At 39.8% G+C, this 57,671-nt stretch carries 45 protein-coding genes (1 of these 45 running past the window's edge); 31 read left to right on the top strand and 14 right to left on the bottom strand.

Annotation, left to right across the window (positions count from 1 at the left end; genetic code table 11):
* The 4 genes from rpsI to KF872_11215 form a co-directional block, all read left to right on the top strand.
* Positions 1-7 carry the final stretch of a 30S ribosomal protein S9 gene (rpsI, locus tag KF872_11230; GenBank protein MBX2904114.1) on the top strand. 377 nt of this gene lie to the left of the window's left edge, so 7 of the gene's 384 nt are visible here — the last part of the coding sequence; its start codon lies off the left edge, out of view; the stop codon is at positions 5-7.
* 34 nt (positions 8-41) lie between these two features.
* On the top strand, positions 42-929 hold the full coding sequence (gene rpsB, locus KF872_11225) for a 30S ribosomal protein S2 (GenBank protein MBX2904113.1): 888 nt from the start codon (positions 42-44) through the stop codon (positions 927-929).
* A gap of 55 nt (positions 930-984) precedes the next feature.
* The gene (locus tag KF872_11220; GenBank protein ID MBX2904112.1) at positions 985-1,821 is read left to right on the top strand and encodes an elongation factor Ts; all 837 of its coding nucleotides are present in this window, start codon (positions 985-987) and stop codon (positions 1,819-1,821) included.
* Positions 1,822-1,932: 111 nt separating this feature from the next.
* The gene (locus KF872_11215; protein MBX2904111.1) at positions 1,933-2,178 is read left to right on the top strand and encodes a hypothetical protein; all 246 of its coding nucleotides are present in this window, start codon (positions 1,933-1,935) and stop codon (positions 2,176-2,178) included.
* Positions 2,179-2,250: 72 nt separating this feature from the next.
* On the opposite strand, the gene KF872_11210 is transcribed toward KF872_11215, so the two are convergent.
* Positions 2,251-4,341, bottom strand: a complete 2,091-nt coding sequence (locus KF872_11210; protein ID MBX2904110.1) for a zinc-dependent metalloprotease — start codon at positions 4,339-4,341, stop codon at positions 2,251-2,253.
* A gap of 209 nt (positions 4,342-4,550) precedes the next feature.
* On the opposite strand from KF872_11210, the gene KF872_11205 reads away from it, so the two are divergent.
* Together KF872_11205 and KF872_11200 are read left to right on the top strand one after the other, a co-directional pair.
* Positions 4,551-5,540: a nitronate monooxygenase gene (locus KF872_11205; protein MBX2904109.1), complete on the top strand. Its 990-nt coding sequence runs from the start codon at positions 4,551-4,553 to the stop codon at positions 5,538-5,540.
* 17 nt (positions 5,541-5,557) lie between these two features.
* The gene (locus KF872_11200) at positions 5,558-6,061 is read left to right on the top strand and encodes a hypothetical protein (GenBank protein ID MBX2904108.1); all 504 of its coding nucleotides are present in this window, start codon (positions 5,558-5,560) and stop codon (positions 6,059-6,061) included.
* Between the two features lie 26 nt (positions 6,062-6,087).
* On the opposite strand, the gene KF872_11195 is transcribed toward KF872_11200, so the two are convergent.
* Complete coding sequence (locus tag KF872_11195; protein MBX2904107.1) at positions 6,088-7,617, bottom strand: helix-turn-helix transcriptional regulator; 1,530 nt, start codon at positions 7,615-7,617, stop codon at positions 6,088-6,090.
* 210 nt (positions 7,618-7,827) lie between these two features.
* Between KF872_11195 and KF872_11190 the strand changes: the two genes are divergently transcribed.
* Both KF872_11190 and KF872_11185 read left to right on the top strand, forming a co-directional pair.
* On the top strand, positions 7,828-9,021 hold the full coding sequence (locus KF872_11190) for a hypothetical protein (protein ID MBX2904106.1): 1,194 nt from the start codon (positions 7,828-7,830) through the stop codon (positions 9,019-9,021).
* 113 nt (positions 9,022-9,134) lie between these two features.
* Entirely contained in the window at positions 9,135-9,806 is a 672-nt protein-coding gene (locus tag KF872_11185; protein ID MBX2904105.1) for a DUF2461 domain-containing protein, read from the top strand.
* Here KF872_11185 and KF872_11180 read toward each other — a convergent pair.
* Positions 9,803-10,270, bottom strand: a complete 468-nt coding sequence (locus KF872_11180; GenBank protein ID MBX2904104.1) for a hypothetical protein — start codon at positions 10,268-10,270, stop codon at positions 9,803-9,805. The two genes, KF872_11185 and KF872_11180, sit on opposite strands and share 4 nt — an antisense overlap.
* 103 nt (positions 10,271-10,373) lie before the next feature.
* Here KF872_11180 and KF872_11175 point away from each other — a divergent pair, with 103 nt between their 5' ends.
* A complete protein-coding gene (locus KF872_11175; GenBank protein ID MBX2904103.1) occupies positions 10,374-11,024 on the top strand; it encodes a response regulator transcription factor in 651 nt (216 codons plus the stop codon).
* A gap of 3 nt (positions 11,025-11,027) precedes the next feature.
* On the opposite strand, the gene KF872_11170 is transcribed toward KF872_11175, so the two are convergent.
* The 6 genes from KF872_11170 to KF872_11145 all read right to left on the bottom strand — a co-directional run bounded on the left by KF872_11170 (position 11,028) and on the right by KF872_11145 (position 21,768).
* Positions 11,028-11,549, bottom strand: a complete 522-nt coding sequence (locus tag KF872_11170) for a dCTP deaminase (protein MBX2904102.1) — start codon at positions 11,547-11,549, stop codon at positions 11,028-11,030.
* Between the two features lie 2 nt (positions 11,550-11,551).
* On the bottom strand, positions 11,552-13,522 hold the full coding sequence (locus tag KF872_11165; GenBank protein MBX2904101.1) for an ATP-grasp domain-containing protein: 1,971 nt from the start codon (positions 13,520-13,522) through the stop codon (positions 11,552-11,554).
* A gap of 44 nt (positions 13,523-13,566) precedes the next feature.
* Positions 13,567-15,183: a methylcrotonoyl-CoA carboxylase gene (locus KF872_11160; GenBank protein ID MBX2904100.1), complete on the bottom strand. Its 1,617-nt coding sequence runs from the start codon at positions 15,181-15,183 to the stop codon at positions 13,567-13,569.
* 503 nt (positions 15,184-15,686) lie between these two features.
* A complete protein-coding gene (locus KF872_11155) occupies positions 15,687-16,412 on the bottom strand; it encodes a LytTR family transcriptional regulator DNA-binding domain-containing protein (protein ID MBX2904099.1) in 726 nt (241 codons plus the stop codon).
* 46 nt (positions 16,413-16,458) lie between these two features.
* Positions 16,459-19,503, bottom strand: a complete 3,045-nt coding sequence (locus KF872_11150; GenBank protein MBX2904098.1) for a hypothetical protein — start codon at positions 19,501-19,503, stop codon at positions 16,459-16,461.
* Positions 19,504-19,533: 30 nt separating this feature from the next.
* Positions 19,534-21,768: a T9SS type A sorting domain-containing protein gene (locus KF872_11145; protein ID MBX2904097.1), complete on the bottom strand. Its 2,235-nt coding sequence runs from the start codon at positions 21,766-21,768 to the stop codon at positions 19,534-19,536.
* A gap of 278 nt (positions 21,769-22,046) precedes the next feature.
* On the opposite strand from KF872_11145, the gene KF872_11140 reads away from it, so the two are divergent.
* From KF872_11140 to KF872_11090, 11 genes are all read left to right on the top strand, one after another.
* Positions 22,047-22,262 (top strand): helix-turn-helix transcriptional regulator, encoded by a 216-nt coding sequence (locus KF872_11140; GenBank protein MBX2904096.1) that lies wholly within the window; start codon positions 22,047-22,049, stop codon positions 22,260-22,262.
* Positions 22,263-22,372: 110 nt separating this feature from the next.
* Entirely contained in the window at positions 22,373-24,184 is a 1,812-nt protein-coding gene (locus tag KF872_11135) for an Ig-like domain-containing protein (protein MBX2904095.1), read from the top strand.
* A 142-nt stretch (positions 24,185-24,326) separates the two neighbouring features.
* A complete protein-coding gene (locus KF872_11130; protein MBX2904094.1) occupies positions 24,327-25,622 on the top strand; it encodes a T9SS type A sorting domain-containing protein in 1,296 nt (431 codons plus the stop codon).
* Positions 25,623-25,748: 126 nt separating this feature from the next.
* Positions 25,749-29,216: an SBBP repeat-containing protein gene (locus tag KF872_11125; protein ID MBX2904093.1), complete on the top strand. Its 3,468-nt coding sequence runs from the start codon at positions 25,749-25,751 to the stop codon at positions 29,214-29,216.
* A gap of 92 nt (positions 29,217-29,308) precedes the next feature.
* Positions 29,309-29,890 carry a hypothetical protein gene (locus KF872_11120; protein MBX2904092.1) on the top strand — a complete coding sequence of 194 codons (582 nt, stop codon included), beginning with the start codon at positions 29,309-29,311 and terminating at the stop codon, positions 29,888-29,890.
* A 69-nt stretch (positions 29,891-29,959) separates the two neighbouring features.
* Positions 29,960-30,454, top strand: coding sequence for a hypothetical protein (locus KF872_11115; protein MBX2904091.1), 495 nt, complete (start codon positions 29,960-29,962; stop codon positions 30,452-30,454).
* Positions 30,455-30,513: 59 nt separating this feature from the next.
* Positions 30,514-31,533 carry a TlpA family protein disulfide reductase gene (locus KF872_11110; protein MBX2904090.1) on the top strand — a complete coding sequence of 340 codons (1,020 nt, stop codon included), beginning with the start codon at positions 30,514-30,516 and terminating at the stop codon, positions 31,531-31,533.
* A 58-nt stretch (positions 31,534-31,591) separates the two neighbouring features.
* Entirely contained in the window at positions 31,592-32,737 is a 1,146-nt protein-coding gene (locus KF872_11105) for a hypothetical protein (protein MBX2904089.1), read from the top strand.
* A gap of 11 nt (positions 32,738-32,748) precedes the next feature.
* Entirely contained in the window at positions 32,749-33,228 is a 480-nt protein-coding gene (locus tag KF872_11100) for a DUF1573 domain-containing protein (protein ID MBX2904088.1), read from the top strand.
* Positions 33,229-33,231: 3 nt separating this feature from the next.
* A complete protein-coding gene (locus KF872_11095) occupies positions 33,232-35,349 on the top strand; it encodes a T9SS type A sorting domain-containing protein (GenBank protein MBX2904087.1) in 2,118 nt (705 codons plus the stop codon).
* A 59-nt stretch (positions 35,350-35,408) separates the two neighbouring features.
* The gene (locus tag KF872_11090; GenBank protein ID MBX2904086.1) at positions 35,409-36,848 is read left to right on the top strand and encodes a hypothetical protein; all 1,440 of its coding nucleotides are present in this window, start codon (positions 35,409-35,411) and stop codon (positions 36,846-36,848) included.
* Between the two features lie 262 nt (positions 36,849-37,110).
* Here KF872_11090 and KF872_11085 read toward each other — a convergent pair whose 3' ends face one another.
* Positions 37,111-39,342, bottom strand: a complete 2,232-nt coding sequence (locus KF872_11085; GenBank protein ID MBX2904085.1) for a helix-turn-helix domain-containing protein — start codon at positions 39,340-39,342, stop codon at positions 37,111-37,113.
* Between the two features lie 258 nt (positions 39,343-39,600).
* Between KF872_11085 and ytxJ the strand changes: the two genes are divergently transcribed.
* From ytxJ to rplS, 5 genes are all read left to right on the top strand, one after another.
* The gene (gene ytxJ, locus KF872_11080; protein MBX2904084.1) at positions 39,601-39,948 is read left to right on the top strand and encodes a bacillithiol system redox-active protein YtxJ; all 348 of its coding nucleotides are present in this window, start codon (positions 39,601-39,603) and stop codon (positions 39,946-39,948) included.
* Between the two features lie 15 nt (positions 39,949-39,963).
* Positions 39,964-41,103 (top strand): outer membrane protein assembly factor BamD, encoded by a 1,140-nt coding sequence (gene bamD / locus KF872_11075; protein MBX2904083.1) that lies wholly within the window; start codon positions 39,964-39,966, stop codon positions 41,101-41,103.
* Positions 41,096-41,428 carry a DNA-directed RNA polymerase subunit omega gene (locus tag KF872_11070; GenBank protein ID MBX2904082.1) on the top strand — a complete coding sequence of 111 codons (333 nt, stop codon included), beginning with the start codon at positions 41,096-41,098 and terminating at the stop codon, positions 41,426-41,428. Before bamD ends, KF872_11070 begins: the two co-directional genes overlap by 8 nt.
* 33 nt (positions 41,429-41,461) lie before the next feature.
* Complete coding sequence (locus KF872_11065; GenBank protein ID MBX2904081.1) at positions 41,462-42,001, top strand: phosphopantothenoylcysteine decarboxylase; 540 nt, start codon at positions 41,462-41,464, stop codon at positions 41,999-42,001.
* 73 nt (positions 42,002-42,074) lie between these two features.
* The gene (gene rplS, locus KF872_11060) at positions 42,075-42,446 is read left to right on the top strand and encodes a 50S ribosomal protein L19 (protein MBX2904080.1); all 372 of its coding nucleotides are present in this window, start codon (positions 42,075-42,077) and stop codon (positions 42,444-42,446) included.
* Between the two features lie 70 nt (positions 42,447-42,516).
* Here the strand turns inward: rplS and KF872_11055 are convergent, their stop codons facing one another.
* The 4 genes from KF872_11055 to KF872_11040 all read right to left on the bottom strand — a co-directional run bounded on the left by KF872_11055 (position 42,517) and on the right by KF872_11040 (position 50,662).
* On the bottom strand, positions 42,517-43,902 hold the full coding sequence (locus KF872_11055; protein MBX2904079.1) for a hypothetical protein: 1,386 nt from the start codon (positions 43,900-43,902) through the stop codon (positions 42,517-42,519).
* A gap of 3 nt (positions 43,903-43,905) precedes the next feature.
* Entirely contained in the window at positions 43,906-45,243 is a 1,338-nt protein-coding gene (locus KF872_11050) for an amino acid ABC transporter substrate-binding protein (GenBank protein ID MBX2904078.1), read from the bottom strand.
* Between the two features lie 133 nt (positions 45,244-45,376).
* Positions 45,377-47,485: a hypothetical protein gene (locus tag KF872_11045; GenBank protein MBX2904077.1), complete on the bottom strand. Its 2,109-nt coding sequence runs from the start codon at positions 47,483-47,485 to the stop codon at positions 45,377-45,379.
* Positions 47,486-50,662: a hypothetical protein gene (locus KF872_11040; protein MBX2904076.1), complete on the bottom strand. Its 3,177-nt coding sequence runs from the start codon at positions 50,660-50,662 to the stop codon at positions 47,486-47,488. It abuts the gene before it with no gap.
* A 96-nt stretch (positions 50,663-50,758) separates the two neighbouring features.
* On the opposite strand from KF872_11040, the gene KF872_11035 reads away from it, so the two are divergent.
* The 6 genes from KF872_11035 (at position 50,759) to KF872_11010 (ending at position 57,568) form a co-directional block, all read left to right on the top strand.
* A complete protein-coding gene (locus KF872_11035; protein MBX2904075.1) occupies positions 50,759-51,256 on the top strand; it encodes a hypothetical protein in 498 nt (165 codons plus the stop codon).
* On the top strand, positions 51,253-52,053 hold the full coding sequence (locus tag KF872_11030) for an SDR family oxidoreductase (GenBank protein ID MBX2904074.1): 801 nt from the start codon (positions 51,253-51,255) through the stop codon (positions 52,051-52,053). Before KF872_11035 ends, KF872_11030 begins: the two co-directional genes overlap by 4 nt.
* 76 nt (positions 52,054-52,129) lie before the next feature.
* A complete protein-coding gene (locus tag KF872_11025) occupies positions 52,130-53,530 on the top strand; it encodes a beta-glucosidase (GenBank protein MBX2904073.1) in 1,401 nt (466 codons plus the stop codon).
* Between the two features lie 41 nt (positions 53,531-53,571).
* Complete coding sequence (locus KF872_11020) at positions 53,572-53,976, top strand: hypothetical protein (GenBank protein ID MBX2904072.1); 405 nt, start codon at positions 53,572-53,574, stop codon at positions 53,974-53,976.
* Positions 53,977-54,128: 152 nt separating this feature from the next.
* Entirely contained in the window at positions 54,129-56,573 is a 2,445-nt protein-coding gene (locus tag KF872_11015; protein MBX2904071.1) for a TonB-dependent receptor, read from the top strand.
* Between the two features lie 2 nt (positions 56,574-56,575).
* Positions 56,576-57,568 carry a DUF4249 family protein gene (locus KF872_11010; protein MBX2904070.1) on the top strand — a complete coding sequence of 331 codons (993 nt, stop codon included), beginning with the start codon at positions 56,576-56,578 and terminating at the stop codon, positions 57,566-57,568.
* Positions 57,569-57,671 lie beyond the last annotated feature (103 nt).

The following is a 57,671-nucleotide window of genomic DNA, read 5'->3' as shown; positions in this document are numbered from 1 at the left end:
ACGTTAATTATTTATTCACGAGAATTCAATTTCAAAATATTATGCAAAAATTATCTCAGGAAGCACTTTTAGAAGCCGGTGTTCACTTTGGTCACTTAAAGCGCAAATGGAATCCAAAAATGTTGCCTTATATTTTCACTGAAAAGAAGGGCATCCATATCATAGACCTGAACAGAACTCAGGAGAAATTAGATGAAGCAGCACACGCACTTCGCTTCATGGCTAAGAGCGGTAAAAAAATTCTTTTTGTTGCTACTAAAAAGCAAGCAAAAGAAATTGTAAAAGAGGCTGCTAAAAGAGTAAACATGCCATTTGTTACCGAGCGTTGGTTGGGTGGTATGCTTACTAACTTTTCTACTATCCGCAAAAGCATCAAAAAGATGCAAACTATTGAGAAAATGCTTAGCGATGGTACTTTAGATAGCACAACCAAAAAAGAACGTTTAGTATTAACTCGCGAGAAAGATAAAATGGAAAAAGTATTGGGTGGTGTTAGTGCCCTAAACCGTATTCCAAGTGCCATCTTTTTAGTAGATATTTCGCACGAGCATATTGCATTAAAAGAAGCTCAACGCCTAAATATCAATACTTTTGGAATAGTTGATACCAACAGCGATCCAACTAAAGTAGATTTTGCAATTCCTGCAAACGATGATGCAGCTCAATCTATAGCCATTATTACTAATTATATTATTGATGCCATTGCAGAAGGCTTGGCAGAGCGCGCTTCTAATAAAGATGAAGACAATGATGCAGATTCAGATTCGGACGATGCTTCAAAATTTGACATAAAAGAAGAAGAAGCTAGCGAAGACGGCAAAGGTCGCAGTAAGCAACGTAGAGGCCCAGGTGGCGGATCAGGCAGAGGACCGGGAGGCGGAGGTACTGGCAAAAGCCGTATCCGCTCTGGAGGACCAGCTAAAAAATAAATTTGTTTTGGTAGCAGTACCAATACTTTATTAAAATTAAAAGGAGAATAAATAAATGTCAGTTACAGCATCACAAGTAAACGAACTTCGCAACCTTACCGGTGCAGGTTTAATGGATTGTAAAAAAGCGCTTACCGAAAGCGGTGGCGATGTACAAAAAGCTATAGATTATTTAAGAAAGAAAGGTGCTAAAGTTGCCGAATTAAGAGCCGGAAGAGCTGCATCAGAAGGTGTGGTTATTGCCAAAACTACTCCCGACAATAAAAGAGGTGTAGCTGTGTATCTTTCTTGCGAAACAGATTTTGTTGCTAAAAACGAAGACTTTCGTGCTTTGGCGGAATCTATTGCAGATTTAGCATTAAATAATAATATCACTTCTTTAGAAGATTTATTAGCTGCTAATTTAAATGGCGCTACTGTTAAAGATCAAATTCAAGAAAAAGTTTCTGCGATTGGTGAGCTAATCAATATTTCTGCTTTTGAAACATTAACCGGAGAAAGCTTAGTTGCTTACAACCACATGGGCAACAAAATTGGGGTGTTAGTTGCATTAAACCAACCTTTAACCGATGCAATTGTTGCTGCGGGTAAAGATGTGGCAATGCAAGTTGCAGCTATGAATCCGGCAGCAGTAGATGCTTCAGGTGTGCCAACGGAATTATTGGAGAGAGAAAAGGCAATTGCTCGCGAAAAAGCAGTTGCTCAAGGCAAACCGGAAAATATCTTAGATAAAATAGCAGAAGGTGCTGCTAATACTTTTATTAAAGAAAACACATTGCTTACTCAACCATTTGTAAAAGATGGTAGCAAAACGGTAGTTCAATTCTTGGGTGGAGTTAGCAGTGGCTTAACCGTTACCGGATTTAAACGTGCTGCATTGGGCATGAAGTAATACAATTGATATAGTTTTTTGCAAAGGCTGTTTCCGTAAAGGAACAGCCTTTTTTGTTTTAAGAACTTCTTTGTTCATTTGTATGTTTAACAAGGTTATATACACAAAGCTATGGACTACATTAAATACAGAGTGTTGGAAGCTCTCCAAAAATTCAAGTTCTATCAATTTAATGAGGCTCAATTGCAAACAATAACTCAAATAGTTATAGAACGCAAAGTGGTAGAAGATTACGAGCGAGGATTTATTACAGATAAGGAAGCCGATAACATGATATTGCATATAGCATCGGAATTAGCAAATACTTTGCCCAATAAGGGAGCATTCATTCAACCGCCTAACTCATCTTCGGGCTAGAAAATTAAACCATTACACATAAAAAAAGCGACTCAAAACGAGCCGCTTTTTTTATGTATGGTATCAATTAAATTACTGGGTAATAACCGCACGAGTGCTGAGTACTTTAGATGCAGTTTTTACTTTTACCAAGTAAACTCCTGTAGCAGGGAATATATTCTTGTTTATATCAAAACGGCTTTCTCCGGCACTAATATTCCCTTCAAAAACAGTAGCAACCGATTTGCCACTTACATCGAAAATTTCGATGGTGGCGGCTTCGTTTTGAGTTGCAGCAAACGAAATAGATGCAGTACCATTAGATGGATTTGGGAATACTTTCAATGCTCCATTATCAAAAGCAGCATCCTCAATACCATTTACAATTACCCCTCCAATATTTATATCATCAATGTAAAAGTTATTGCTTAGAGCAGAGCTTTTATATTGTATCTTGAAGATAACATTTGATTTTTTAGTGTTGGCAGACATATTGAATGTTACCTTTTTCCAATAGAAACCGGCACTTGGTTGGAAGTTTGAAAGCAAATAACCAGAGTTTACAATATCTGGACCTCCCATTTTAAATTGTTTTAGCCATTGCTCGCCACAGTTGGTGCTGGCAAATACACTAATTGAATCTATACCATTGTTGGCATAGCTTTGATCTGCGCTGGCCAATGAATAGTAAAAAGAGAAAGTCATATTTTGCAAACCGGTTAAGTCCATTGTTGGGCTAATTATTTCTTCAACATCGCTTTGGCGGGTTTTCTTATAGTTATTAACCATGTAAGAATGGTTGCCGCTTCTTGCCGCTACAGTTGTTGGTTGAAAATAAGAAGGAGTTGCATTGTAGTTAATAGAGGTCCACTCTTCAAAAGATTCAGGTCTTTCAAAATCTTCAAAGAATGGAGCGCTATGAAACACGTTGCCTTCGCTTACATAGATTGCAAACGAATCTACTGCAGTGCTGGTTCCAAAACCATTACCAACAGTTAGTTTTACAGTTTGCCAACCGGTAGCATTAAACGATACGGTTACTACAGAATCGGTTGAAGTGCTAATGTCGGCATTGGTGAATTCCCACATTCTGTCTTCTACCAATGCATTGTAAGAAGCATCAATAAATTTAACTGAATTGCCTACGCAGGTATAGAGGCGCTGTGTTCCAAAAGATGCAATTGGTTTGCTAATTGCATAATCGTTGTAAGGATCGGCAGTTCCGGTTTCGGTAAGGTTCTGGCAGCTCCAAAGGTTGTTTCTAGAAGAAATTGTTGAATTTAATGCGGCCAACATTCTTGTTTTTTGCCCTTCGGTAAACATTACGGAACAGTAAGAATAGTCCATAAAGTTTTGTACGTTTTCAATTACACCAACTTCGCAATCGTTTAAATTCAAGTTGCAACTGGTAGAACCCCTAGTTATTGGTGTATCAAAAACTCCGTCATCTCCACAAGCCTCTCCTGGTTGGTTTGTTCTGCCCCATGGATGCTCTAAATTAAGGTAGTGCCCAATTTCATGCGTAAGCGCTCTCGAACGGAAGGCATTTCCTGTACCAATGCTGCCAATATATTGGTGCAAAATCATGATGCCGTCTTTATCGGTCATTATTCCGGCAACCGATGGCGGCAAATAGGCATAGCCTGCAACTCCGTCTTCCATAGTGTGAGCAACCCATACATTTAAGTATTTCTCGCGCGGCCAAGCTCCAATTTTGGCATTGTCGGTACCATTGTATGTTTGCTGAGCCGGAATACGTACAATTCCATTAGTGGGATTTCCGTTGGGGTCTATTCTCGCTAAACGAAATTGTATGCCGATATTGGCAATATTGTTTTTAAAGGCATTAACCACAATAGATGTATCGCTGTTTAACTTGTTGTAGTCCTCATTTAGAATACGCACTTGGTCTTCTACCTGCGCGTCAGATATATTTTCTTTTCCAAAATTATGGAGAATATGAAATACAATTGGAATAGTTATGGGGCAATTTCTGCCGGCAGCAGATGCATTGGGCTGGTTTGCGAATTGCTGTGTGAAATTATTCAAGTCTTTTTCTATTTTTAAAATAGAAGGGTCTGCTTCAATTGCCTTTAAGTTCTTTTCGGATGTGCCGCAGAAATGCTGTTGGGCATTGGCAAACAACATGGTGCCGGAAATAATAATGGTGAAGACTTTTTTCATTTTTATCGTTTAGTCAAATAATTATGGAATTGTTCTTTTTTACAAAAGCAAATTAGCGCGTAAAGATAGTTTATCTCAAATTTTTTTTGTAATCTTTTTGTCAGATTATTTACATCAAATCAACAATTAGTTTAAGTTGAAATTATTTTAACAATCGCATCCTCCAAAAGATTCTTTAAAATAGACGCTAAGAATCATACTTTTACGGCATGAGTAAAATTGCTACACCGCTTACCGAAATGCTGGGATTGGAATATCCGATTATTATGGCACCCATGTTTTTGGTAAGCAATGCTAAAATGGTTATTGAAGCCTGTAATGCAGGAATAGCAGGCACTTTTCCTGCATTGAATTACCGTACCGATGCCGAACTTAGAAAAGCTTTGGCTGAAATTAAAGCCGCTACCGATAAACCATTTGGCGTAAACATTATCACCAATAAATCAAATATAAGAATGAAGGAAAACCTTCAATCGTGTTTAGATTTTGAAGTACCTTTTATTATTACATCGCTAGGCAGCCCCGAAGAAGTAATTAACGAAGCACACAAAAAAGGTATGAAGGTTTTTTGCGATGTAGTGGATTTAGAGTATGCTCAAAAAGTAGAGCAATTAGGTGCCGATGCGGTAATTGCCGTAAATAACGAAGCCGGGGGGCATGCCGGTAAGCTATCTCCCGAAGAACTTATTCCGCTGCTTGTAAAGAACTGCAAAATTCCGGTGATTTCGGCCGGAGGAGCAGGAAATGCGGAAGGCATTCAAAAAATGTTGGCACTAGGTGCTTGTGGAGTTTCTATGGGTAGTATTTTTATTGCTAGCCATGAAGCGCCTGTAACGCAGGATTACAAACAGGCCTGCGTAAATTATGGCGCTAAAGATATAGTAATGACAACCAAACTGTCGGGTACACCTTGCACGGTTATCAATACACCTTATGTACAACAGATTGGAACCGAGCAAAATTGGCTCGAGCGCATGCTAAACAGCAATAAAAAACTTAAAAAATATGCCAAAATGCTCACCTTCTATAAAGGAATGAAAATGTTGGAAAAAGCTGCATTTAGTGCTACTTACCAAACTATGTGGTGTGCCGGCCCAACTATTGAATTTGTGAATGAAATAAAGCCAATCAGCACCATTGTAAGCGAACTTACATCGGGATTAAAACAAGAATTGTTACTACAACCTCAAACCGCTTAAATTTAGAATTAGACTTTATGAATTTGAAAAACAAGTTTATTGTTGCAGGTATTGTATTACTAACTACCGTTACAGCCTGCCGTAAAATCGAAGAAGATAATTTGGTGAAAGGATTGTGGCAGGTAGAGAGTATCTCTATAGATACGCTCACGCTGCTTAACCGATCTACGCCTTTTGTGCGCGAACTTATTGATGTGGCTAATGCCAACAATGGAAACTACTTATATTCATTTTTAGATGGTTATGCCGCCACTAATGCTTACTATAGAATAGATTACCAGCGCGATGGTATAGTTTTTACTTATTACACCATTGGCGACTCTAGTGTATATTCTTCTATTGGTAAATGGGAACTACCCAAAGCAAATGAAATTGAGCAAAAGGTGGATCGCTTTTGGGATGGAAGTTTTAAGTTAACTAAAGATATTAGTTCTAATTACACCTACCAATCGGAAAGTAACTATATTAAATTTTTGAACGATACGGTGCGCATGACCGCAAAAATTAAGAAGGTAAAATAAAGCCTTGTTTTAAGGCTTTATTATGCTTATCCGTTGGTGGTGGTTTGTTGCTGTTCTACAAAGGCGTTAAACGCTTCTGTTATTTTTTTATGCTCTTCAATTAGTTGCAATTCCTCTGTGTTGTTGCTGTAATTTCCTAGTTGTAAACCATTGTTAATCAGCGTGCTATCATTTAAGAATTGAATCTTTTTCTTTAAGCTTTCTGTAAGTTGAAATCCAATAGTTACGCTGTTGGTATTGTTGTTTAGTTCCGGCATAGCACGCAAAACTGAAACCACAAAATATTCATTCCCATTTGGATGGGTGGTAATAAGTGCCAATACTTCAGAGTTTACTTTATCGTTTGTTTCGGGAGTATCGGTGGGTTCGTTTTTTTCTTTCAATAAGTTTAGCAGCGAAGTGGTTATCCAACGTTGAAAATGTTGCTCTGCCTGTCTTGCTTCAAAGTTTTCTTTATGGCGGCTGAGGTGTAGTTCTTTAGAAATTTCTTTTAGGTGCTTTTCTGGTTTTTTACTGCTAAAACGAATGAAAAAGAGTTCGTTTATACCAAAGTATTTTGGAAGTAAATTAGTCATTCGCTGAAAAAGCATTTCGGGCGAAGCCTGGTATTTTTCTAACAAGTTGAGAATGAAACTTTCGTTCCACTGAGTTTGGCTAAAAATATCTTCTAAATCGTTTTTCAGTTGAGTAGCGTTAATGTGCAGGCATTGTGCAAAATAAGAAGCCTTAAAGCTGTTGAGCACATGGTCGAAACTTTCCACTTTTAACCAAGAAGTGGTGTAAGGTCTTTTTTCTAAATTCAAATAGCTAAAGCCGAGTTCGCGCCCAAAAAGAAAAGTGCGTTGCTGCACGGTAAGTTTTTCGTTGTAAAAGAGCAAGTGGTTTTTGGTTTCCTCTTTACTTTTAGAAATATCTTTAATAAAGATGCTGCGAAGTTTTTTTAATGGCTCGTAGCCTTCAAAATTAGTGGCTGCAATCTTATAGTTAAATTTTTCTTGTAAAGTTTGTACATATAAAGTGGTAGAAACCGGAGGCTCGCAATGGAAACTAAATTCTGTTTTAAATCGCTCTGCGGCTTGTTCTATTTCTTCAAAGTAATTATCGTTTAGCTCTTGGTAGGAGCGAAGAGCGGCAAAGTAAAAGTGCTCTTGCTTTAAGTTGTAATTGCGGGCAATTTCATACAGGGTATTTACTAGTGCTGCAATTTTAAGCGGAGCATTGGCTATAATTCCGGTAAGCAAATTACGGTCTATGCCAAATGTTTCAAATGGCAGTTCGTTTAGTATATCTAAGTTTAAAATTTGCCCAACGGGAGAAAGTGTTTTGCCCAGTTTTAGAGAAACCAACTGGTCGTAAGGTACATCTAAGGCTTTTGCCAGATCCGAAATTTTTTCGGTTTTGGGGTATTTTTTTCCCTTTTCGATTTCGTTGAGGTAAGAAACCGAAATGCTGCTCTTTTCGCTTAATTCTTGTAGTGAATAATTGCGTGCGGTGCGCAATTCTTTCACCTTTAAGCCAAAGATTAAATTAATATTTTCTTTCGTTGCGTTCTCCATAAATGCCTTTAAGCCAACGGGGTTTTCGTGAGTGCAAATAAAGCGAAATTCTTTTTTTGGCGAATTTTCGCAAGTTCAATTTTGCTTTTTTATTTTTTAAGGACACTACTTGAAGGTAAGTTTAAATTTAACAGAGGACGCTTCTTTGTGAAAGTATTTTGCAGTATAAAAAATATATAGCGGTATATTTCGTCTTGTGCTTTATTTGCAATGATATTTTGTTTTCCACTCTGCCAAGCCGATTCGCTTTTAATGCCATATAATTTTGAAACATTTAATAGTGTTGCCGAAGTTCCGTTTGAGCAATGGCAGCGAATGGTGCCGGCTAACAACCTCATGTTTCAATTCAGCTATTTAAAGCATTTAGAGGAAAACCAACAGGGCAATATGCGATTTAAGTATGTGTTGGTACGGCAAAATGAAGCGTTGATGGGAGTGGCATATTTCCAGGTGGTGCAGTTTAGTGGCACTCAGTTAAGTAATTACCATGCAGAAAGCAGTATCGTAAATAGAATAAAAGATTGGGTGCTGCCGCTTATTAAAGTTGAAATGCTGGTGGGAGCCAATCTGCTCATGACCGGAGAAAAAGGATTTTATTGCAAAACAGGTATAAGCGAAACAGACATGGCAGATATGTATTTGCAAGTGGTGCAGCATATCTTTAAAGGTGAAACGCAAATAGGTGCATTTTTAATGACCGATATTTTTGAGACCGATAGTGTTTTGCGGCAAAAGTTTGAGGCAGAGGGTTTTCATCCAATCTACGAAGAGCCTGATATGAAAATGCAACTCCGACCGGAATGGAAAAGCATAGATGATTATTTGAATAGCATATCTTCTAAATACCGCGTTCGTGCCAAAAAGTGTATGGCTCTTAGTGGTAGTTTGGTTAGGAAAAATCTTTCGGAGCAGGAAGTAAAAAACTTTGAGCCCGATATTTATCGCCTGTATAAAAATACCATTGCAAAATCTACCTTCAACTTATTTGAATTGCAGCCCGGTTTCTTTACCGGGCAAAAGCAGTTGTTTGGTGAACGCTATATGGTATTTGGTTACTTCTTGAATGATAAATTGGTTGGGTTTAACTCACTTTATTGCAATCAAAAATCGGGTGAAGTCCACTATATTGGCTTAGATTATGAAGTAAACAAAAAGCACCACACTTATCAGAGAATGCTTTACGATATGGTTGAATGCGGCATAGAGCAGCAGTTTGCCAGACTGCACTTTGGCCGAACTGCATCGGAAATAAAAAGCACCGTTGGCGCTGTTCCCGTAACGGTAAACGGCATACTGAAACATCGCAACTTTATAGTAAACAACATCATAATAAAGCCATTGGCAGCAGCCATAAAGCCAAAGGATTTTGTGTTTAGAAATCCATTTAAAGATACGGTAGCCTAGGTAGCTTAATACCGTGAAGGCAATAGAGAATTGCATGTAAAAGAATTCCCAGCTACACTGCTTTTAGTTAGAATTTTTGTGCAGGTTTGTAGAGTAACATATAATATAAATTAATGCAGTTCTTTAATAAAAAGTTTTTGGAGTTCTTTAGGTTGTTAGAAGAAAATAATAACAAAGAATGGTTCGATGCCAATAGAAGTTTTTATGAGGCAGAAGTAAAGCAGCCGTTTAAGAAATTGGTAGAGCAGTTAATTCTTCGATTGCAAAAAGATTTGCCCGATATAAATTCAAATGCCTCAAAGGCTATTTTTAGAATAAACAGAGATATCCGTTTTTCAAAAGATAAAGCACCGTATAAAACTAACGTGGCTGCGGTTTTCTCGCGCACAGGAACTAAAGATTGGGACTATCCGGGTTTTTATGTTCATTTGGGAAACAATGAATTGCTTGCCGGAGGCGGCTTGTATATGATTGGAAAAGAACAGCTTGCTAAAGTTCGCCAAGAGATTTATTACAATCCTGAAGTGTTCTCAAAAATTATCAATGAAAAATCTTTTAAAAAGGTATATCCCCAAATTTTAGGAGATAAAAATAAAGTACTGGAAAGCGACTATAAAGAATTTGCAAAGGAGCAGCCACTTATTGCCAATAAGAGTTTTTACTACATGGCAAATATACAACCAGCAGATTTACTAGGCAGTAATATAGACGAACTGTTGTACACACAGTATTTTAAGCCGGCAATGAAATTCAATAAGTTTTTACTAACAGCCATAGAAGGCTAAGCCCTAAACTTTATTAATTGCGATAGGTTTTTGTTTTCGGGTATAATCTGTGTACCCGTAAGCCACTCAATAAGTTCAATAGAAAGAGGCTTAATAATATATGCTTTTACCATGCTATAAGAAAATGCTTCTGCAATAGATTCTTCGGCCTCGCAAGTGGTAAGCATTACCACTGTGGTATTGGTAATATTTAAATGATTCAATTTATCGAGTAAATCGAAACCGATTTTGGGACCAATATGCTTATCTAAAAATAACAACCGATTTTTTTCCGGAGAGGAAACAATGTGTTGAAATGCCAAATCTACTTTTTGGAAAGCGTGTGTTTGCAACTCAGGAAAGTTGAACTTTACAACCATCGTATTTAGATAGTTGTAGCTGGGTTCATCGTCTAAGAAGCAAATTTCACTATATGAAGGGAAGTTGAAAATACTATTGAATTGATGCTGTTTAGTGTTTGGCATGTCCGTTTGTGATGCTTGCAAAGCTACCTTTACCTACATTTGCCGCAATACGGAATCTTGCGTATTTTTTTACATCTTAATATGATTAGCTTTGTTGAATAATATGATTAAAGTAGCGATTGCAGAAGACGTACAACTTACTGCAGAAATAATTACAGATATTTTACATTTGAGTGAAGGCGTAAAAGTAGTGTGGTGTGTAAAGAATGGGAAAGAAGTAATACAAAAATTAGAAGAAAATGATGCGGTAGATGTTTTGCTGCTAGATATAAATATGCCTGAAATGGATGGGATAGAGGCCGCCAGAATTGTGAGCAGCAAATGGAAGCATATTAAAATTGTGATGAGTACCGTACACGATGACGATGAGAATGTGTTTAATGCCATACTTGCAGGTGCTTGTGGTTATTTGGTGAAGGATAAAAGCCCTAACTTTTTACACAAAGCTATTGTGGAAGCTGTAAACGGAGGCGTGCCTATGACACCCGGAATAGCATTAAAGGTGCTTCAATTTGTTCGCCAAAGTGAGCCAGTAAAAAGTACTGAAATTGAAGGCGAAGACTTTGGTATTACTCCGCGCGAAAAAGAAATTTTAGAGCATTTAGTAAAGGGAGCCACTTATGAGCAAATAAGCAAAGCGTTATTTATTAGCTTAGGGACCGTGCGTAAGCATATCGAAAAAATTTACAGAAAGCTTCAAGTAAACAATAAGGTAGAAGCTATCAATAAAGCACAATCTAACCGATTGCTCTAAAGGCTATATTTCAAAATCTTTATACAGCAAACTGGGTTGAATACCTTGGTTGTTTTGATATTTACCGCTAGTGTAGCTTTCGTATTCTCCTTTTATGGTGTGGTAATACAATTGGCAAATTTCTACATTGGGATAAATGCAAATGGGATGGACGCAAAACATTTCCAAAGTCCAATAACCCGAAAATCCAACATCGCCAAAACCTGCAGTTACATGTACAAATAAACCAAGCCTGCCAATAGATGAGCGACCTTCTAACATAGGCACGTAATTGAGTGTTTTAGTATGCTCCACAGTTCTGCCTAAATATAACCTGCCGGGTTCTAATACATAACCTTCTTCGGGAATTTTAAACGTATCAAAAGTGTTTGGATGTTTCATGTCGAGCATGCTGCCCGTGTAAATCATCAGCTCGTTATGCAAGCGCAAGTTATAGCTGTTGGGGTTCAGTTGCTTTTCATTAAATGGCTCAATAAAAATTTCGGAGCCTAATTTGTTTTGTATTTCTTTTCCGGAGAGTATCATATTTAATTGCTGTTTGGTGTTATTTTCAAAAGTAATTTTCCTGCTTCTATATTTTCTCCATTTGCTACAAAAATTTCTTCTACCGTACCGTTTTCGTTTGCAATAATGGTGTTTTCCATTTTCATAGAAGATAGAATAACCAATGCTTGTCCATTGGAAACAGTGCTTCCAATGCTTACTAAAACTTGTGTAACCGTGGCAGGAATAGGTGTTGCATAGCTTCCTTTTTCTTGTTTTTTCTGTGTTTTTGGAAAGCGGGGAAGGAACTCAACTGTAACTTGTGGAAACTCATAATGCCTGATAAATATCTTTTCTTCTACTTGAGCAATGGTGAAATTCTCAAGCATGCCATTTAGTATTACAGATAGTTTATTGTTGGTAAATTGCAAATGCGATGCTTGAATAAGACTTTCGTTTACATTGATTTCAAAATGTGAATTTTGGTAAGTGTAATGTACTTCGTTACTACTGTTTCCAATTTTAAATTGCATGGGGGCAGGTGCAAAAAAGTTGTTTCTCCAAAGCGATGGAATATGTTGTAAATGCTGTCGTTGCTGCTCATTGCAATACCAGCGGAACAAGGTGGCTGCAACCAGCGCTTTAGTAAGGTGTTTGGGTGAAAGACTGCTATTGCAAAGTTGCGTTTGGTTGGCAATAAAATGAGTGTCGTAATTCCCTTCAATAAAATCGGGGTGGGTTAAAACTGCTAAAAGAAAATTGTGGTTAGTAGTGGTGCCAAGGCAAGTGGTGTTGCGCAGAGCATATTCCATTTTGCGTATAGTTTCGTTGCGCGAAGTGCCATGTGCAATGATTTTAGAAAGCATGGGATCGTAAAACATAGAAATAGATGAGCCTGTTTTTATGCCGCTATCGAAGCGCAATCCGTTGATAGATGGTGTGTTCCACAATGCTACCGTTCCGGTTGAGGGCAAGAAGTTGTTTTCGGTGTCTTCGGCATAAAGGCGGCATTGCAAAGCATATCCACTTGCCACCACATCGCTTTGCTGAATGGTAAGCGGCTTGCCTTCTGCAACCTCAATTTGCAGTTGTACCAAATCTAAGCCTGTAATGGCTTCGGTAACCGGATGCTCCACTTGTAAGCGTGTATTTACCTCTAAAAAGTAGAATTCATTATTGCTAAAAATAAATTCTACGGTTCCGGCATTATCGTAATTGAGTGCGTTTGCCAGCCGCAGCGCAGCTTGGCACATGGCGCTGCGCTGGTGGGCAGTAAGGATGGGAGAGGGGCTTTCTTCCAATACCTTTTGATATCTGCGTTGTATGGTGCATTCGCGCTCCAATAAATGAATGATATTTCCATGTTTATCGCCCATTATTTGAACTTCTATATGGCGCGCAGAAGGGAAGTATTTCTCTATGAGTAATTCATCGTTTCCAAAGGCGTTTAGGGCTTCCAATTTGGCAGTTTTAAAGGCGTGTTCAAGTTCAGTATGTTGGTTTACAATGCGCATACCTTTGCCGCCACCGCCTGCTGTGGCTTTAAGTAAAATCGGAAAACCGATAGCTTCGGCTTCGGAAGAAAATTTTTCTAAAGTTTGGTTATTGCCTCTGTAACCGGGTACTATTGGTACCATGTTTTTTTCGGCTATCTCTTTGGCTTTACTTTTTGAACCCATCCACTCAATAGCATGAACGTTTGGCCCAATAAATACAATACCTTCTTGTTGTAATCTATTGGCAAAAGCAGCATGCTCACTCAAAAAACCATAGCCGGGATGAATGGCATCTGCTCCGGTGGCTTTAGCAGCTTCGATAATTTTTTCAATATTTAGATAAGATGTTTTTACCTCGCTTGTGCCAATATGGTAAGCAGTATCAGCCATCTTTACGTAAGGAGCATTGGCATCGGCATCGCTAAATACAGCAATAGATTTTATGCCCATCTGCTTGCAGGTTTTAAAAATGCGGCAGGCAATTTCGCCACGGTTGGCTACTAATATGCTTTTTATCATGAATAGAAGTGTGTGTTGATGAAACTGTATTTGTTAGTGTGTTGTTACATTCTAAAAATACCGTATTTATTTTCGCTAGTAATAGACTTATTGTTTACTACAGCAAGGCAGAATCCAAGATAGTTGCGGGTTTCGCGCGGGTCAATTACGCCATCGTCCCACAGTTGTGCACTGGCATAAAATGCATTTGATTGTTTTTCTACTTCGCCCATTAAATGCGATCTAAATTGTTTTGCTTGCTCTTCATCGTAAGTGCCACCCATTTTTTCTACGGCTTGTTTTTGTATCATTTCCATAACGCCACTTAGCTGCTCGGAACCCATTACTGCAATTTTTGAGTTGGGATAACTAAACAAGAATCTCGGTTGGTATGCGCGTCCATTCATGGCGTAGTTGCCTGCGCCATAAGAGGCTCCGGTAATAATGGTGATGGAAGGAACTTCGCTGTTAGAAACGGCATTTATCATTTTTGCTCCGTTTTTTATGATGGCGCTTTCTTCGTATTGTTTTCCAACCATAAAGCCGGTAATGTTTTGTAGAAAAATAATTGGTGTAAGGTTTTTATTGCATAGCTGTATAAAATGTGCGCCTTTATTGGCGCTTTCTGAAAACAGTACGCCATTATTAGCAATAATGCCCACTTTGTAACCGTGAATGCTTGCCCAACCGGTTACCAATGTATTGCCCCATTCTGCCTTAAATTCATCGAAGGAAGAGCCATCTGTAATACGGGCAATTATTTCTTTGGCATCGAAAGGTTTTTTTATATCTGCCGAAACAATTCCAAGCAATTCATCGCTGCTGTATTTGGGTGCGGCAATATGTGGTGGCGGAGTAAAGTGAGTTTGTGGCGGACGTAAATTGGCAACAATGGAGCGTGCAATTTGCAACGCATCTAATTCGTTTTCGGCAAGGTAATCGCTCACTCCCGAAACACGGCTATGCATTTCGGCTCCTCCTAAACTTTCATCGTCCACCACTTCGTTGGTTGCCATTTTTACTAATGGTGGTCCTGCCAAAAAAACTTTGGCATTCTTCTTTACAAAGATGGCATAATCGCTCATGCCCGGCACATACGCGCCACCTGCTGTACTATTGCCAAAGACTACTGAAATGCTTGCTATGCCTGCTTTTGAACGCCTGCTTATATCGCGAAAAGTGGCACCGCCATAGTTGAATATTTTTGCTTGTTCGGTTAAATCAGCTCCGGCACTTTCTACCAAGTTTATCATTGGTAAATCGTTTTCTATTGCTATGTCGCCTAATCGCAAACTTTTATGAAGTGTGGGTAGATTTACGGCTCCTCCTTTGTTGGTACCCACATTGGCAAGTACTACGCATAGCCTGTTATGAATAAGACCGATGCCGCCTACGGTTGTGGTGCCTCCTTCGCTATTTTTTCCGTTGATTCCGGCAAAGGGCAATAATTCTAAGAATGGAGAATTTTCGTCAAGCAGCAATTCTATTCTTTCGCGAGCCGAAAATTTACCCTCAGCTTTTGCTTTTTGAAGATGCCGTTCTTTGCCTTGGTAGCTGGCTTCTTTCTTTAGCGCGTTTAATTTTTCTACCAATTGCTGCATGGCTTGGTAGTTGCTTTTATACAAGTCGGAGTTGGTGTTTACCGAAGTAGAAAGCATACTCATGGATTGTTGTTTAGGCATTAAATGTAACAATCGCTTGGCAAGAATCAAGCGCTAAATGGGAAGGCGAAAAAGGCAGTTGCTCTAATAGATATCAATGTCGGTTTGCAGGCTTGCTTTTACCATTTTTAATTCTCTCTTCTGGGCGTAGGTAGGCACAGCCTATGCCAAGTTCGGTAGCTCAAAATTATTGAGAGGTGTATCTTTTTTATGGAGTTACAAAGTTGAAAAGATAGAATTAAAGCCCACACCGCAGCCGAATCCTATACAGATAGCCGGAGTTGGTTGAGTTCATAAAAAGGAATAAAAGCAACCTTCAAATTCGCTCAAAGGGCAAAGTTGCAGTCCCCAATATAGCAACGCAAACTCTTAATCTAAAACTTTAGGACAACTCTAAACTTTGAAAATTACTGCTGATTTTTTAAGCCAACTTTGCAGTGGTCTTAATATACATTTTTGTTTTGGTAGAAATAGTTTAACATTGATATGTATGATGAACGCACAAAAGTTCAAAAACACGATATTTATTTAAACAACATTGTTCTTTGCAATAAATCATTTCTGTAGTTCCTGCCTAGAGGTATTTCTTTTCCCTTTACTATTACTGACAGACCGTGTATAGCATCAAGTTGATTAAAGTTTATTGCGTAGCTGCGATGTACTCTTACAAAATCTTTAGCAGATAATTTAGCAATGAAATCCTCCAGCTTTTCCCGCACTAAGTAACTTTTATCGGCTGTATGTAAGTGCAGATAAACATTATTGCTCTCGATATACAAAATGTCATCAGTAGCAATTTTTCGGTAAACCTCAGCTTCTTTTACAAATAGGGTATCATTGAATATAGGAGTAGTTTCCGGCTGTACCTTTTTTTGACTGTTAAAATTGCTTACTGCAATTTCAATAGAGCTATACAAATCGTTTTCAGTAAAAGGTTTTACCAAATAAGCAAAGGGGTTTACTTGTTTAGCGCGATTGACAGTGCCCGCATCGCTATTTGCTGTTAGGAAAATAAAGGGAATAGCGAAGTACTTATTAATTTCGTTTGCCAAATCAACCCCGTCCTTTTCGCCTTCCAAAATAATATCTACCAATAAAAAGTCTGGTTTTTCTTTGGCAATCATTGTTAATGCATCGGAGTAGTTGCGTACAGGGCGTATAGGTATGTAACCAATTTGCTGTAAAGCGATATAAATACTTTCAGCAATTAACAGGTCATCTTCAATAATACCTACCTTAAGGGGAGTCATGTTTCCAAATATGTAAGTGAAAATAGGAAAAATATCTGTTTCTTATTTAAACATTAACGGAAAATGCCAACTCAAAACAGCTACCATGTTCGTTGGAATAAGCTAATTCAGATCCTATTTGTGCGGATAATAGGTTAATAAGTCGAATTCCCAAAGTGTTAGATGTTTTCGATAGTTCATTAAATGAAAAACCTTTGCCTGAGTCGCGGTAAACAAGTTTTACCTTACGCGAAGCGGAAGATAGAATGTTTTCCACATTGACCGGAGTGAGAACAATCTCAACATGTCCCTGCTTGGAATTTTCAAAGGCGTATTTGAGCGAATTAGTGAAAAGCTCGTTTAGGATAAGCCCCAGCGGAATGGCTTTGTCAATGGGGATATAGGTTTCGGGGATGTTGATGTGAACGGTAATTTTTTTGTCAGTAGAACGGTATAGCGATTGTATCTGCTTTGCCAAGTCATTTACAAAGCCATTCAGTTCAACCTTTTCCAGTCCATCGGTTTGATAAAGTTTTTGATGCACCAAAGCAATAGAGCGAACTCTGCTTTGGCTTTCAGTAATGGCTCTTTTGGCTGCTTCATCTTTTAATCCTGTGCTTTGCAGCATAAGCATACTGGAAATAGTTTGCAGATTGTTCTTCACACGATGATGAATCTCTTTCAACAGCACTTCTTTTTCACCAAGTGCTTTTTCCACCACTTTCTTTTGCTCCACAATTTCCTGTGTGCGCTCGGCTACGGTATGTTCCAGTTTCAGGTTTTGTTCACGCAGCATCTTTTCGCGTGTTTTTACAAATAATGTAAAGCCTGCAATAGATGTAAAGGATATCAATGCATAAAACCACCAAGTTTTCCACCAAGGGGAATGCACGGTAAAAGCAAAGGATACTTCATCTTTTGCCTCCACTCCGTTTACAATGGATTTTGCTTTAAACACATAATTGCCGGGGGGTATGTTAGTGTAGGTAATCTCATTATTAACTGTAGGAGATGACCATTCGTTATCCTGACCACTTAATTGAAAAATATACGAAGCTGCGGCAGTAGTTAATGCCCTTATACTAAAAGTAAGGTGATTTTTATTGTAAGGCAGATGAAGGTTAACAGGCAGGTTAGTCCCTGTATCTAATTGGGTGTAGTACGGTGCCAGTGGTTCTTTTCCGTAAAACAGTTGCAGGTTAGTTAGTTGCAGTTTCGGGAAAGTGTTGCGGGTAAAATCAAGCTGGCGGTTGTAATGCCATAAACCCTTAACAGTACATAGCCATAAATTATCCTCATCAGCAGCAACAATACCGTGGTGGTTAACCGATGCCACGCCAAAGCCTGTTTCACGTTTGTAGCTTTTTATCTCAGGCGTTGATAAATCGTTATTGAAGCATAGTTTATCTATTCCTTTTTCGCCTGCCAACCAAAGGCACTTTTGCTTTTCATTCCATATAAGTGATGGAATAAAATCGGAACTAAGCCCGTTGGAAGTGGTTATGTATTGAGTTTTTCTCTGACGGTAAATACATAAGCCCGATTCACCGGTGCCGAAGAAAAGGCTGCCATCATTGCTTTCGGCTATTGACCATACCGATTCGTTATTCAACTCCGAGATATTTAATCGCTGAAAACTTTTGCCATCGTATTTCACCACACCGGCATCCTGTGTTCCGAACCAGATATTCGATTCATGGTCTTCGTAAACGGTAAGAATATTGTCTGAAGTAAATCCGTTCTGTTTATTGTAAGCAACCTCCTTTGTACCATTTATGCAAAATACCCCCGAACCATAAGTGGCTATCCATGTGTTTCCATTCTTATTATGTATCACTTTTAACGGACTTATTACATCCTGTCCGGCTATTTGAGTCAAGTTCTTTACAAGCGAAATACTATTGCCTCTTATTTGCACCACAAGAACGCCTCCATCGGTGCATAGCCATAATCTGTTTTCGCCATCGGCAGAAATGGAAGTAATGTTGGCAGTAGCCAGAACAGGATGAGTTGTTTTTACAAATTTCTCTTTTGCCAAAGGTTGAAAGGTATATAGCCCTGCATCAGTACCTACATAGAGCACAGCGTTATTAGTGCTCTGTGCCACACAGGTAACATTCGGGTTTTTTAGCCCGTCTTTTTCGGTGTAGGCTGTAAAAGCTTCGGTGCTTAGCAGGTTAACACCACCATTAAGCGTACCTGCCCAAATGTTTCCCTCGTAATCTGCTAATACAGTTTGCACGGTGTTTACCGATAGCCCTTCTTTTCCCGTAAATAACTGATAACCTGAATTGCCGTATTTCAGCAAGCCGTGTTCCAAGGCTATCCAAATATTGCCGTGTAAATCGGCTGTCAGTCCTCCTATAAAATCCCTGGCTGCAACAGGGGGAAGAAAAATCTTTTGTGTTGTATTATTTATGGGCGAAACCGAAACCAAATCGCCATTGGTGGAGCCGAACCATACGGTATTGTTATGGTATAGCGAACAGAAAAAGGTTTTATCGGAATATTCCTTCAGCACTTCTGCTTTACCGGCTGTGTATTTTACAATGCCGCCATACAAACCGAACCACATAACCCCATCGCTGCTCTGAGTAATGGTATATACTTCGTTACTCGGTAAGTTTTCATAAGTAGTTATGGAGTCTATTTTACCGTTGGTGAGTTTTCGTACCCCGTCATCCTGTGTGGCAAACCAAAGGGTGTTTTGGGTATCGGCATAAATGCAATAAACCACGCCATCGGTTAGCCCTTGCTGTGCTCTGTAGTTTTTGAAGTTGATACCGTTAAACTCTGATACTCCCGCAGCGGTGGCTATCCATATATGGTGGTTTTTATCTTCGGCAATGTAGGTAACATCGTTGTTTACCAGTCCGTGCTTTTTGGTGTAGGTAGTAAATTCCTTGCCGTTAAAACGGCTTACTCCTCCGCCTTGTGTGGCAAACCACCAATATCCTTTGCTATCCTGAAATATGTGATTAACAGATGAACTGCCCAGACCATCAGTTACGGTAAAGTTGCGGAAGGGGTAGCGTTGTGCATTTGATGAGAACGGCACACTGATGACACAGATGAAAAAGATAAGCACAGATTTTATCCACTTCTTAATCATATCTATCCGCGTTATCTGTGTGCTTTGGTATTACCATTCAATCACCACTTTTCTCACCAATCTTCCGGTATTCGTTTCTATCCATAAACCATAAACACCGGCCGGAATGCCAGATAATTCAATCTCTTCGTTGCCTGAGTTTCTTGTCTCCTTTACTAATTGCCCGTAGCTGTTAATCAGCTTAATGGCTTCAACGGTTATTCCATTGGGTAGCATTACACGCACCCTGTCCTTTGCCGGATTGGGAAACACCTGAACGGCTTCCTGCCATTTATTACCAATTGCCAGTGGCACATCAATAATGCCTTTGTGCTTTATGTTGCTGCGGGTGGTGTTTACTGCTCGGCTCGGGTCGCAGCTAATGCCCCAGTTTACATCTACCACATATAGCGCATCGGGAAATGAATTAGCCGTAACATCGGTAAACGTGCTATTAGTGCCCGGCACATTACCTATGGCGAACCAGTTGCCGTTGCCAAAGGCATCGCGGTAAACATTAAAAGAGGTAACTGGATTGGCTGTACTCTCAATATTATAGAACGTCCACTGAAAATTGCCATTGCCTAAGTTTTGCAGGTGGATGGTGCTGTGGTAAAGGCTCAAGTCGCTTTCGGCACCGCAGGTATCTAATACACTTAGTTTATAGCGGTAGCTGGTGGTGTTGGGGTTGGCGGCCGTATCGTGGTATTCGCTTAAAGCGGAGTAAGGGAGTGAAGCTATTTTAGAATAAACGTTGCTGGTGGTTTCGCGGTAAATGAAAAAGCTGTCAATAAGGGCGGTTTGGGGTTTCTCCCATAATACAATGTTGTGGGTGCTTTGGGTATCAACTGTTACCAGACAAAGCGGTACGGCATCGGGCTGTATGGTGGCAATAGTGCGGGTGGTAACATAGCTCCACCCACAGCTATCGGTAAAGGCTTTTACGGTAATGGTTCCGCCAATACCATTGCCGGTGGCAATTATGGATGCTGAATCACTGTTGCCGATCCAGCCGTTGGGCAATGTCCACTCGTATGTAGTAGCACCACTTACCGGTGTAACACTATAAATTTGTGGTGCGCCACTGCAAAGCGCGTAGCTCTTGCCGTAAATACTATCGGGCTGTGGGGTAAGACAGTTATAGAGGCGAGCGAGTTTATGAACAGGGAAATTATTGTAACTGCTAAAGAACCCGCCAAGTAAAATTTTGCCATCATCTTGTATTTCCAAGCAGTAAATTTCATCGTCAGTTCCGGTGCCGGTTACAAAATCAGCGGTGTTTACCGTACAATCAGCGCTTACTTTTACCAACCTGTTGGTAGCTACACCTTTAAACGTTGTAAAGTTACCTGCTATTAAAACTTCACCACCGTTAAGCAGTTTTAGAGCACGTACAGCGGAGTTAGCTCCGGCATCTATATAAAACTGTGCGTCTATATCGCCATTGGGGTGCAGGCGCACCAGTTTATTTTTTGCCTGCAAGTTGTAATGTGAAAAATTTCCGCCTGTAAGAGTTTTGCCATCGGGTTGTAGTTCCAGTGCGTGAACCACTGCTGAGGCACCTGCTGGGGTTATCCAACTATTATCACGGGTGCCATCGGGGTTTACCCGCGCCACTCGTAGCGTATTGGCACCCTCATAAGCAGTAAAATCGCCAGCAATTACAATTTTACCATCGGGTTGTATTTTTAAATCTTCAATAGCCCCGTTAGCCCCGTAGGTGGTATGAAAGGTACTATCTATAGCTCCATTGGAGTGTAGGCGAATAAGGTGGTTACAAGCAGTTCCGTTGTATTCGGTAAACAAACCTCCGGCTACAATTTTGCCATCGGGTTGTAAGAGTAGTTTATTCACGCGGTTGTTAAAGCCGGTTCCACTATTAAATGTTGTATCTAAATATCCATCGCTGTTGAGCCTGCCAATACGTCCGGCAGGTATGGAGTCGTATATATTAAAGTCTCCGGCAAACAAAACTTTACCATCGGGTTGTAGCTTTATATCGCGGATAACATAATCGGTGGCATGGTTAAGGGTAAAGGTGCTATCAGTAGAGCCATTGGCGTGTAGCCTCTTTATGCGAGAAATGCTGGTGTTGATTGCATTAACGTAACATTCGTTAACTAGTATTTTGCCATCGGGCTGCAAGGCAATAGCGCGAACTACATCGTAAGAACTAAGCGAAGGGTTGAAACTTAAATCTAAAGCCCCTGGTTGAGAAAAGGCAAAAGTGATAAGTAATAAATTGAAAGTAATAAGTATTACTGATTTGGTGAGTAATTGCTTCATATGTCGGATAGATTGATAAGGTAAAATACCTAATATTTTCTTACACATGCAACTACTGGTTCTATATATGCAAACATCTATACTAACCCTGTCTGTATGCCGCATTTCTGCCTTTCAAACTCTAAAACTCAACAGAAAAGCCACACTCCACAACATGTTTCTGGCGCTTCTCAACATTTTTTTTGCAGCGTCTTTAGTGCTTTGTTGCTTTGAAATGCCAATATGAAAAATCACGGAAAACCGTGATTGCTTGTAGAAGCAAATAAATCATCTTTGTTATGGAAGCAAAGCCTGAAGTAAAAACCCTATCGGAGCGCGAAACTGAGGTGCTGAAATTATCAGCCGAAGGGTGCGGTCTAAAGCAAATTGCTATACTGCTAAATATAAGTGAAGATACGGTGGATACCCACAGCCGAAACGTGGTAAGTAAACTGGAAGTTAAAAACATGAAGCACGCTATAGCAACTGCAATTCGAAAACGAATAATAGAATGAGGTTTAACGTAGCTGCTATTGAATTGAAAAGAACAAGTGGGGGGATAAATAGCTAGGTAGCCGAAAAGGGGATATAGAGTATAAAAAATTAAATAGCTAAATAAATTACAATGATAAAACGATACTTTTTGTTTGTAGCGGTATTGACAATACTAAGTGCTGACTCATGTAAGAAAAAAGATGATGATGGATTTTTTAATGGGGGTAATGAATTGAATTTTACTCCAGAATATATAGCACCATCTCAATCAGGTATCATTCAGGTTTCGGCAAACACTATAATTTTGAAGGTTGGCGAGTCAGCATCAATATCTGCTAAACTCTATGAAGCAAACGGCACCGAGGTATCTGTTCAGCCTACATTTAATTACACATCGGAAGTACCTCAAATTGCAACGGTAGCAAATGGAAATATTAATGCAATTGCAGAAGGGGAAACCAATATTGAAGTAACAGACGGTTTACATGGAAGCAGTTATGTAAGTGTAATAGTTATCGGCACCTCACAAACTCCACCTTCAGATGTTTACAACATTGCATTCTTCCCACCAATACTTTCTTTAAAACAAGGAGAAAGTGCTTCGTTTAGTTACAAAATCTTTGACAGAAAAGGGAATGAAATCTTCCCGGGTACACCAACATTTGTATTGAGCGGTGCATTTGGAGATGCTACTGTTTCCGGCACATCTGTTACCGCGGGTTCGCAGTCAGGAGTTTTTAGCTTACTCGCATCTATTGGAGGGACTAATCTTCTAGGCTCGCTACAGATGGTTTTTGGTATCCCCAATGGCAGCAACTCATCAACAAGTTATGTTATTGACCAAGTTTATTATCCATGCGGGTTTTCGAGCCTTGGTATAAAAGCAAAGCCTGTAAAAGTTAGTATTATTGAAACCCAAAGCGATGGCAATGGTAACGTAGTAATTAGCAAGTACGAAACTTCACCCGACCAAATTACAATTAAACATCCTTCTGTAATTACTAACAATGGCGGAAGGTTACAATCTGTTTATCCCGGATATTGCAAGCTTGCAGTCATGTATAAGGGAGTTACAGTAGAAGGTTGGTCTGTTGTTCGCCCTCAACTTCAAGGCTGTTGGAGAGACCCTTCAGGACAAATTAGTCTTGAGTTTTTTACCCCACTAGCAAATATTATAACCTATTTCGTTAAATACAAGTATGATTTCAGCCTAGCTTTGCCGGTCTTTTCATATACACTTGCTTGCTTACCTGGTACAACCTACGATGGAGAATTGGGTCAAGGTGGTATTGATGGTCTAAAAGGGAATGAAGAACCAATGTATTCAGGAATAAGTAGCCCAAATCCTTCCCAATGGAATTCTACACTTGGCATTTTAACCGATGGTTATTATTTGGGACAGTCCGCCACTATGAAGGCGTGTTCTACATATAGTCTTGGTTCCTCGTTCTTTGAATGGAATGATACTAATCGTATAACTCTCTCATCTAATTCAAATTCTAACAATTACACATTATCTCGAGGGTGCGAGTCGTCTCCCTATTTCGGAGATACAGTTCATATTTTTGGCACTGCTGTTTCAAACAATGCTGCTTGCGAACTAACATATGGGTCAGGAGGTATTATACTTTTTATATCAGATGATAACATAAAAAATGATACTCTCCGAATTACAGTTGTGGCAGGTATTGATGATATGCCCGGTAAAAACTGCGCCAGTTCAGGCACTCATATGCCTATACCTGTAGATGTGAAAATCCCTATTCAAAAAAACAGCAGCAACATTTGGGAGGGGGACGCAACCTTTGTTTACTATGACACTTTTCTATTTAAACTGAAAAATGGAACGCTTACCAACAATAACAACACCTTTACGGGTGAGGTTGAAGTTACGAGCTCGCAGTGGCAGACTATGACGAAACAAATTACCATGATGAAGTGATTCTAAGCTACATACAATAATATTATACTAAATAGTACTACTCATCATAACAAAAAAAGTTAACAAAATCAATAGTCTCCTTGCCGGGCTAACAATCGCTCACCGGCAATTGAGAATTTTAGAGCGAGCAAACAAAAATAATATGAAAAAAATTATTCTTTCTGTAACAACAGCATTGCTTTCTATGGTAGCCATTGCGCAAGTTCCAAATTTAACTTGTCGGCCAGATACCGTTTACCATCTTAATTCAGATTCAATTATTAGTAGCATGTACATTTATACGTATAATTCAAGTGATAGTCCCTTAACTGAGTTAGCCTATAACTGGGATACCAGTGCATGGAAAGAGGCATTCCTAACTACCTATACCTATAACAACTACGGTTACTTGCTAGATAAAACAATTCAGGGATGGTATAACGGTGCATGGTATAATGCTTTAAAAACTTCCAAGACTTATGACAATAACAATAACCTGACAAGTGTTTTAGAGCAGCAGGCTGATATTAACGGTTGGGCAAATTTGGAGTTGACAAGCTATACTTATGATGCCAATAGTAATCAAACAAGCTATATGTACCAGGTGTGGACTGCCAATGGTTGGGATGGGATGGGTAGAGATTCTAGCACATACGATGCAAACAACAAACGGATAAATAGAGTGCTTTATAGTTGGGATAATGGTGTTTGGGAAATTTCAAACTATGAAGTTTTTTCTTACGATAGCAGCGATATCCTAATAAACGTATTAGGTTACAATAGAAATGCCAATTTATGGGATACTGCTCAACTGACAAGCTATACATACGATAGTAACAATAATCTAACTCATCTTTTAGAGCAAAGCTGGAATGGTAGCAGTTGGGTAAATCGCTCTCAGGAAAGTATCTCCTATGATGGAAATAACAACCAAACACTTTGGTTATACGAATCGTTTTCAGTTGGAGTATGGATTAAGGAAAGTCAGAAAATCTATACTTATGATGGTAACAATAACCAAACAAGTTATATGTTTCAAAGATGGGAGAATAATGCATGGGCAACTATCGTTTATAATGATTATGTATATTGTAATGATGGTTGCAGGAAAGCAGAATACTTTTACAATTCGCCCACGCCTAATAATTTACAATTACAAGATGGTTATATCTATCCATGTTCGTCCTCTATATCGGCAATTGAACAAACAGATGTTGCAACAACAGATTTTACTCTTTATCCAAACCCTACCAACGGTAATGTTACTGTTGCTGTTAATGCAGAACATCAGGATGGTTTTCTGTTACAACTATATAATTCCGTAGGACAACTGCTTCTTAGTAAAAGCATTAACGGGCAAACTACCAAGTTAAATCTGCAAAACTACACAGCTGGGATTTACACTATTGTTCTAACCCATGCCGGTAAATCAACAAGGCACAAGTTGATACGGAATTAAAACGAGTGCCGCAGTAAACAATAAGACAAGGCTGAACACCTGTATCACTAACCAATAACACAACATAAACCCCGGCAGCCGAAAAGGGGATTATAATTATAGAGTAGGCAAAAAAAATATCGCATTATGAAAAAACTATACATCATCGCAGTATTGCTCAGTGCAGCCACTGCCATTAATGCCACCAACACAGCCAACCTCAGCGCACAGCGCAGCGAACTGCGTTTTACCGAAAATGCAGGGCAGGTAGCCGACCTGCAAGGCAACCCCCGCCCCGATATTTTATTTACCGCACACAGCCGTGGAGTAAAGCTGTTTGTAAGCCACACCGGCATACACTACCAATTTACCCGCACGTTTGAAAAAACGACAGAAAAAAGCGATAAAGCGCTGACCGCTAAATTTGAACACGCTGAAATTGACAGCACCCAATTTTACCGTATGGATATGCAATTAGTGGGCGCCAATGCCAATGCCACTATTATTAAAGAAGGCGAAGGCAGCGACTACGAAAACTACTATCTGGCTCACTGCCCTAATGGCATACTGGGGGTAAAAAACTACACCCGCATTACCTACCAAAACATTTACCCCAATATAGATTGGGTAATATACAGCAAGGGCTATTATATGGAATACGACTTTGTGGTAAAGCCCGGAGGCAACCCTGCCGATATAAAAATTAAATACGATGGAGCAGCTAACTTATATACCGATGCCGAAGGCAAGCTGCACGCCACCACTCCGCTGGGCAAAATAACCGAAACTGCTCCCTTTACCTATCAGGGCATTAAGCAACCGATAAAGAGTAGTTTTTTACTGCAAGGCGATATATTGGCGTTTGCGGTAGGCAACTATAATACCAACGAGAATTTAACAATAGACCCCGTAGGCGAGTGGGCTACCTATTATGGGGGGGCTGGCGAGGATTATGGAAATTCAGTAGCTACGGATGCTTCCGGCAATGTGTATTTGGCAGGAAAAACAAACTCCACTTCCGGAATAGCCTCCGGTGGCTTCCAAAACACTATTGGGGGGAATACTGATGCCTTCTTAGTAAAATTCAATAGCACCGGTGGTCGTATTTGGGCAACCTATTATGGGGGAACTGATGAGGATAATGGAAATTCAGTAGCTACGGATGCTTCCGGCAATGTGTATCTGGCAGGAGAAACATTCTCCACTTCAGGAATAGCTTCCGGTGGGTTCCAAAATACTTATAAAGGGCATGATGCCTACTTAGTAAAATTCAATAGCAGCGGTGGTCGTATTTGGGCAACCTATTATGGGGGGGCTTATCCTGATTATGGACATTCAGTAGCTACGGATGCTTTCGGCAATGTGTATCTGGCAGGAGAAACATTTTCCACTTCCGGAATAGCCTCCGGTGGGTTCCAAAATACTTTTGGGGGGGGGAGCTTAGATGCCTTCTTAGTAAAATTCAATAGCAGCGGTGGTCGTATTTGGGCAACCTATTATGGGGGGGCTGATGAGGATTATGGAAATTCAGTAGCTGCGGATGCTTCCGGAAATGTGTATCTGGCGGGTACCACCGCTAGCGTGACAGGCATTGCATATGGTGGATTCCAAAATAATTTAGGTTGGAATTTGCAAGCGTCTATGCTTCCAGATGCTTTTGTTAGAAAATTTCAGCAAAGTTGTTATCCCGTACCCAACGGTAGTGTAACATATGAGTACGATACACTCCTTGTTTGTAAAGGTGAAATAATCAACGGTATACCTTTGTACTATCAAGGCACTTATCTGATTGAACAAGTTGCTAATAACTATGGTTGTGATAGCATCTTTAAGTTTGTAACTGTTTACATTAAGAATCCCGGCATAGGACAACCAATCATAACTGATATCACTTACGATTCAGCATGTGGGCAGTATGGTGGTGCTTACTTCCTAAAAGCATATTATTCTAACCAAGATTCAATTCAGTCATGGATTTGGAGTAATAATAATGTGGGTATTAACGCAGTCATCACCCAACCGGGCACTTATACAGTTAGTTATATAGATACATTCGGTTGTATATCACCACCCTCTGAGCCGGTAACTATTACAAGTTTACCATCCGTTACTAATTGCGGGGGTAGTTTATTGTTAGAAACCGATAGCGTGGTCAATTACTTTGATACGCTTACCGTAGTAGTAAAAATTCAAGACCCCGATGCCATCTTCTCTATTTTTGCCAAGCTCAACTACAACCAAAACCTATTGGAAATGGTCAGCAGTCAGGTGGGCAATGTGCTGGGCAGCAACATTATTTACCAGCCGCCCATTGCCACCAACGGCAAAATAGATTTTGGTATGACCCGCACCTCCGGGCAGCAGGGCGTAACCGCTAATGGAGTGGTGTACACCTTCCGTTTTAAGCTCACCAACCTGCCTAACCTACAGTTTAATGCACAAACCCCCAACGAAACGGTTACTCTCTTCTGGTTATCTAACCCCGTAGTAAACGATGTATTGGGTGCTCAGCGCAATGTGCGGTTAAAACCCTGGGCTGATAGCACCCGCATACGCTACTACGTACCCGTATGGCCCGGTGATTTGAATAACGATAAAAAATGCAATGTAGCCGATATATTGCCCATTGGGTATTTCTACAACCGCACCGGTCCTGTGCGCCCCAATGCCAGTTTGCAATGGATAGCCCAACCTGCCAACCTGGGCAGCGGAAATAACTGGGGGCTGGTAAAAACCAACAAAAACGATAAAGCATGGGCAGTGTTTGCCGATGCTAACGGCAATGGCACTGTTGACCTTGCCGACCAGAATGCCATTGGCTTTAATCTTAGCAAGGTTCATGCAAAAAAGGAGGAGGAGTATCACAACCCAAATCGTGGTGCTGCACGGGCAAATGCAACTCCGCTGTTAGTTGATATTCCCGCCACACAGTTAGATTCATCTCAACTGCCATCTACTATTAATGTAGCTATCAATATTGGTGATAATGCCAATCCAATAGATAGTCTGTATGGGCTTGCTTTCGATATTTTATTTGATGCCTCGGCAGTTGATGTTGCCAACATCCAAACGGACTACTCCGGTTCCATGTTTGGTACACTTGGCACCAATTACATAAAGATTGAAGATAACCAATCAACCCAAGGGCGAATCAGCATTGGACTTACGCGTTACAATACCTCAGAGTTAACTAGCAATGGAAAAGTATTAACATTGTCTTTACCAATTAAAGAAAATGCTCCAAATGGTTGGTTTAAAGTAGAGGCGGTACCTATTGCTGCCAATGATAAATTAGGCAATGAAAAGCTCATTAACTATGGCGTTGATTCAGTATTGTTAATTACCGGCTTTGAGCCGGTAGGCGTTATAGATATTGATGATAAGGCAAGCATTTACTTATTTCCAAATCCAAACACCGGAAAGTTCACAATTACCTTTTCCGACTCTAAGCCACGGGATATTAAAATTGTTGACATAACCGGCAGAACAATTTTGCAAAGCCGTATTAGCGAAAAACAAGAGATGGATTTGCATGATGCTTCAAGCGGTATCTATATTCTCCAGGTATTTGAAAATGGAATGAGCAAGCAGATAAAATTTATCAAGAGTAGATAAGTTACTCTCCATCTCGGAAAGAACAATAACACAACATAAACCCAGGCAGCCGAAAAGGGGATTATAGAGTAGGCAAAAAAAACAAACAAAATATGAAAAACAACATTCTACTTTTTGCCATTGCCGGCATTTTATTAACATCCTCCTCATGCAGTACTATCAGATGGAGTACGCGCGACACAGCTTCTATGGATGTTACAAAATCAGGGATTTACACTAAAGCCAAAGTGGCCGATTTAAAAATTGAAAATACCCGTTCCGTTGGTTCATCGGCTGGCGATGTAAAAGAAAAAACTATAGAAACCATTAAAGCCGAAGCCCTTCAAAATGCACTGCGCTCCACTCAAGCTGACATTTTGGTTGAACCTATCTATGAGGTAGAACGCGATGGAAGAACCATTACCGCTCGCGTTTCGGGCTTCCCGGCAAAAATTACCGGATTTAAAGATATTACTGCCGAAGACACTCTTTCATTCAATACTGCTAGTAAGATGTATATCCGCTCAGCCAACCTTAGTAGCACCGATGCAGCCCAGCAAGCCATTCAAAAAGACTACAATGCCCGCGAAAAAAGAAGGAGAATTGGCAAAGCAATAGGACTGGGTGTAGGGCTTGGAGTGGCGTTACCCGTGATTTTGGGGGTAGGTTTGGGTGTGGGGCTTGGATATGAGTAACATTAAAAAAACAAGCCCAACCCCGGCAGCCGAAAAGGGGATTATAGAGTAGGCAAAATAAATAAGAGTATGAAAAGTATAATTATTACAGCTCTACTTAGTTTAATGGTAGTAGGTGTTTTTAGCCAAACAGAAACGCCAAAGTTTCTAAGACTAAAAGCATTGGAAATAAATACTCCTATAAGGGAGGTAGTCAATGCGTTGCCACTCATCTCGTCAGAGGATTCTGCCGCACAGGTTTTCATGGTTAATACCATCCTCACCGATGTGCTTATCGGCAATTTGCAGGCATTTGAAAAGGGCAACGATGAAACACCACTAAGCATTGATGAGGTAAAAACCCGTGTGGGCAGAATTGATTCTACCTACACCAAAGGGAAGTATTTTACTACCTTTCCTTTGGTAAACAGTGTGCGGTTTACAGAGAAATGGACCTACAGCGGCTCGCAAAAACAAATGACCAAAGCAGTGGCGCGCATAGACTTCTTCAAAGAGTTTATCTCCAAAGAGGGAGTCCACATGGGAAACTCCAATCTGTTTTATGTAAAACTGAAAGAACAATAACACCACATAAACCCAGGCAGCCGAAAAGGGAATTATAGAGTAGGCAAAAAAAGCTAGCAATGAAAACTATTTCTATTTCACTTTTATTTCTCTGCATCGCCCTTGGCACCAAAGCTCAAAACACTTCGTTGTCAGGTAGCATTATTGCCCCGACAGGCGACAGCGTTTTTCTTTATTATGACTACCAAAAAGGTGAAGATTACGTTAGCGACAAACTTGGGGCTGTCAAACTGAGCAAGAATGGCAGTTTTGAAATGAAATTCAATCTTGACACGGCAAAGTCATTAAGATTTTTTGATGGACAGGAGGTTACTTTCATTTTTATGGTACCCGGAGACGAGCTAAAACTAACTCTCCATACATCCTATTTTGACGAGACGTTAAGTTTTTCAGGAAAAGGAGCTGAACGCAACAACACATTAGCAGGTTTCGTTCTTGCCGATGAGTTGGACTGGCAACCGATATATGCTAATATGAAAAATGGCGATACCGCGAAGCTATTTGCAGATATCGATACAATAACCAACAGAATGGTTGCTACAATAACTGATTACACTAAAGTCTATCCAGAAATGGCTGACCTACTAAATCAAAGGAAAGAGGGTAAGTTGAAGCAAGCAGAACAACAAAAAAAGCGAATACGCGAAGCAATGGAGTTCAAAGTGTTAGTAGTTGACATGGTTGGAAAGCCACTGGTGGATATTGTCGGCACGGGACTTAATGGCGAAAAAGTAAGTCTGGCACAGTTTAGAGGCAAGACCACCGTAATAGATTTCTGGGCAACATGGTGCGGACCCTGCAAAGCTGAAATACCTCATTGGACAAAACTGGAGCAGCAGTATGGCAATCAAGTAAACTTTGTGAGTGTTAGTGTTTGGGACAATTTGGAGACATGGAAGGTAATGGCAAAGGAACTGAAACAGACTCACCCTATGTTTATTGACAAAGAGGGAATAAAACAACTTAAACCCTACATGATTAAGTCCATACCACGATACATGGTTATTGATAAGGACCTGAAAATAGTTACTATCGATGCACCCCGTCCATCTTCAAATGAACTTCAGAAACTATTTTGATTGTAAACCCCGGCAGCCGAAAAGGGGATTATAGAGTAGGCAAAAAAAGGATAAGCGCATGAAAAATCTAAACAAAACGTTAGTACTGGCAGTAGCATTGCTATTGCTCATTAGCATTAATGGTTGCGATAAAAAGGGTTGTACCGACTATGATGCCTGCAATTACAATACAGATGCAACTAAGGATGACGGCTCCTGCGATTTCAGTTGCTATAATTGTGTGGATTATCTTTATCAGGGGTCTGGTTCCTGCACAAATGGCGTAATAGTGGGGCCAGGTTCCTGCTGCCCCTCCGACTATCCATATTTCTGTTCAGCAACAAACAAATGCTATTCAAGTTGTAAATCAGCATCAAATGCATGCACTGGCGGAACGGTAACAAAAGGATTAAGCAGCACAGGTGGTGGTGGCGGTAGCGCAGGTTACAATTGCAATGGCAGTAGTTGCACTTATGTAAGCAGCGGAGCGCAATATTCAACCCAATCAGCCTGCCAGAGTGCTTGCGGAGGAGGCGGCACATGTAACTACACCACATGGTCAGGTACCGGCAGTTGCTCCAGCGGTTGGTATCCTGTTTATACAGGTAAATGCTGCTCATCGTCCTATCCTTATTACAGCACAGGTGCTAATAGTTGCTATCAAACTTGCTCTGCAGCAAAATCTGCCGGAGGCTCGGTTTATTATATAAATACCTCAGGCGGTGGCGGCACTTGCAGTTCTACTAATTATACGGGTTCGGGCAGTTGTTCTTCGGGTAGTGTATTGGTGAGCAGTGGCAAATGTTGCCCGTCTTCATCCCCTTATTATTGTTCATCAAAAAATTCATGCTTTGCTACCTGTGCCGATGCCGCAAGCGGATGCAGCGGCACGGTTTACAAGGGTACTTCATCGGGCAGCAGCGGTGGGGGATGCAGCAGCTCAGATTGGGCTACATGGAACTCGTATGGGCAAGTTGTTGAAAATAAATACACTACTGCTTATTGTGGAAATACCAATGATGTAAGCGTAAAAGTCAGAAATGGCTCCAACCAACAAATGGACATCAGAATTTGTATTCAAAAAGTGGGTGGCACTTGGGATTGTGGATTAGAGTGGTGTAAAAGTTCAGGTGGCACCATGTCTTACTGGTCATGTAAAAGCACGGGCAGTGTAAAATACTACTTACGACCCTGCAATAGCACTTGCCCATTTCCAAACCCTTAAAAATTTATTCCATGCGTTTAACCAATTTATTTCTTTTCATTATTTCTGTTTGCCTTTGTATTCAAACATACATTCAGGTAAAGCAATTTTCACAGCCCAATGCAATTACAACAAGTGCAACACCCCCACCGGCAGAGGGCGTTGCACCCATCAACTCTATACCCGACTTACCGCCCACAGCCGTTCAGTTTAGCAAAACCACACACGACTTTGGTATAATAAAAGACGATAAAAAGCAATACACCACGTTTGAGTTTACCAACTCAGGCAAAGAGCCGTTGATGATACTTGGCGCAGAAGGCAGTTGCGGCTGCACCGTACCCACCTGGCCCAAAGAACCTATCGCCCCGGGCGAGTCGGGTAAAATTGAAGTGGCTTTTGACCCCAACGGCAAAAGTGGTGAGCAGAGCAAAATTGTAACCATCACTGCCAATACAGAACCCAAAACCACCATACTCACTGTAAAGGCAACTATTGTAAAGAGCAATTAAAATATGAGAAACAGAATACATGCATTTTTTATGTTGGTTGTATTCATGGCAGTTGTGCAGCAGCTAACAGCCCAATGGTCGGTATTGGGTACAAAAGCGTTCAGCTCTGGCAAAGCGTATGCACAAGTTATACTCAAAAAAAGCCCTGCCGGAGTATTATATGTTGCTTTCCACGATAGCACGGCAGGAGGTTCTTGCGCTATACAGGTAATGAAATTTACAGCAGGTCAATGGACACAGGTAGGAAGCATACCTTTTGGCAACACCACTCCCGGAAGGATAGCATTTACTATAGATAATTCCGAAACTCCCTGGATTTTCTATTCTGCACCTGTCGATGGAAAAGGTGTGGTACGCAAGTTCACTGGCAACAGGTGGGTATTTGTTGGCGATTCTATTTTTGGAATAAGCGAAAGCAATGCACACTGGCCCTGCATAGCTGTTATGAATACAGGAACACCAATTGTTGCTTATGCCGATTTTAATAACAACCTGAAAGCTACCGTTAAGTATTTTAATGGTACCGATTGGGTGCTGTTAGGCAATACTGTGGCCTCCTCCACCTTTATATCTACTTGGCTCTCGCTGGTTGTTGATCAAAATGATCAACCTTTTCTTGCGCTCAAAGAAGGTTCGCCAAGTAATGTTGTGCGGGTAAAAACGCTCAGTAATAATAACTGGATTTATGCCGGCTCTCAAACTTTTTCCACTTCTAATCCCAGCTATTACTCGCTTCACCTTAGTTCCAACAACAAAATTTTTTTATGCTACGGAGATCAAACAGGAGGATCCGATCCTAAAATATATCGCTTTGATAATCCAGGCTGGACAAGAATAGGCGATTACTTTGACGGGGCTAATATGTGTTTCTATCCATCGTTGGCAACAGATGCTAATGAAGTTCCCCATATTGTCGTTCAGGATAATAATACTTTCGACCACCGCGCTTCGGTTTTTTTCTTTGATGGCGTAAATTGGATTCCGGCAGGCGATACAGGTATTTCTGACAGATGGGTAGGCTGGAATGGAGATTTTGCTGCTTCATCTCTCACAATAGCAATAGATAATACAGGTACACCGGTTATTGCCTATGCCGATAATGCCAACGGGCGTAAAGTTACCGCCATGCGGTATCAAGGTTGTGTAGGTTGTGTTTGGCCCGGAGATGCCGACAACAATGGTGTTGTAGATAATTTCGACCTGCTGCCTATAAGCGTAGGCTATGGAAAGCAAGGCGCGGCAAGACCCACAGCCTCTATACAGTGGCAAGCACAGGCAGCCCCAAACTGGAACGCATCTTATCAAAATCTGGTCAATTACAAATTTAGCGATACCAACGGCAACGGGATTATTGACAATACCGATGTGGACGCAATCAATCAAAACTGGAGTTTAACACACAATAAAACCGATGGTAATGAAGCTTCAAGAAACGCTCCGTTCATCTATTGCAAAATTCTGAACGATACCATCTACCCCTCCGATACCATCACCATTGAGGTATGGACGGGCGACAGCCTGAAAACCATACCGGACGCTTATGTCTTTGCTGCTGACATTCAGTTAGACCCTGCCGTTGTTAGTCCCAGCTCTTTACAAGTCAGTTTTGAAGAAAATTGGTTAGACACGCTTTCAAAGCTTGTTACATTGTCTAAAGTTGATAGCAGCTCCGCAAAAGTTTACTTGGGCATTGGCAAAACAACTTCGTTTCCTAGTTCTGGCTTTGGGAAAATTGCCACCATAACTGCTGTTGCAGTAGACAGCATCCATATCACGAGCCATACTGACGGGTTGGCAATCATTACAAAAAACAGGCAGGCAGATAATATGGGAAACACCATTATCCTCAATCCAAAAAGCGACAGTGTTTTTATTATAGGTAATCCGGTGTTATCTGTAAATAAAAATCTTACAGATAATAAAGTATTGATTGTTCCCAATCCCGCCTCCGGCAGTATTCACATCTCCGGTATTGCACAAGGTACGCCAATAATCATTGCCAACCTTTTGGGCGAAGTGGTGTACTCTGCCAAAGCAAAATCAGAAACGGAAATTATACCCATAAATAATTTGCCATCAGGCATGTATTTCCTGAACAAACAGAAATTTATTAAAGAATAAAAACCAACCCAGGCAGCCGAAAAGGGGACTATAGAGTAGGCAAAAACAAACTATCTATTATGAAAAGGCAAGTTGCTATCGCAACATTTATTGCGCTGACACTTACACTAAGTTGTATAACAGCATGCAAAAAAGAAAACAACAGCAACAAAGGTACGCCCACATCCGGCTCTGTTTACGGAATGGTGGTGAACGAAGGGAATTTACCCGTTAAAGGAGCCAAAGTTTCAGCAGGGAGCCAAACTGTGGTTACCGATGTCTATGGAAAATTCGAACTGAAAAACCCAGTTGCCAATACAGACGTAGTGCTGATTAAAGCTACTGCGCCAGATTATTTTCCCGGCTACCGCAATGTAACCAAAAGTAAAGACGCTTCCGATTACACAGTAATTAAGCTGATAAATTATGATGGCTCTGAAACTCCTATCGGAAACGCAGCCACAGGCGGCAATGCCTCCTTTGGAACTTTTTCAATATCCGTTGGCAACAAAGGATTTGTAACGGAATCGGGAAGCGCATATTCAGGTAGCGTAACCGTACGCGCCCGTTATATTCAAGCAGATGATCCCTCTATAGACGAATTAATGCCCGGAGGCGATTTCTCGGCATTAGACACCAGCGGCAACCCGGGCATTATGGAAACACAAGGTTTTGCAGCCATTGATTTTATTGACAATAACGGTAATATACTGACACCCAATCCGGGGAATGCCAGAGTTGCTATTCAGCTATCTCCACAAGTAGCCTCATCGCTTTCTTCATCATCACGCGCATGGACTTTTAACGAAATCTCAGGGCAGTGGAATTACAGCGGAGGAATTACAGTGGGAAGCTCTGAAGTAACCTTGGATTTCATCAGCAGATTTATTAATTGTGATGTTTTTGCCAGTGCCTGTGTAATTACCGGGCAAGTTGTGGATTGCAACGATAAGCCCGCCAAGAACAGAAAAGTAGTTTTTAGCAGCGACATACTACGCTACTCAACTTTTACAAATACCAATGGATATTACAGCATACGGGTTTCATCCCGCCCCGGCAACTATAAGGTAAGTTGTGAAGATGCTAGTGCAAATGTTGCCGTGTATACCAATGGCAATGTTACAGCCCCCGGGATTAAAACCAAAACAAGTTTTTATAGCGACACTTACTCAGCCTTTGCCGTCACTACAAGTTTCAATGGCGGATGCTCTTTAAGCTATAGTAATGTATTAGTGGGGGCTTCAATTGCATGTGCTGCATCAACAAGTCAATCAAGCATAAATATAAAAGGCGAATGGTCCCAAAAAGGCGATTCCTGCTGGACATGGGCTGATGCTTTTGATGTAAACTTACCGCTTACCAATTCAGGTGGCACTTACTCTGGCAACATTACCTACTTAGGTATTGCTTTCAATCTTTCAAACGGTAAGGTAAATGCTGATAACACCTTCTCTGCCAATGTAACGGTAAACGACCCCGATTGGGATGCTCCCATCACCAAAAATATCAGTTTGAAATAACAAAACCTAATTCAAAAATAATCAGCAATGAAAACAAAAACACATCTTTTTGAAGTGAAGAACCTTTCAGGTACGGTGTTTCAAACAGGTTCGTTTACCGTAGCTTAAATTATTCATAGATTTATTATTTGCACTAAATAAATCGGCTATCTTTTCATAAAATAGGTTTACGATTATTCGTGTTTTAAATTTGAATAAAACAGGTGCAAATAGAGAGATCAAGAATCAAGCGCTAAATGGGAAGGCGAAAAAGGCAGTTGCTCTAATATATATCAATGTCGGTTTGCAGGCTTGCTTTTACCATTTTTAATTCTCCGAAAGAGAACTGCTCTTCAAAAAGGTTTTTTAGTTCTGTGAGCGATAGTTTTGGGTATTCTTCTATACTATTTTTTATTTCGATCCAACGTTCGTAGGTCATTATTTTAAGTATGGGTACTTCTCCTTGTTGGATTAGTTTTACAAAGTGCGATTCAATAGTGCTTTTGCTTAGGTTTCTTTCGTGTGCAATGGTTTCTAGGCTTTTTCCTTCTTGGTACATTGCCAGTGTAACACGGTAGGTTTCGCCTTTTTCCTTTTTCTTCTTTTCGGGCTTTTCGGGTGCTTCAATTTTAATGTTTGCTAGGGCTGTTCGCCACGAAGTATCGAAACTGTTTATCCACTCTTTTTTTATGGAAGACTGTTCTTGTAGTATAGTGAGTGCAATGGTTTCGCATTTATGAATTTGCCTTAGTTTGTTTAAAAGTTGGGCATCTAATTCTTCTAATTCTTCTGCGTAGGCTTTGGTGTTTTTTGCCAATTGCATTTTGCGTTTATGCAGGAAAACTGCCGCATCAATTTTCTTTAAAGGTTCGGTAAAATAGTTTTTGGCAGCCTGTAATCTTTCAATAATAAAAGGCTTATCTATTGTTTTCTGTGCAAAAATGTATTGAAGTTGATTAGAAAACTTTTCGGCAGTTTGGGCAATACTTTTTAGGCTTTCTAATTGTTCTTGTGCCCATTCTAAGTGCTTTTGTTTTTCAGAAAGGTTTTCGAGTTTGTTGTAAGATGCAAGATGCATTAGCCAATCGCGCTGGAGTTGCGAAAAATCGTAACTGTCTTTTACAGAAATTTGTAGATATTCCATAGAAGCATGGAGCAAGTGCTGTGTTAAGTTGCCTTGTTCTTCTTGGGAGTTTTCGTAGTGCAATACCGATGTGTCGTTTGCAATGCCACGTACAGAAAATGGAGTAGATAAAACTAATCCGTTTAAACTGCGCAAACGCGATAGCGCTACATAAGTTTGCCCAGAGGCAAAGATGTTGCGCACATCAATAATTGCCTTGTCGAATGTTAAACCTTGGCTTTTGTGTATGGTAATTGCCCAAGCCAAGCGCAATGGATATTGCGAAAATGAGCCTAAAACTTCTTCTTTAATTTCGCGAGAGTTTTCATCTACCGAATAGCGAATGTTTTGCCAAGTATGGCGTTCAACTTCAATATGTGCATGCGAATCGGTTTCAACAATAATGGTGTCGTTTTCAATTGACTTAACCGTGCCAATTTTGCCATTAAAAAATTTGCCTTCGCCCGAATAGTCGTTTTTAATAAACATTACTTGCGCATCTTTTTTGAGTACAAGCGCAGTTTCGCAGGGGAAAATATTTTCGGGAAAATCGTTTTCTATAATGGCATGAAAGGTAGAAGGGTGGGAGGGAATGTTGTGAAGTTCGCGCTGGTTTATTTCATCGGCAATGCGGTTGTGCGTGGTTAAAGTGATAAAACCATCTTCGGGCTTAGGTTTAAAATTGGGAATATAGTAGCGGTTTAGCTCTTCAGCATCGTATGGTTCTATTTCGTTGTAGCGTATTCGGTTGAGTATGGCGGTGAATTTTTCATCTTGCTGGCGATAAATTTTATCTAATTCAATATACACGGGCGGATGCTGCTGTAATACTTGTGCGGCAAAGAAAAACGGGCTGTGGTAGTATGCTTGCAATAGCTTCCATTCTTCTTTTTTTATTACCGGAGGAAGCTGAAGCAAGTCGCCAATAAACAAAACTTGTAAGCCACCAAAAGGTTGGTTTTTTCTGCGTATATGTTGTAATACAAAATCAATTGCATCGAGCAGGTCGGCACGCAACATGCTCACTTCGTCTATAATAAGTAACTCGGCTTCGCGTATGGTTTGGCGCTTGCGTCCATTCATTTGCAAATGCCTACCTAAAGTGGCTTTGGTTTCAAACTTTACAGCACCATCGGCAATAAAACTTCCATGTGTGGGTAGAAAACCTCCCAACGGTAGCTGAAATTGTGAGTGTAGCGTTACTCCTCCGGCATTGAGTGCGGCAATACCGGTGGGTGCTGCCACAATTGTTTTTTTATGTGAGGTTTCTATTATCTTTTTGAGCAAAGTGGTTTTGCCCGTTCCCGCTTTACCGGTTAAAAAAATGTTTTTAGAGGTAAAATGAATAAAGTGTTCTGCAATTTGAGCAGGAGTGCGCGTTGGAGAAAGCATGGCAGTTCAATAATACAATTTCTATTTCCCAAAACTTGACAAAAAGAATACACAGCGGTATGTTGCTAACAATAAAAACAATTTTTAAGGTATTTTCGCGTTCATTTTTTAAACTTGCGCCATGAACAAATTAATGAAATCAATTATTGCAGTTGTTTCTATTGCCGGAATTATAGGCATAAGTTCCTGCCATCGCCAAACTTGCCCAACATACACTAAAGCAGAAAGCAGCGTTAAAGAAGTTCGTGCCTAATTAGTATGAATTGGTTAGAACTAAATAGCGAGGTTCGTGTAGATGAGCTGGAAACGCTTTCTTTTGAACATCCGATAGCTGTTTTTAAGCACAGTACTCGGTGTCCGGTAAGTGTTTTTGCTAAAAAGGCTTTTGAAAAAGAATGGCAAGCTCCAGAAAGTGAGTGTCCGGTTTTTTTGTTGGATTTATTGGCTTTTCGCCCTGTATCTAATGCCGTAGCCGAAAAGTTTAATGTGGTGCACCAATCGCCACAACTTATTGTTTTACATAAAGGCAAAGTGGTTTATACGGCATCGCACGAAAATATAAGTGCCAGTGATGCCTGTAATGCCATATTGGTTGCTGCTTCATAAATTATTTCGTACGGAGTGTTTAAACATTTTTCCCTCTCTTTATTTTTCTTAGCATTTGTTTTGCTGTGGCAAAGTTGCGATACTCCCGAACAATTATTAAAGAGTACTGATTTAGATTACAAGTACAAAAAAGCCATGCAGTGGTACAATAAGAAGCAGTACTACAAATGCATTCCCGTGTTTGAAGAGTTAATGGGCTTATATAAAGGCTCAAAATCTACAGAAGAAATATACTATTACTATTGTTTGGCCAACTATAAGCAAGGCGACTACATTATTTCATCGTATCACTTCAAGAACTTTTTCGATCTTTATCCCGCCAGCACACATGCAGAAGAGTGTTTGTATCTTCATGCTAAGAGTTTAGATAATCAATCGCCACAGTACGAGCTGGAGCAGGTAAATACCTATAAGGCCATAGAGGGCTACATGCTGTATCTTAATAATTTTTACGATAACCATAAGCGGATAGACTCTTGCAATATGGCTATTACCAAATTGCGGAAAAAATTAGAGAAAAAAGCACTGAGTAACGCTGAGTTGTATTACAAAACCGGGCACTACCGCGCAGCGGCCACCACATTTGAAAACTTACTTGAAACATTCCCTGATATAGATAATTCAGAGCGTATCTATTTTATGATTGTGAAATCTAATTTCAAATTTGCTGAAAATAGTATTCCGTCTAAAAAGGAAGAGCGCTATAGGCATGTTTTAGACAGTTACTTGGCATTTAATCGCAAATTTTCTTCAAGTAAATATATAGCTGAGGCAGAGGAGTATGAGCAAGAATCGCACTATAAACTGCTGAAAGGCTTAATAGAACATGCACAAACTTCTAATATGGGAGAAAGAGAGCGCATCCTATCTAAATGTATTAAAGAAGCCGACATACAGAGAGAAAAAATTAAGGATGAGAAAGTAAAAGCAAAGTGTAATACCATAAAGGAACATGCTTACTTTTTAATTGTGAAAAACAATTTTTTACTGGCAGAGGAACAGCGGGGTGCAGCAAAAAATGAACCGTTAGAAAAAACTGTGAAAAGTTATTTTATCTTTGCCGACCAATTTAAAAAAAGTAAGTATTCTCGCGAGGCAGAAAAAATGTACCGCATTGCTTACAAAACACTGGAAAAAATAAAAGCTAATGGATAAAAGTAAGAAAGTAAAGTTGTCGCAGCTGAATCCTTACATCGAAACTCAAAATTTGGCTTCGCTTGCCGAAAGAACCGGTAATGTGTACAAATCTTTGTATATTATTTCTCGCAGATCAAACCAAATTGGTAAAGAATTGAAAGAGGAGTTGCATTCTAAATTAAAAGATTTTGAATCGCACGATTCTTTAGAAGAAATAAACGAAAATCGCGAACAGATTGAGATTTCGCGCTTTTATGAGCGTTTACCGCACCCAACCATTATTGCAACCACAGAATTTGTGGACGATGCAATTTACTATCGCGACAATACAGACGAAAACTAAGAGAAGCCTTAGTTGCTTCTTAAAAAATAAGCCATGCGTTTAGAAGGAAAGAAAATTATCCTTGGCGTGAGTGGTTCCATAGCAGCCTATAAAGCCGCTATTTTAATAAGACAGTTTATTAAAGCCGGAGCAGAGGTAAAAGTAATAGCTACTGCTTCGGCTTTAGATTTTATTACACCTGTTACATTATCTACTCTTAGTAAAAACGCGGTAATTACTAATGTTTCGGAAGATGGGGCATGGAATAATCATGTTGAATTAGGATGTTGGGCAAATGCCATGGTTATAGCTCCGGCAACGGCAAATACCATGGCAAAAATGGCAAATGGTATTTGCGATAATATGTTGCTTGCTACCTATCTTTCGGCACGGTGCCCCGTATTTTTTGCCCCGGCAATGGATATTGATATGTGGCAGCATCCGGCAACACAGCGCAATGTGCAAACATTAGAGTCCTTTGGCAACTTACTTATTCCGGTAGAATATGGCGAATTAGCCAGTGGTTTAGTGGGCAATGGCAGAATGGCGGAGCCTGAAACCATTGTAAATATGGTGGCAGAAAAAATTGGATAAAAAAGAGTTTTGTAATACCGGAACGAAAAATTATATTTGCGCTCCTTTTTGAAAAAACAGAAACAGCATCAAAATGAATAATGTTATTAAAGAAGTAAGCGATTTACTTTTTGGCGAAGCAAAAACACATCCAGATTTTAAACCGGGCGACAACGTTACCGTTTCATATAAAATTACAGAGGGTAATAAAGAGCGTATTCAGGAGTTCCGTGGCGATGTAATTCAAATTCGCGGAATTGGCACCACAAAAACTTTTACCGTTCGTAAAATTTCTAATGGCGTAGGTGTAGAAAGAGTATTCCCTCTTTTCTCTCCATTTGTAGAAAAGATTGAAGTAAACAAAGTTGGCCGTGTACGCAGAGCTAAATTGTACTACCAAAGAGATAGAAAAGGTAAAGCATCTCGTATCCAAGAAAAAAGAGTGGTTACAGAATCTGCTTCGTAAAACATTTACCATAAGTAAAAAGCCCGTTTTCTTTTTGAGAACGGGCTTTTTTATTGCTTGCAGGTGTGGTTTAATCCACCATTTTATCTAGTAAATCGCCATAGAGTTTCATAATTCCTTGGCGAAAGGGAGCAAGTTGTTCGGCAAAATCTTTGGGTAGTTTTTTTCCTTCGCGGTAGCGGATAATCTGCTTCAACATTTTAAAGTAAGAAGTGTATTCCTGCACCATGGGATCATTTTCCTTTGAAGAAAGGAATTTGAAATTGCGGGCTAAAGTGGCTTTTGCCGTAGCTAAATCGCCACTTAAAACAAAGAATGCATTGTGTACCATTCGCAATAAAATATCACCTAGTAAACTAATACCGGTTCTTCGGAATTTAAGTGCTTCTTCTAAGTATAAAAAGGCCTTATCGAACTTAGCTTGGTTCATATATAAAATGGCGTAAGTTCTGTATATATCGAAATCCAGAGTTCCAGGTTTTTCGGAGTTGAGCAGGTGCTGTAAATTGTTGTTCATTATTACTTCTGCTTCGGCATACTTACCATTGATAATTGAAACAATGGCATACATAGTTGGGTGATAAGGATTGCGCGTTAATTGGTTTCCAAACAGGTCGAATGCTTCTTGGTAAATTTTCAATGCTTCTTCAAAATGGCTGCCATGGCAATAGGCTTTTGCAAGTTTGGTAATTGCATATATTTTATAGGTTTCGCTGATGGTGTCTTTGGCTTTTTCGTAATAGGTTAATGCTGTTTTAAGTGCGTTTACTAAATCTGGAAAATTACTGGTGTAGTAATCGTAATAGTTTGCCCAAGCTAATTGATAATGGAAATGAGCATTGTAATATGGTTTGTTTTCAATTTGGGTTGAAATTGCCTTCATTTTTTCTACAAAGAATGGCTCATACTTTTTCATTTCACCTGTTACTGCTTTAATAAATGCACGTGTAACTTCTAACATGGCACGTATTTCTAATTCATCTGCTTCGGTGCATTGCTCTTTGTTGAGCAGGTATTTATTGGCAGTGGTTTCTGCCAGATCATCGTTGTAATCGCTGGCGGGAATACGCCTTAAATTTTGGAAAGCGATGTAATAGAAATGCGCAATTTCATCTTTAGTACCGGATTTAAGTATTTGTTTTTCACGGATTTTTAGTTCGTGTTTTACAAGATCGGAAATATCTTTTTCGAGGTAAAGACTAAATGCATCTTCATAGCTGTTGCTTCCGGCTAAGATGGTGGTACACTTGTTTAGCAGTACGGAATTTATTTTATCGAAGTAGCTTTTAGAAAGTTGTAACTTGTGTTGTATGTCTTCATCGCTACAGTCGGGATTGTTACAGTGCTTAATGGTTTCAAGCAATACTTCGTATTCATTGCCTTTAAGTGGTTGTAACTTTAGTTTATGCAGTTCCGGTGCGGTGCATCGGCTTAATAAAATGCGTAGAAATGTCATTGGCTACCAGTCCTTTAGTAATGTGTAGTTTTGGATGCGCAATAAGTGTAAGAAGGTGTTTTCATAGTAATCTATACCGCGTTTTTCAGTTGTTTTGGGTGTTCTTTCTGCAATTCGGAATTGGAATTTATATCCTGCTCCGGAATAAAAGCTGCCTTGTATATTGGCAGGGAAACGGTCGTTTTCCTCAGCTGCATTATATAGCCAATTGATTACATCGTAGCCGAGCCATGCGTATTTTGGCGGAAAGGAGAAGTTGATTTCGCGGTATAAATTAATAAATTCCATTGCCTTTTTATTGTCTAAAGTATCTTCTACAAATTGCTCTGTAAAGCGGGCATTTAATTTGTTTAAATAATCTAACCGAAGCACTTCGGAATTGAGCCATGTGGGCATTCCATACACAATAACTTGTGGTTTTGCTGCTGCTAATTGCCTAATTACCATTTGTGCATTTGGCTCTTCAAACGCGCAAGCCACCACTATATTTTTTTTAGTAGGGTGTAGCACATCTACTACCGATTTTTTTTCGCTCTTTATAGCTGTTGCGGTATTAAAGAATGTAATATTGAAGCGGGTTTTTCCTGCTCCGTCAAAGTTTCTAAGTATGGAGTCTAAGCGCTGGGCTGCTTGTAAATCGCTCTTATTGGAGGTGGTGTAAATAACAATGTTTTCTTGCATGAATGAATCGGCAAGTGAGCGCACCATATTATCAATATGCGCTTCTAGTGTGGGAGCTAACTTTACGTGATATGGATTGCTGGTGGTAATAGATTTAGAGGGCGAAAATGGCTGTACGTTTACAATGCTGTTTTGCTTACAAAATTCAGCTATTTTTTTTGCGCCTTCGTGGGTGGCAGGTCCAATAATTACGTTTGCATTTTTAATAGCTTTTTCTTTTAGTAGCTCATTTATTACGGAGTCGTTTCCCCAAGTATCGAAGAAGTGAAGTTCCATCTTCAACTGTTGGTGCTCGGAGTTCTGTATTTTTTTGAGTGCCAGCATTGCGCCATCGTAAAATTCTAGAGCTGTTTTAGCCTCATCGGTAAGTAGTTTTGCTCGGTGTCTGTTTTCTTTCATTTCTGCAACGGCATCGAGTATTGCCTTGCTGCTTTCTGCTTTAAAAGGAAGTAGAACGGCTACTATTAAAGTGCCGGTTTGTTCTTTTTTTACATTGAGTGGTGTTGGCGTTATTTGATTAAGTGCCTCTTTTAGCGATACACCTCTGCGTTCAAAATTATGCGATTGAGTGGTAGGTTTCATTTCTACCATTCTTTCTGATTGCGCATATAAACAAGCGCTAACTGCTGCCAGCAGTATTGTAATACAGGTTTTAATCATTACGCTTAAATGTTTTTTGGCGAAGCAAGTTTAATCACATTATTGAATTGTTTCCGTGAAGAGTTGTTTCAAGAATAATGTAATGGAGCTAAGCTATGTTTTTTACTGAAAAAGCACTGTTTGTCGATGAGGTTTACTCCTCGGTCATTCTATTATATGCTCGAATAAACAAGGCGCCTAAGTTTTTATGTGGTGGAATATAATCTAGAAAGCGTTCGTAGGCCTGCTTGTTGCTTTTCACGGTGGTTTCTAAATCGCTCCAAGTGCTGTACCAGTTTATGTCTTTGAAATTGCGAATATCTTCTGCTAAAAGTTTAATGAGCGGATTGTTTACAAACATGGTTCCAATTTGCTTGGATGCTACTACACTTACATTAGGGCTGCGTTCAAAAATACCTTTTAGGCTATTGTAACCTCCACAACTGCCAAGTATAAACACTGCAGTGTTGCTGTGAATTTTTTCGATGGTTTTATAGGCATAATAGCTGTGGCCGCGGTGAACCATCACATCGGGTTCTTGTTTAAGGCTATCTAATAGTTTTTCTATTTGTGGTTGGCCAATGTACTCGCTTTTGGGTTTATTGGCATAAATGGTTACCAGTGCTCCCGATTTTGAAGCAATTTTTACATAATGCGGATAGTCGAATATTTGCCAGTTGGGGTCTTTAAAAACGGCTAAAAATGTTTTGAAGGAGGCATCGCCATCTTCATCGTCATAAAAGTACATTTGCCAGATATTGTGGCGGTTTCTACGAAAGAGGTTTTCGAAGTTTACTTTATCTAATGGTGGCAATTGGTATTTGGCTGCAATGCCGGAGAACCATTCATCTTTAAATAAGCCATCGCCTGCAAAGAGGTTGGAGAGTAGTCCGTAAATTACTTTTCCGCGTTTACTATTTTGTGCATCTACGCGCTTGTATTCACTTTTTATGGTGGTGCGCAGCAGGTTTAGCAAAGAGGAATCCGATATGCTCCCGAATGCGTCTGCTACTTCTACAGCTTGCTCAATATCGTTTTCATCTAATTCTAAATTGCTGGCAAATTTCACCATTAACTGTTGCTGCTGCTCCGGTTTCATGGTGGCTAGAAATTGGTCGAGCTTTCCATAAGATGCAGCCATTTTTATGAATGCTCTAAATCTATTTTCGCCCATTTGCTGAATAAATTCGTAGCCATTGGTGCTGTCTAACTTTGCAAGGAGGCGTTTAAAGCAACCATTAAATGTGGAGGTGAAAATTTCTTCTTCGCTATACACCATGAGCGTGTATAACTCGGCAGCATTAAATGAATCTACAATTGCAAATCGAATATTGTCGGGCTCGTTGTGCAGGTCGTTTACTACACGCACGTATTTTAGTGCATTTACTACTAATTCAGCTTCGAGTGAATGCTCTGCCAACGGCTCTTTTTTCTTACGAATATTGAGCATTGTTTTTAGGTATGCGTATTGTTCTTTCCCTATTTCGTTGGCGCTTTCTATGGTGAGCTGGTTATTTTCAATGGCATCTAACAATACATAAGCGTTGGTGCTTTTTCCCATTTTTTTATCAATACTAAGTATGGTTTGCACAGCTGTATTGCTGCTCTTTTTTAGGGTTCTGAAAATGGGTTGGGTTTCTAAAAAATACTTTTTTGCAAAGGCTGGTGCTGCAGTTACTGCATTTTCTAAAATGGGAAGTGCATAATCTTTATCATCAAAAAGGTATGCATAATGCAATACTTGTGTGGGATAGCGCTTGGCGGCAACTGTAAGAAACTCTTTTATGCCAGAGCTGTTTTTAAAGAAGCCTGCAATTTTTATTGATAACGGAATGTTTTCGAGCAGAAACGATTGCAGGTTGTTTTCGCGAAGTGCATTAAGCCCTGCAAGCACATGGAGGATTTTTTTATCTAACTCATCTACTCTGTAATAGTTTGATTTGTTTACGCTGCGGAGTTCTACAAAGAGGTTGTCGTAAAAGTTTATCTTATCTAAGTGAGGAATAAGGTCCTTATCTACTACTTTTTGAATATAATCTACGGTGGTAAAATATACAAAGCCGGCTTGCTTATCTGTGGCTGTATCTCCGGTGTTGATGTAGCGATCTAATTTGCCGTCCAACTTATCTATACGCTCTTGTTCGGCATCTATAAGATTGGGGCGCTTTGCAATGCTATCGTTTGCTGCAAAGGCAAAGCAGGTTGCAATGTTGAGCAAATATATGGCTGCAATAAGAGGGAGCTGTTTTTTAGTTTTTTGCATTTAAACGCCTAAGAGTGAAAAGTATGCTCTGCTAAAAAGAGATTTTAAGTTTTGATGTGGCGGCACGTAATCTGCAAAGTGAGGATTGGTGCCTATTTTCTGGCGCATTTGCTCCCAGAAATCTTTCCACACAATGTTTTTACCTACTCTAATTGCTTCGCAGAGGTTTAATAAAATGGGATCGTTTACATTCTTTGTGCCAATTTGTTTGGTGGCAATAATATGTGCATCGGGTGCATTATCAATAGCGTACGAAAGTTTATAGAATCCTCCACAAGAACCTACTAGCAGTAGTTTTACATGTTCATTTACGTTTTGCAATGTGGATGCCGTGTGGAAGCTGTGTCCACGATGGATAACTACTGTTGGAGTAAGGTCATTGGCTTTTAAATAATCGTTGATGGCATCTTGTCCGTTGGTTTCATATTCGGGTTTGTTGGCATAAATTTCTACATCATTTCCTTCTACACTTTTTACCATTACATAGCTTCCTTTATCTTCTGTTTTCCAAGTGGGGAGTACTTTAAATGTGTTTAAAAAGTTGGTGAAGGATTCGCGCCCATCTACATCATTGTAAAAATACATTTGCTCTATGCAGCGCTGTTTTTCGGCAATTAAATTTTTTGTAGGCAGTTGCGATACAGCCGGTAGTTTTATTTGCTTAGAAAGCGTATTGAACCAATTATTTTCTACTACGGCACTGCCATCTACCAAACTGGCTAAAACGCTGTAGAGCGCTAAAAGCATATTGTTTGAATCGCGCTCGGCTTTTTCGTACTCAATTTTTATTTGCGAATGCAGCACCAAAAGCACTTGCGGGTTTTTAATACTGTTGAGTGTTTCGGCAATTTCTACACCATCGTTGTTGTTTTCATTCTTAGAAAGGTGTGTAAATTGAACCAGCAGCGTATCGCGTTGCTGGGTGCTCATTTCGTTTAGTACTTCTTCTAATTTTCCGTAGGCACCACACATAGAAATGAAGGTGCGGAAACGATTGTGGTTTACATTGTTTAATAGCGAAACAACATTGCCTGTTTTTATTCTGCTTTTAAGACGAGCGTACAAACCATTAAAAGAGCCTGTAACTACTTCTTCTCTTCCAAATACCATTAAGAAGTATATTTCTTCTTGCGAAAAACTCTCTACTATTCTAAAGGGCTCTGATTCGTTTAGTGCAATGTTGTCGTTTATTTCGCGTAAAAAACGGAGGCTAAAATCGGTAAGTTCACGCTCTACACTATAATAGCCAATGTATTCTTTTTGTTTGGCTATGGCTACTAATTCTTTAAATAAACATTGAGGAGAGTTACAAAGGTTTTCTGCTTGGCCGGGTGTTAATTTCCCCTTTACAATAGCATCCATAAATGTGTATGCTTTGCTTTGGTAGCCTACCATGTGGGGCATTTTCATTATTTGCTTAATAACGCTGTCGGTACTTTTGTCGAGGAGCATAGAAACGGGGTGAGAGGCGTTGTAGATATACCGCTTCATTGAAGTGGGCGATGCTTTACCTGCTGTTTCTAAAATACGCGTTGCAAAGGCTTTTGTTTTATAGGCTTCAAAGCGTTTAAAAATTTCATCCGGCTCGTGTTTGGCGGCATAAGTAAGTAACTCTTCGGCATAACTTTCGTTGATAAAGAGCGGAATTTCTTTTAGTGTATTTGTTAGGTTTTTCTTTAAAGAAAGCATTGCCTTCTCTTTCTCGGAAAGCCTGAGTACAATTGGTTTTACCAACACTGCATCAGCATTGGTGGCAACGTTGTCGGCAGGGAGTTCTATAGGTTGGGCAGGTGTTTCAATTACTACTGTTTCTACAGGAATTGATTCGGTTTCTTTAGTGATAACTTCCGGTAATGGGTCTTTATCCGGCTCGGTTTTAGGTGTTCGGTTAAGCGATGTTGTAAGCGCAATTTCGGGAAGGCGTCCGTGTAATAGTTGTTGAATATCTAAGGAGTCTGTAATGTTGAAATCAGGTTTCATATTGGGTGTTTCAACTTGCGACATCAATTGGTATAAGTAATTGAGCGATTTGCCATCTACCATTTGCAGGATAACATCTAGTTTTTCGTTTCGTTCGCAGAAGGCTAAGAACTGTTTGAGTTTTGCAGGGCTAATAGATGATATAAAGTTATAGCTGTAAGGGTTGTAAATACGCCTTTTTATGGCACCGAGCAAATCGGTAAATGCTTGCAGCGATAACTCTTTATGGCCATATACCATTATGGTGAAAAGGTCATCGCTGCTTAAGTTTTTAAAGTAATCCGATACGGCATATCCGGTACTGCTTTTTGAAACTTCATTGGCTTTACGAACTTGGTCGATAGAGTAATTTTCTAATACTTGATAAATTGAATGCTTGCCAAATGCATCGGGCTTTTTTAGGTTGCTTACCAGTATTTTAAAAAGGTCTTGCGGATTATCGCCAAGAGAATCGGCAGCATCCATGCTAAATTCATTTTTTAATACGTTGTAGGCTAAGAGATAAGCATCGGAGCGTTGTCCATATGTTCTATAAACGCTTAGCAGGTATTTCGATGCAGGCGATTTACTGCGAACAATATTGTCGCTCACATCATTTTCTGAATAGAGGTATTTTTTTACCAAATCGGGAGCAGCAATTGCCATGCTGTCTATAATATCTAATGCAAAAGTGCGCTGCCCGAATTGAGCTGCATAGCGCAGTACTTCTGTGGGGTTTTCCCTTGAATAGGCTACAATAAATTTTTCGCAAATATTGTCATCGGGAATTAGGGAAGCATAGCTTAATGTGAACTTCCTATATAAGCGGATGTTTTCTTCCAATACTTTTTTGTTGTCCCACTCGGCAAGTAGTATGAAGTACTTAAAACCATCGTTTAGTTTACCATTTGCCATTTCTTCATCGGTGGCACTATTGTATATTACAGTAATAAAGCGCAGCAATGTATTGGCATAGCGGAATTTTTCTTCGGAACTAAACTGCGGATTTTGTGAGAATGAAAAAGCAGAATCGGCAAGTGGGAAAAAATGAGCATCTACCTTGGGGAATTCATCGGCAATTTTCTGCTTTATGCTTTGGAAGCTTTTTTGGGTAAGTATGATACGATTATTGTATGAGCTATCTACGTTGGCTTTGGCTGCTACAATGCCATATAGCAACAGCACGCATATACACACCAACCGTAAATTCTTTTTCATAAACAAGTACACCTTAAACCAAATACTTCCGGGTATTATATTTTTATACGACAAAAAAAGGATTAGGTTTGTTAAAGTTATTCACGCTACTCGCGCATGATTCGCATAAAGTCCATTTTTGTTATCACTTGCACAGTTTTTTTGCTTTTTTCTTGTAAAGAAAATGCTAGAAAAGCTAAGGTCTATCACGATGCCATAGTAAAATCAACAGCTATTGTTACCGATAGTGTAATTGATTATGCCGATGCAATCCACAGCGGCAGTTTATCTATAAGTTCAGAGGTTACGCAAAAGTACATCTCGCTGATATCAAAAACAATTGACTCTGTAAATTTTAAGGGAAATTTTGAAGGCGATTCTTCGCTCCGCACTACATCTGTTGGGTTACTTCGTTTTTACGAAACATACATCAATCAAAATTTTGTTCCTTATTTCAATTCATTGGTAAGCGACTCGCTGGGCGAAGAGCAAATTGCAATTGCCGATTCGCTACATAGAAAAATGATGGATGAAGAAGTGCAGTATTGGAATAGTTTTAATAATGCCGAAAAGAAGTTTAGCGATACTTACGATTTAATGTCTTTAGAAGAATGAAACATTTGAACGGGAAGGTAGTTTGGCTCACCGGAGCTTCATCGGGAATAGGAGAGGCGTTGGCAATTGAATTGGCCAAAGAAAATGTGAAACTTGTTATTTCTGCCAGGCGCGAAGATGAACTGCAACGTGTAAAAAAGTTGTTGCCACTAAGTGAAGAAAACTGTTGGGTGCTTCCACTCGATTTAGAGAGGCCGGAAACCTTTAAAGAGAAAACAAACGAGGTAGTGCAGCGCTTTGGGCGTATAGATATACTCATAAACAATGCCGGATTAAGCCAGCGCTCGCTGGCAAAAAACACATCTATAGACGTAGATAAAAGGCTGATGAATGTAAATTACATTGGCACGGTGGCACTTACCAAGCAAGTACTGCCTTTTATGATTACTGCCCAATCCGGATTATTTGTAACCATTACAAGTGCTGTAGGTAAAATACCATCGCCTTGGCGCAGTAGTTATGCCGCTGCCAAGCATGCATTACATGGTTTTTTTGATTCACTTAGGGCAGAGTGCTACAACGATGGCATTCGAGTATTGTTAGTTTGCCCGGGTTTTATTGCCACCAATGTATCGTTAAATGCACTAACCGATGATGGTACACCACTCGGAAAAATGGATGAAGCCACACAAAAGGGATTACAGCCACAGCAATGTGCGGCAGAAATAGTTTCGGCTATCAGTTGCGGAAAAGAAGAAGTGGTAATAGGTGGCTTAAAAGAAAAATTTGGAGTGTGGATGAAACGCCATTTCCCTTCAATATTCTCAGTTATGATTAGAAAAATGGCAGTGCGCTAAACTTTAGAATAGAAAACACAATTGTATCAATAAATAAGAAGTTATGACAAGAGAAGAATGGTTGAAAACTGCCGCTATGATTGCAGCCGGAGCCACGCTGCCCAAGCATGTGATATCGCAGTTTCTACTTGCCGAGAATGAATTAAAAAGGAGCGATTTTGGAAAAGATTTTGTGTGGGGAACTGCAACTGCTGCCTATCAGATAGAAGGCGCGTGGAACCAAGATGGCAAAGGTGAATCTATATGGGATAATTTTACGCACCGCAAAGGCGGTAAGAAGATTAAAACACGCGAAAATGGCGATGTTGCATGCGATTTTTACCATCGCTATGCCGAAGATATAGAACTGATGCGCAGCATGAATATTCCGGCTTTCAGATTTTCGATTGCATGGAGTAGAGTATTGCCAGAAGGCACCAAAACAGTAAACAGAAAAGGTATAGATTTCTATAAAAGAGTAGTAGAAAAATGCCACAAAGAAGGAATAGAACCTTGGGCAACTTGCTACCATTGGGATTTGCCGCAAGCCCTGCAAAATAAAGGAGGTTGGACAAATAGAGATGTTTTAGGTTGGTTTGAAGAGTATGTTTCTTTATGTGCAAAAGAATTGGGCGATGGCGTAAAAAAATGGATGGTGTTTAATGAACCGATGGCATTTACGGGAGGCGGTTATCTGTTGGGTTTGCACGCTCCGGGAATCTTTGGTTTTAAGACCTTTTACAAAGCCGTACACTATGTAACATTAAGCCATGCCGTAGGTGGCAAGGTGCTTAAAAATTTAGTGCCCAATGGCGATATCGGTACCACTTTTTCGTGCAGCCCGATAGATGCCAAAACAGCGCATCCATTAGATATGAAGGCAGCCGTTCGTGCCGATGCCTTGCTGAATAGATTGTTTGTTGAGCCGATTTTAGGTATGGGTTATCCAACTAAAGATTTGCCTGCATTACACCATTTAGAAAAGTATATGAAGCCGGAAGACGAAAAGAACATGCAATTCGATTTCGATTTTATTGGTGTACAAAATTATACCCGAACGGTGGCTCAGTATTTGGGTGTGGTGCCCATTATTAACGGTATAAATGTGCCTGCAAAAAAATTGGGCGATGTTACAGAGATGAACTGGGAAGTATATCCCGAAGGTATTTACCGCATTTTAAAACAGTTTGCAGCGTATAAGCAAATAAAGCGATTGTATGTAACCGAAAACGGAGCTGCATTTCCTGATACTTTAGAGAACAACGAGGTGAAAGATGTAAAACGCGTTCAGTTCTTAAAAGATTATTTAAAGAATGTATTGAAAGCAAAGAATGAAGGCGTAAATGTGCAGGGTTATTTTGTGTGGAGTTTTATGGATAATTTTGAATGGGCAGAGGGCTTTAAACCGCGTTTTGGATTAGTGTACAACGATTTTAAAACCCAAAAGAGAACAGTAAAAGACAGCGGGAAATGGTTTAGCCGTTTCTTGGCAGAGTAATTGTAAAAATTAGTATCATTAGTGCAGCAAAAACAAGTGGTATGAAAAAAACTATTCTACTATTAAGTGTAATAATAGCAGTGCTTTTGCAGGCATGCAAAAAAGACGATATAGATAAAACCTCTGTTTTTGAAGGTACATACACCGCACCTGTTGCATACAACCAATACAATAAAGTAGTAATAACTCGGGTTGGCAATACATCTTTTACTATTCAATATACATTAAACAATGCAGCGCCTTTTTTAATTATTCCTACTGCTACATTAGAAAACGATTCGGCATTTAGTTTTAATCTAGCTGCCTCTGTGAATAACAGTACAGGCAAGTATTCGGTAAAAGGTGATGGTTATATATTTCCTAATAGAATTGTAATAAACGGTAAGGCAGTAAACGATACCAATACATTGGATTTTTACCAACTTTCTTTTGAAGGATACAGATGAGATAGTGTGGCTTAATAGCTCAAACTTTTGTAGCTAATTTGTTACTTTTCGTTTGGCTTTCATTTTTAACCATTTAATTAACGGCAGGAAACTATTTTCGCGCAACGCAAAATTTAAATCATTGTAAGTTTCATTATTATATGCCGTAAACTATGCCATTAAAATTCATCTATTGTAAATCACTTTTCATTGCTTGGTTATTGCTGTATTCTACGGGAGTATGGGCACAAAATACAGAGCAGAAATTCACCCTTTCCGGTTATTTAAAAGATTCGGCCAATGGCGAATCATTATTGGGAGCAACCATACTTATTACAGAGTTAAATAAAGGAGCTGCCAGCAATGAATATGGTTTTTACAGTGTTACACTACCTGCGGGAAAGTACACTATAAAAGCTGCTTATATTGGCTATAAAACACAATTAAAAGAAATTGATTTAAATAAAGATGTTCGCCTCAATATAGCCTTTCACTCCAATGTAATTGAAACCAAGGAGGTGGTAATCTCTGCCGAGCGAAAAGCCAATGTAGAAAGCAGCCAAATGGGAAAGCAGGAAATAAAAATTGAACAGGCAAAAGCAATTCCGGCATTGCTGGGTGAGGTAGATGTGCTAAAAACATTACAGTTGCTGCCCGGTATTGCCAGCGCGGGAGAAGGCAATAGTGGTTTTTATGTACGTGGTGGTGGTCCCGATCAAAACCTGGTTTTACTAGATGAAGCAGTGGTGTATAATACAGGGCACTTATTTGGTTTCTTCTCAGTGTTTAATGGCGATGCCATAAAGAATACTACTGTAATTAAAGGGGGTATGCCTGCAAAGTACGGTGGCAGGCTTTCTTCGGTGGTAGATATTGGTATGAAAGAAGGCAACATGAAAAAGTTTGAAGTAGAGGGCGGTTTAGGACTTATTGCTTCGCGCTTAACGGTGCAAGGGCCGTTGTGGAAAGATAAAATGTCGTTTATTGTTTCAGGAAGAAGAACTTACATAGATGCACTTTTAAGCCCTGTGCTAAAAAATTTAGATAACGGAAGATGGGCAGGAAACGGCTATTATTTCTACGATTTAAACGCCAAATTTAATTACCGAATTAGCGATAAAGACCGCATATATGTTAGTGCGTATTTAGGGCGCGATGTATTTAACTTTACTGCACCCGGAGGCGGTTTCGGATTTAATTTTCCGTGGGGAAACCGAACGGCAACGGTTCGCTGGAATCACCTTTACAGCGACAAACTTTTTGGCAATGCCACCTTTTGCTACAACGATTTTGAGTTTACTGCCAATACGCAATTTCAAGGCGTGAAGTTTGGTGTAAACAGCAGCGTGCGTGAGTACACCGGCAAATTAGACTTTGATTATTCGCCTATAATTGGACATTTTATGCAGTTTGGTGCGCAGTATAACTATCATATTTTTACGCCATACCAAGCAAGTGGAAGCTCCGGCACTACTACTTTTAAGAACACCAATAAGGCTCCCAAATACGCACACGAAACCGCTGTTTATTTCTTAGATGATTTTGATGCTTTCCGTTGGTTGAAAATAAACATTGGCTTACGTGCATCTATGTTTAATGTAGTTGGACCTTTTGAAAAAACAGTTTTTGATGATGCCGGAAGAGCCATAGATACGCTGCGCTATGCCAAAAACCAACATATAAAAACCTACTGGGGTTTAGAGCCGCGTTTAAGCGCCCGTTTTAAACTGGGGCGAAACAATAGTATAAAATTAGGCATTACATGGAACCAGCAATACATACATTTGGTATCGCAATCTACTACTACTTTACCTATTGATTTGTGGGTGCCCAGCAGTTTAAAAGTAAAGCCGCAAATTGGTATTCAATACGCATTAGGCTACTTCCACAACTTTAAAGACGATATGTTTGAAACATCGGTGGAAGTGTATTACAAAGATATGCGCAACCAAATTGAGTATGGAGAAAGTGCCGTAGGCAGCTTAACTGCCGATGTAGAGGATCTCTTTACCTTTGGTAGAGGATACAGTACCGGAGCAGAGTTTTTTGTAAAGAAGGCATTGGGAAAATTTACAGGTTGGATTGGTTACACGCTAGCATGGACATGGCGTAAGTTTCCTGAAATAAATAATGGAGAAACCTTTTTGGCACGCTACGACCGCAGGCACGATTTAAGCGTAGTGCTTATGTATGAAATTAGCAAGCATTGGAAAGTAAGCGGCACGTTTGTGTTTTCATCGGGGCAAAGAACTACCATGCCAACTTCATTTTATTTACACGAAGGCAATCCGCATTTTGTGTATGGAAAAAGAAACTGGTACCAGCTGCCGGCTTACCACCGTTTAGACCTTGGTTTTACCTATATTATTCCTCACAAGCGCAATTACTATTCCGATATTACAGTAAGTGTGTATAATGTTTACAACCGCTTAAATCCGTATTTTATTTACCTCGACTCTAAAGGCGACTTAAATGCAGAAAAGGGTGAAGACGGCAAGGTAAATAAGTCGAATTTTAGGTTTACGGCAAAGCAAGTATCTCTATTCCCCGTATTGCCTTCCATTACATGGAATTTTAAGTTTGGTTTTAATTTGAAAAAGAAACCTAAAGACAGCTAAATATGCAGCAGGTACCATTTTTAAAAAGTTTTTTGCCACTTGCAATTTTTGTGGCAGCAGTGGTTGTAGGCTCGGTTTCGTGCACTAAAGAAATTAGTGTAAACATACCCAAAGATGCACAACAATTAGTGGTGGAAGGCAATATAGAAATTGACCGTCCGCCCGTGATATTGCTTTCGAAATCGCAAAGCTTTTTCGATAATATTGATATAAACAACTTAGCTGCGTATTATGTGCACGATGCTAAAATGACTGTAAAATCCGGAACCGACAGTGTAGAACTGGTAGAGTATTGCTTAAATAATCTTCCAATTTCTGATGAACAGAAAAAGCAATTATTAGAAAGTTATGGTTTTAATATTGACGACTCTGTTCCTTTACCTAATGTGTGTATTTACTCTATTCCCGATTTGTTTAACTGCCTGCTGAACGGAAATTGCTCTATGGTAGGAAAAGAAAACACCAGCTACGATTTGCGAATAGAAGTAGAAGGTAAAGTACTCACGGCTTCAACCACCATTCCTACTCCCAAAGGTGTAGATTATTTGGAGATTAGGCCGCGCCCTAAACCAATTGAAAACGATAGTTTTGTTTCAGTTTTTGTAAACATTACAGTGCCGGATACTTTTGGAAACTTTGTTCGTTATTGGACAAAACGCAATAAAGAACCATTTTATTTACCGGCATCGCAATCGGTTTGGAACGATAAATTATTTGTGGGGTTAAGTATTGCCTTACCTATGGAGCGCGGCTATGCCAAGGGAACAAAAGTAAATACCGAAGACTATTCTTATTTTTTGAAAGGAGATACGGTAACTTTAAAGTGGGCTAACATCGACAATAAAACATACGACTTTTACTATACATTAGAAAATGATGGCAGTGGTAGCCCATTTGCCAATCCGGTGAAAGTAAAAACCAATATTGCAGGTGGAGCATTAGGTGTTTGGGCAGGTTATGCAACCAAGTATTATACCATTGTGGTACCTAAATAGTTGCGCCTATTATTTGAGTTGTAGGCTATGCTAAAAATAATGTTTTTGGCATTTCTCTTCCTTTTCGCCTACTTGGCGCAAACCCATATACGATAAATCGCGG

Source organism: Chitinophagales bacterium (genome assembly GCA_019638515.1).
In the GTDB taxonomy this organism is placed as follows: domain Bacteria; phylum Bacteroidota; class Bacteroidia; order Chitinophagales; family LD1; genus UBA7692.
This window is presented reverse-complemented; position numbering and strand designations above follow the sequence as displayed.

Coding starts and splice junctions, on each gene's coding strand:
- rpsB (MBX2904113.1), top strand. CDS start 42: ATGCAAAAATTATCTCAGGAAGCACTTTTAGAAGCCGGTGTTCACTTT.
- KF872_11220 (MBX2904112.1), top strand. CDS start 985: ATGTCAGTTACAGCATCACAAGTAAACGAACTTCGCAACCTTACCGGT.
- KF872_11215 (MBX2904111.1), top strand. CDS start 1,933: ATGGACTACATTAAATACAGAGTGTTGGAAGCTCTCCAAAAATTCAAG.
- KF872_11210 (MBX2904110.1), bottom strand. CDS start 4,341: ATGAAAAAAGTCTTCACCATTATTATTTCCGGCACCATGTTGTTTGCC.
- KF872_11205 (MBX2904109.1), top strand. CDS start 4,551: ATGAGTAAAATTGCTACACCGCTTACCGAAATGCTGGGATTGGAATAT.
- KF872_11200 (MBX2904108.1), top strand. CDS start 5,558: ATGAATTTGAAAAACAAGTTTATTGTTGCAGGTATTGTATTACTAACT.
- KF872_11195 (MBX2904107.1), bottom strand. CDS start 7,617: ATGGAGAACGCAACGAAAGAAAATATTAATTTAATCTTTGGCTTAAAG.
- KF872_11190 (MBX2904106.1), top strand. CDS start 7,828: ATGATATTTTGTTTTCCACTCTGCCAAGCCGATTCGCTTTTAATGCCA.
- KF872_11185 (MBX2904105.1), top strand. CDS start 9,135: ATGCAGTTCTTTAATAAAAAGTTTTTGGAGTTCTTTAGGTTGTTAGAA.
- KF872_11180 (MBX2904104.1), bottom strand. CDS start 10,270: ATGCCAAACACTAAACAGCATCAATTCAATAGTATTTTCAACTTCCCT.
- KF872_11175 (MBX2904103.1), top strand. CDS start 10,374: ATGATTAAAGTAGCGATTGCAGAAGACGTACAACTTACTGCAGAAATA.
- KF872_11170 (MBX2904102.1), bottom strand. CDS start 11,549: ATGATACTCTCCGGAAAAGAAATACAAAACAAATTAGGCTCCGAAATT.
- KF872_11165 (MBX2904101.1), bottom strand. CDS start 13,522: ATGATAAAAAGCATATTAGTAGCCAACCGTGGCGAAATTGCCTGCCGC.
- KF872_11160 (MBX2904100.1), bottom strand. CDS start 15,183: ATGCCTAAACAACAATCCATGAGTATGCTTTCTACTTCGGTAAACACC.
- KF872_11155 (MBX2904099.1), bottom strand. CDS start 16,412: ATGACTCCCCTTAAGGTAGGTATTATTGAAGATGACCTGTTAATTGCT.
- KF872_11150 (MBX2904098.1), bottom strand. CDS start 19,503: ATGATTAAGAAGTGGATAAAATCTGTGCTTATCTTTTTCATCTGTGTC.
- KF872_11145 (MBX2904097.1), bottom strand. CDS start 21,768: ATGAAGCAATTACTCACCAAATCAGTAATACTTATTACTTTCAATTTA.
- KF872_11140 (MBX2904096.1), top strand. CDS start 22,047: ATGGAAGCAAAGCCTGAAGTAAAAACCCTATCGGAGCGCGAAACTGAG.
- KF872_11135 (MBX2904095.1), top strand. CDS start 22,373: ATGATAAAACGATACTTTTTGTTTGTAGCGGTATTGACAATACTAAGT.
- KF872_11130 (MBX2904094.1), top strand. CDS start 24,327: ATGAAAAAAATTATTCTTTCTGTAACAACAGCATTGCTTTCTATGGTA.
- KF872_11125 (MBX2904093.1), top strand. CDS start 25,749: ATGAAAAAACTATACATCATCGCAGTATTGCTCAGTGCAGCCACTGCC.
- KF872_11120 (MBX2904092.1), top strand. CDS start 29,309: ATGAAAAACAACATTCTACTTTTTGCCATTGCCGGCATTTTATTAACA.
- KF872_11115 (MBX2904091.1), top strand. CDS start 29,960: ATGAAAAGTATAATTATTACAGCTCTACTTAGTTTAATGGTAGTAGGT.
- KF872_11110 (MBX2904090.1), top strand. CDS start 30,514: ATGAAAACTATTTCTATTTCACTTTTATTTCTCTGCATCGCCCTTGGC.
- KF872_11105 (MBX2904089.1), top strand. CDS start 31,592: ATGAAAAATCTAAACAAAACGTTAGTACTGGCAGTAGCATTGCTATTG.
- KF872_11100 (MBX2904088.1), top strand. CDS start 32,749: ATGCGTTTAACCAATTTATTTCTTTTCATTATTTCTGTTTGCCTTTGT.
- KF872_11095 (MBX2904087.1), top strand. CDS start 33,232: ATGAGAAACAGAATACATGCATTTTTTATGTTGGTTGTATTCATGGCA.
- KF872_11090 (MBX2904086.1), top strand. CDS start 35,409: ATGAAAAGGCAAGTTGCTATCGCAACATTTATTGCGCTGACACTTACA.
- KF872_11085 (MBX2904085.1), bottom strand. CDS start 39,342: ATGCTTTCTCCAACGCGCACTCCTGCTCAAATTGCAGAACACTTTATT.
- ytxJ (MBX2904084.1), top strand. CDS start 39,601: ATGAATTGGTTAGAACTAAATAGCGAGGTTCGTGTAGATGAGCTGGAA.
- KF872_11070 (MBX2904082.1), top strand. CDS start 41,096: ATGGATAAAAGTAAGAAAGTAAAGTTGTCGCAGCTGAATCCTTACATC.
- KF872_11065 (MBX2904081.1), top strand. CDS start 41,462: ATGCGTTTAGAAGGAAAGAAAATTATCCTTGGCGTGAGTGGTTCCATA.
- rplS (MBX2904080.1), top strand. CDS start 42,075: ATGAATAATGTTATTAAAGAAGTAAGCGATTTACTTTTTGGCGAAGCA.
- KF872_11055 (MBX2904079.1), bottom strand. CDS start 43,902: ATGACATTTCTACGCATTTTATTAAGCCGATGCACCGCACCGGAACTG.
- KF872_11050 (MBX2904078.1), bottom strand. CDS start 45,243: ATGATTAAAACCTGTATTACAATACTGCTGGCAGCAGTTAGCGCTTGT.
- KF872_11045 (MBX2904077.1), bottom strand. CDS start 47,485: ATGCAAAAAACTAAAAAACAGCTCCCTCTTATTGCAGCCATATATTTG.
- KF872_11040 (MBX2904076.1), bottom strand. CDS start 50,662: ATGAAAAAGAATTTACGGTTGGTGTGTATATGCGTGCTGTTGCTATAT.
- KF872_11035 (MBX2904075.1), top strand. CDS start 50,759: ATGATTCGCATAAAGTCCATTTTTGTTATCACTTGCACAGTTTTTTTG.
- KF872_11030 (MBX2904074.1), top strand. CDS start 51,253: ATGAAACATTTGAACGGGAAGGTAGTTTGGCTCACCGGAGCTTCATCG.
- KF872_11025 (MBX2904073.1), top strand. CDS start 52,130: ATGATTGCAGCCGGAGCCACGCTGCCCAAGCATGTGATATCGCAGTTT.
- KF872_11020 (MBX2904072.1), top strand. CDS start 53,572: ATGAAAAAAACTATTCTACTATTAAGTGTAATAATAGCAGTGCTTTTG.
- KF872_11015 (MBX2904071.1), top strand. CDS start 54,129: ATGCCATTAAAATTCATCTATTGTAAATCACTTTTCATTGCTTGGTTA.
- KF872_11010 (MBX2904070.1), top strand. CDS start 56,576: ATGCAGCAGGTACCATTTTTAAAAAGTTTTTTGCCACTTGCAATTTTT.